The following is a 57,453-nucleotide window of genomic DNA, read 5'->3' as shown; positions in this document are numbered from 1 at the left end:
TCAGGCTGTCTTCCGCGTACAATTGCATACTGTCCCCGCTGACAATACCGACGCCTTTTGGTGCGCTTAAAAGCAAAACGGCTTGCTGAAGTTTGTCGAGTTTCTGCTGTAACAACGTCTGTTGCCGGTCGATATCGGCGGCTAATGCCTGCGCCTGTTGCGCACTGGCCGACAGGCTCTGCATTTCCACCATCGCACTGGAAAGAAGTGCTTTGGCCTGTTGCATGTCCAGTTGCTGACCTCCGGCGGAAGCCTGCTCGTCGGCGGAAATAAACACACCCTTGCCGCCGCGAATGGCTACCCAGTCGTCGGTGCGCAGCTCGGCGCCGTGACCGCGGTCTTTGCGCTTGTCATCGACCAGCGCCCCCAGGTTAAGCTGGCTTTTGCCGCTGGCCGGTGTGGAAAGCTTGATGTGTTCTTTGCCTCGTGAATCATCAAGTCTTAACTTATTTCCAGAAGGAGTGCGGATGACGTTCCGCTTGTAGTTCGGTAACGCCACATGATCCGGGTGCGTTGAATCATGCAGCGCATAGGCGATATAAGGCCGGTCAACGTCGCCATTTTCGAAGGCAATCGCCACGCCGGTGGAATCCAGCAGCGGCATGTGGAAGCCGCAGGTATCACCGGAATATGGTTTGGCCAGACGCAGCCAGCAGCTCTCGAAGCCTTTCTGCCATTCGGTGCGATCGAAGCCAAACTGCGCACGGTATAAACCGTCGGCGTTGATGTGGGCGTAAGGTTCGTCCGGATGTGCGCTGGAGATACGGGCAGGTAGCGTGCCGGTGACGGTCGGCCACGGCAGCAAGGCAGGGCGATACGGATGCTGGGTATTACGCGGAACCGCGGTGAAGGTGACGAAATACGCCGTGTCGCGGGCGACGTTTTTAGAATCGGTGGAGACTATCAGCAGGCCGTCCGGCGCTTCCGGCCAGTCTTTACCGGGCGTGGTGATGACCATCCCCGGACGCAGCGTCATGCAGTTGGACTTGCCCTCAAAGGTGATTTGCTCACTGAGGTAACGCTCCTGACGGCGTCTGGCGTACCACATGCCCTGTCCGGGCTCGCTGCTGTATTCCTTGCCCGGTTCAGGATAGTACTCACCCCAGCGGTAATCTTCGGCAACCAGCGCCGGATAATCCGGATTGGTCTCCGTCGTGCCGGTCATATCACTTTGCGCGGCAGGGTAGTAATCGTCGTTAACCGTGACAGATTTCGGGATTGATTTACGGCTAACCGACATTTCCCAGACCGATTCCAGGCCGCCGTCAAACAGTCCCGCCGGGTTGCGGAACGGGATGGCGACCGGCTCTGGCCAGGCGTAAGAATGGTCGGCCAGCACCATGACGTCGCAGTTGTTCTCTTCGTCATATTCGAAGAAATAAGAAATGCCGCTGTCGGCCAGGCGTCGCGCAATATGGGCGTACTCACTTTCGCCGAACTGCATCATGAATTTTTTCAGCGGATACTGATCATTGAGCGCAAACCGAAAATCCAGCCGGTCCATGTTGTAACGCAGGAAGGTGTTTTCGGTCATGCTGATGACGCTGTCGTTCTGGTAAATCGCGTTATTGCTGCCCTGATTTAACCGGGTGACGCGGTGTTCCAGCGTGGCGACGTAGCGGGTTTCATCGGCAGAAGTACTGCACTGGCGGAACTGCGTGATGACACCGGGGATGATGCGCGGTTTAACGGACTCCCACGGCTTGCCGTCGGGATACATCAGAAACAGGGCGGTATAGTTGATGATGTGCTGGGCGGGAATGTCTTTCACCGCGCTGGTAAACTCAATCTCATAGCGCAGAATATCGCTGATGGCCTCGCTGCCGCTGAACTTGAGCACCGAAATATCAACGCCCGGCTGCTGAGATTCAAGCCGTTTAAGTCTTAACTGGTAATGGTTGTGGATCGGTAATTTGCTGCCGGCAAGAATGTAATCTTGGATACTCATCGTTTAAGTCCCTTTCCCACAACACAGAAACAGGGTCGACTCACCTAAACCCTTTCACTGATTATGAAACTAATCCATTGTGTAAAATCATTGATATTATGAATAGAAATAACACGTAACTTAAGTCAAATTTCAGTCGTGAATTCTACTCAAAAAACGTTGAAGTAAAAGTGATATATGGGCAATCATTTGAAATAGTGGCTGTGAAAAGTGTGTTTGAATGTAATTGAAGCGATGGTTTTGTGTTTTCTAAGAATTTTCCTCTTATTAGTTCTGATTATTCTTTTTAAATCATTTTAGATCCAAATACATTCCGTCCTTGCCACCGGCGATTTAGCCAGACCGGGAGATGAGTGGGTAGGGCTAGCAAAGATTGACAGAATCCCGGAAGCACTTTAATTTTGTTGATACTATCAACTGTCAGGATTCATCATGTCGGCCATTCACACGATCCGTACCGAGCTCCGCTATCTTGTCAGGGAGCTCGGGCTGCTGGATAAAAACTGTTTTCGTTCGGGTTTATCCCTGACACAGGCGCATCTGCTGACCTATCTGTCAAAGAATGGCGTGACGTCTTTTGCTGAATTATGTCTGCAGCTGAGTATGGATAAGGCGTCGCTGAGCCGGACGCTGAACGTGCTGGCGGGGAAAAATTATGTTGAACCGGTGGCGGGTGTCAAAGACAAACGGCAGAAAAGTTTTCAGCTGACGGCGGCGGGTGCACGGAGTTTAGCGACGGCGGATGACGCGGCGGATAATGAATTTTCATTTGTTGATAATGAAATTGAGTTACAGGAGGTACAGGAAATTATAAAGGGATTACGGACACTGAGAGTTAATACTTTCCGGCGTAACGCTGCACGTCATCCGCAAAGAATACAAATTGAAATAATGCGCAGTAATTACCAAACGGAAGTGACGAAACTATTATCTGAGACGTTTGCAAAGGAACAGAATATTCCGGCGGAACTGATTTCATTACCGCCGCAACTAAAAAGTCAGTGCTGGATAGTCCGCTCGGGGGAATATGTTCTGGGCACCGTTTCCTGCTGGTATGAAAATAATCACTGGCACTGGGGACGGTTTGCGGTGAATTCGTGCTATCGCGGAATGGGGATCGGTAAACAACTGGCGCGTGTTTCATTGCAGGAGATGCTGGAGCAAACGGATAAAGTGCTGCTGGATGCGCGGGATTCCACGGTGAAAATCATCAGTGATCTGGGCGGTGTAATCACCGGCCCGACCACCGATTTTTACGGCATGCCGATTACACCCATGCGCCTGAAAAAAGAAGATTTTGAAAACGCGACCGGCTGACCGGTCGCGCTTAGGCGAACCTCAGCCCGCGCTGCCCCATCTGCGTTTCAGATAGCTGACCGCTTCCTGCGTCTGCGGCTGGTTGAGGTAGTTTTCCCTGAACAGAATCGTGCCCTGAATTTGCGGGTTGGATTCATTCATATCGAGCTGTTTTTTCAGCTCAGGCACGCCGCCGCTAATCATCCAGTCGGGTTCACTCTTCGAAGGTTCACCCACTTTATACAGCGCGACGCCAATATACAGGCGCGTATGGGTTGGTTTTACGACATCAGCCCACCACTGCGCCAGCACATCATAACGCGCGGCTTTGCGGGCAAAAGGCCAGTAAAGTTGCGGGGCGATGTAATCAAGCAAACCCTGCTGCACCCAGAGACGCGTATCGGCATACGCCTCATCATAGGCCGCCGCGCCAGAGGTGCGGGAACCTGCCGGATCGTGCGACACATTCCGCCACACGCCAGCCGGACTGACGCCAAATTCCACGCCGGGTTTCAGCTGTTTAATGGTGCGTGAAACCTGCTCAATAAGTAGCTGGGTATTATGGCGTCGCCAGTCGGCTTTCGAGGCAAATCCCTGTCCGTAGCGCCGGAACGTCAGATTATCGTCGAGCGTCGAACCCGGCGCTTCAGTATAGAAATAGTCATCAAACTGCACGCCATCCACCGGATAACGCGACACTACTTCGGCCACGATGCTGGTTATCCAGTCGCGCGCTTCGGGAATGCCGGGGTCGAGCACAAAGCGGTCGCTGGCGGTGCGGATCCAGTCGCGGTGCAGGACAAATACGCTGGCAGGATGCAACGGCAGCGTGTTGTTCAGCTCAGCCACGGTAGAAGGTTTGGTGTTGGCCGACACGCGGTAAGGGTTAAACCAGGCGTGGACCTTCATTCCGCGCTTATGCGCTTCATCGAGCATAAACTGCAACGGGTCATAGCCCGGATCCTGACCAATTGTGCCGGTCAGCGTATCCGACCACGGCAGGATTTTAGAGGCCCACAGCGCCGTGCCATCCGGTTTCACCTGGAAGAATACGGTGTTTATTCCGAGACTTTGCAGCTTGTCGAGTTTGTCAGTCAGAGCCTTTTTCTGCTGGCTGATGCGTGCCGCAGGACTGCTTTCTGTCACCGAGGATACCGGCGGCCAGTCGAGACGGGAAACCGTCGCCAGCCATACACCGCGCATCGGTTCATGCGACTGCGCAGATTTACCCGGCAGTGGCTGTTTGGACACCGGTGGCAGCGGCGTGACCAGCGATTTCGGCGGCTTCGAAGAGCAACTGGCCAGTAACAGCGCCAGCCCCATCAGGGTCGCTGATGTTTTGACGATCTTGAGCGCTGAAATGTGTTGTGATCGGGCGATGATAAACTCCATTTTTCTTGTAATCGCGGGGACAGGCAGCAGATTAGCTGCTTCGTGTCACGTGCTTAATGATCAGGATTAATTTTCACTGTAATCAGGCATTAACGCAATTTCCCCAGACGCCTTTTTGCTATCCACTGGCGCAACATTCCTTCGGCGCTCACGGTCAGGATCCCCAGCATGATAAGCAGCGCACCGGCGATAAAGTTGATTTTCAGCGGTTCATGCAGAAAAACCACGCCCGCAATAATGCCGAAAACCGGCGTCATAAACGAGAGGATCCCCAGACGTGAAGCCTGATAACGGCGCATCAGGCTGAACCACGCCAGATAACTGCCGAACGTCACGATCACGGTCTGAAATACCATGCTGCTGACAGATACCGGCGTCAGGCGAAACTGTGTCTGACCGGTCAGTAACGCCATGGCACTGAGCAAAACGAACGCGCCAGCCAGCTGATAAAACAGCGTCATGGTGGCGCTGCCGGAAGATAACGCGCTGCGACGCACCACGATAGTGGTCATGCCCCAAAAGGCACCGGCCAGCAGGCCGAAGAAATCGCCGAGCAGCATATTGCTGGCCTGCGGTGCCGTAGAATTATTGCCGCCAAACAGGAAAGCGACAACTACGCCGAGAAAGGTGATGCCGACGCCGGACCATTGCAGGCGGCTCAGGCGTTCTTCCGGCACCAGAAAATGCAGACCGAGCGCAGCGAAAATCGGTGCGGTATACAGGAAAACCGCCATGTGAGCGGCAGTCGTGAACCGCAGCCCTTCAGCGACAAACATAAATTCAACGGAGAACAGCAAACCGACCAGCAATCCGGGGCGCAGCGTCTGTGCGCTGAACGGAATTTTTCGCTGGCGGATGAGCATCAGGACCATCACCGCCAGCCCCGCCATGCCCGAGCGCAGCGCCACCTGCAACAACGGCGTGATATCCGCTGCGGCGCTTTTGATCGCCACCTGCTGCACACCCCAGATAATACAAAGCCCAACCATCACGCTGCTGGCAAATCCGTCCAGCGGTTTACGCGAGTCCATTTTCTGTCTTCCTGTTCTGTCTTCTTGTCATAAATCAGTCCAACAGATTAGCGCGAAACTATAAATTCAGATAATGGTTCAGCGAGCACGGGCGGGATTTTTCCAGCGTACATTGCTCAGGGTTACGGCCATCACCGACAGTAACGCCAGCGCGCCTGCCGGGGCGAAAACCGTCCAGCCCGCACGCTCGATATAAGGCATGCCTTCGGCCAGCACGCGTCCCCATTCAGGCACCGGCGGCGGTGCGCCAAGCCCGAGAAAACCCAGAGACGCCAGCGCCAGCGCGATGCCGGGTAAACGCAGTAATGCGTGGCGCAGAAGCGGACCAGCAAGGGCGGGAAACACATAAAACACATGACGACGAATAGCCCCGACGCCGGAAAGGGGCAGCATCTGCATATAAGGACGCGCGCGAATTTCCGCTACCCGCGCGGCGGTGTGAGCTGCCAGCGGCGCCCAGCTGACGGCGGTGACGGCAATGATGGCGCCTCCTGCCGTAGCGCCGTTAACGGCGGCGACCACTAATCCGGCGATCACCGGTGGCAGCGCATTCGCAACTTCAACCGGCCCGGTCATGACGCGGGGAAACGCTCCGGCAATGAGGCCGATAGCCAGACAAATCAGCGAAACAATCAGCGCCTGAAAACAGGTATTGAGCGTGCCGTGCGCCACACGGGCGAGAAGGTCGCGCCCCATAGCGTCCGCGCCAAAAGGCAGGGCGAAAGACGGCGGCTGTAACCGCAAATAGTCCGATGCCAGCGGATCGCGCGGCAAACCGGCGCAGACCATTACAACCAGAATCAAAAGACATAACAGCGGGATCCACGGCCGCGATTTTTCCGTGCGATCGGAAGATGCCGGAACCGGCACCGCGTTCAGCCTGACGGCGCGCCCCAGCAAGACGATCCGCACCCCTCCGGTTAACATGCCAAAAAGAGACGCCAGCACCAGCAGGATCAGAACGCCGGTCTGTAAGGCTGGTAAATCACCCGCAGCCGCTGCGCCCAGCGTGGCGCGCCCCAGACCCGGAATGGCGAACACCTTTTCAACCGCCACTGCGCCGCCGGTCAGGGAAACCAGCACCAGTCCGGTCAGTGGCATTACGCCGGGCAGCGTCCGGCAGATAACGGCCAGCGCGGTATGACGGCGTTGAATACCCAGCACGCTCCAGGTCGTCAGCCAGTTTTCTTTAAAGGTTTCGCAGAGCGCATCAGAGTAAATTCGTCCGAGATACCCGCCAGCCGGAATACCCAGTGCCAGCGAAGGCAGCACTGCGTAATGCCAGCCTTGCCAGCCATAAGGCGGAAAAAGGGAAAGCCAGACCGCACCGACAATCAGCAAAACTGATGCCAGTAAAAACTCCGGCAGAGCGGTGAACAGTGCTGCGGTAAAACCCGCCGGACGGGGCGTTCTGCCCTGTAATCCGCGCACCATTGTGCCTGCGCACAGCAGCAGTGCGAGAATAAAGGCCACGCCCGCGGAGGATGCCATCAGCGTTAATGAAACGCCGGTTGCCTGCAACATACCGGGCAGAACCGGCAATCCCGAAACCCAGGACACACCAGCGTCGCCGTGCAGCAAACCGTTCAACCAGTGCGTCAGCGCAAACCACGGACCGTTGTCCAGCCCGAGCGACTGGCGGATTGCCGACAGTGTTTCTGCGGTAGCTTCCTGCTCACCGGACCGTGCGCGCAGTAATGACAGCGCCGGATCACCGCCGGACAACCACGGCAGCAGACCGGTCAGCACCACTATCCCCGCCAGGGTCAGCAGGCGTGAAATCAGCGGCACCAGCGCGCCGCCGGTCTGACTCATGCGCAGACGGCTGACACCCGCGCAGGTGCGGCAATACAGAGATTCACTCATCAGCCAGCCTGACTCACACGCTGTGTAGCGGCGTTGATCAGCGTGCGTTCACGCGGGTCGCGCACGGCGTCACGAATATCAGCCGCTTCGCCCTGAATCACTCGTTCATGCAGCATCGGAATGGCGGCATCAGTTGAGAGGATCAGGTTTTCAGCCTGCATAATGGCCTCACGGCGCGCATTGCCTGCCGGAATGGCAGCGGCTTTTTGCAACGCCTGGTCGATTTCAGGGCGACACAGTTGCGCGATGTTAAACGAACCTTTGCAGGCGAAATCGCTGTACATGTAGGCCACCGGATCGCCGGAATCGAGCACCGTCGCACGCGATAAAATAAACGCATCGAACTTACCTGCCAGCGCATCCGATTCAATTTGCGAATACTCCCGCACAACCTGTTTCACGTTAAAACCGGCCGCCGTCAGCTGCTGCGCCAGATACACCGCCACCTCCGGCAGTTCGGCGCGATCGCTGAATGTCACTAACGTGATGGTTTCACCGGCAGGTTTTGCGGCAGTGACCGGATGGCTCACCGGCTGGCGCAATTCTGCCGCCCACGGCAGCGCCGGGCCGAGCAAACCCTGCGCCACGTCGGCACGTTTTTCGTAGACGTTATCCACCAATTGCTGACGATTAATCGCGTCGCGCACGGCGGCACGCAATGCCGCATCCTGCATCACGCCGGATTTCGTATTGAGATACAACGTATTGGTGCGCGGCATGGGCACTTCGTGGATTAAACGCTGGTCGAGCAACGGTGCCTGTGAAACCGGAATAGCTTCCACAATATCCGCTGAACCGGTGCGTAACGCGGCTCCCCGCGCGGTACCGTCCGGCACAAAACTGACGTCGATGCCGCTGGCTTTCGCCTGTTCACCCCAGTAACCGGCGAAGCGCTCGAGTCTGGCGCTGCTGGTGCCGTTGACCTGCACCAGTTCAAAGGGGCCGGAACCGGTATGGCGTGGGTTAACCGTGCCATCCTTGCTGTAGGCCTTTTGTGAAAGTATGGCCAGCTGCGGGCTGGAAAGTCGCTGTGGCAGCAACGGATCGGGTTGCGCGGTGGTGACGATAACGGCCAGCTGACCGTCCGCTTCAGCGGTCAGTTGCACGCCATCCAGAATGCGTGGTTTTGGCGCAGCTTGTGTGGCGACGGTCAGCGCATTTACCACCGTGGCGGCATCAAGCGCGCTGCCATCATGGAATTTTACGTCCGGGCGTAACTCAAACCGCCAGCGGTTATCGCCGGTTTGCTGCCAGTTTGTCGCCAGAGCCGGTTGCGCTTCGCCAAGTTTATCCAGCACCACCAGCGTTTCTGCCGTGCTCCAGCGCGAGAGTTTAAACGCATCGTCGCTGAGCGGCGTCAGGCCGGAACGTGGCGGTTGTAACATCGCCAGACGCAGGCGCTGATCGACACTTTGTTGGGGAGTTTTATCGGCTTCATTGAAGCAACCGGTCAGTAAAAGTGCAGCAGAAAGCAGCCCGGCCAGCGGGCTTACACGTAACAGAAACATCAAAAAATCCTTGTCAGATTGCGGGAGGAGGCAGGCGACGGCAGATTCGCCACATCGCCAGCGCACTTAAAAAGGGAACCGCCGCCAGTGCCAGCCACGGAATGACCGCAGCGGGTGATGGAATTAGCGCGTTATCAAGCAGGCCGCCGAGCAGGAAATTGCCCGCCAGCACTGCGATGCCGCCCATCGACGAGAGCGCACCGTAATGTGCGCCGAGATTATGTTGCCCGGCAAAGCGTGGAATGAGATCCATCCCGACCGGCACAATCAGCATCTGGCCGACAGTCAGCAGGGTGATCAGCAATACAGATGGCAGCAGCCGCAGCCAGCCTTGTGGCGGTATCGTCCAGGCGAACAGCGCGACAGCGACAAATGCGGCAGAGAGCAATCCGAAGCCCGCAGGTAAAATGCGTGAGGCTCCCATCCGGCGTGCAAAACGCGCCAGCGGCATTTGCAGTCCGATCACCAGAACCGAAGCCAGCACGAACAATGGCCCGAGATCTTGCTCACTGCCGCCAGAACGGCGCAGTTCGACCGGCAGCGCCAGATAGAGCTGGTTGTAGCTGAACAGGTACGCGCTGTAGGCGATGATAAAAGCCACAAAACGCGGCTGACGGAACGTCTCCCACCACGGCACAATTTTCAGTTCTGTGGCGCGTTTTGGCGTGGCGGGCAGGGTGAAAAACAGCACCAGCAGCGCAATCAGAAACAGTCCGGAACCGGCCAGCGCTACCGGCTGAAAACCGTATCCGGAAAGCAGGGAGCCGAGCAGCGGCCCAAGCACTGCACCCAGTTCGGCACATACTGCTGACAGAGCAAACCATTCGGCGCGGCTGCGTTTTCCGGCTTTTTCGCTGTGGGTTCCGGCCTGCGCCAGCAGGGCTTCAATGGAAGGGGAAAACAGTGCGCCACCGATACCGGTCAGGCAGGCACCGAGGATCACGGGTGCCAGCGTGTCGGAAAGTCCGAGCAGCAAGAAACCGGCGATGCGCACCACGCAACCGAGCAGAATAATGAGACGTGCGCCGTAGCGATCTGATAACGCGCCGCCGAGTAAAAACATCCCTTGTTGTGAGAACGTCCGCAGACCCAGCACCAGCCCGATCGCCCAGCCGGAAAGCAGTAAATCATCGCGAAGAAAAATCGCCAGAAATGGCACGACAGCATAAAAGCCAATATTAAAAACCAGACTGCTGGCGAGGAGCAGCGGCGGTTTGGGCGCAGAAGGGCGCGCAATAAAACGGGTCAGCATCCGGTTATCCGTTAACGATCAAAGGTAAATGAGGTATGGCGTTGAGCAAATGCCGCGTATGAGTATGGTCCGGAGAACGCAAAACGTCCTGCGTGGCGCGATCTTCTACAATCTCACCGCCGTGCATCACCAGCAGACGCTCGCACAAACCGGCGACCATCGAAATATCATGTGTCACCATCAGCAGGCCCATGCCATTTTGCTGCGTCACCTGTTGCAGCAGCTGTTTGACCTGCGCACGCAGCGGCAGATCCAGACCGCTGACCGGCTCATCGGCCACCAGAAATTGCGGGCGGATCGCCAGCGCACGGGCAATCGCCACACGCTGTGCCTGTCCGCCGGAAAGCTCGCCTGCCGTCCGGGAGGTGAGAGTGTCGCTGAGACTCACCTGCGCCATCACATCGCTGACCCGCAAACTAATATCGCCTTTAAAACCCAGACGTTTCAGCGGTTCGGCAATAATCTGACCGATCGTCTGCGCAGGTGGCAATGAGCCTGCAGGATCCTGCGGAATATACTGCACGCACCGCCGGTATTCCCGCAAAGACCGTGCTGAGCCCGGGCGGATTTCTGTACCCGCGCAATACACTTTTCCGCTGTCGGGTGCTTCGAGCGCCAGAAGAATTTTCAGCAGGGAAGACTTACCGCAGCCGGAGGCACCCACCAGTCCGAGAGTTTCGTGGCGGCTTACGCGTAGCGACAAATGCTCAAACAGCGTCGTGTGCTGTCTGCGCCAGAAGGCACGCGGTAGCGCATGATGACGGCTGACGTTATGCAGATGCATAAAGGGTTCGCTGACCAGATGCAGTGAAGTTTCCATCAGACTGCAACCCCGCACAGTGACGCAGCATTCTGATGCAGCATGGCGGCCTGTCTGGCGGCGTGAACCAGTTGTCTGGAATACGGATGTTGCGGGCGGCTGAGCAACTGCGACATCGCGGCAGATTCCACCAGAACACCGTTTTCCATCACCAGTGCGCGCTCGCATAATTGCGCGGCGACGGCGATATCGTGGGTGATAAACAGCAGCGCACGTGAAGGGCGGGCAAAACAGGCTGTACGCATGGCCTGCAAAACCTGATGCTGGGTTAACACATCCAGCGCGGTCGTCGGCTCGTCCGCCACCAGCAACGCTGCGCGGGATTGCATTGCCAGCGCAAGGCACAAACGCTGGCGCTGGCCACCGGAAAGTTCAGCCGGATAACGTGAAGAGAATCGCGCAATATCGCCCAGCCCGACGGCGTCCAGCATGGCGTGTATGTCATCAGTGGTTGCGGCGGGCAGGGCGAGGCGCAGCTGTTTTCCAAGTGTCATCAGCGGGTTCAGTGCGGTGGAGGAATCCTGAAAAACGGTGGCGACACGGCTGTATGCGGAACGTGATACCGGCGGTTTGCCGCAAACTTCTGCGCCATTCACCCGGATACTGCCGCTGAGTCCCGCGCCTGCGGGCGCAGTGCCAGTGATCGCCCTGGCGGTCAGAGATTTGCCTGAGCCGGAAGCGCCGAGCAGACAAACGCGCTCGCCTGCGTTGATGCTGAAGCTCAAACCGGAAATACGATTTTCACCGGCGAGCCGCATTGTCAGTCCTTCAACCACCAGAACCGGCTCAGTTTTTTGTTTATTGTCTTGCGCCATCCCTGAACCCGTCCATCCAAGCGTTTTCTTGATATGTGATAACATAACAAATTGTGTCAATTTGATGCAAAAGGTTTTGTGTTTTTTTCTCTGTCATCTTCTTGCGTCCTGCATTTTTTTGCCCGTTGCAAAAACAACAGGGCAAAAAAGTCCTCCACCTGCACAACCCTGAGCAACAGCCTTTCAGAAGCAGAATGTTAGGTTAAATGCATCTTTTTTCGGCCGCCTTCCGTAAGCCGGCATCCTGAGTAAAGGTGTTGAAATAATGGCGAGTTATTTTTTCTCCAGCCCGCGCGTGTACTTTGGCGACGGCGCCCTCACGGCATTAAACAGCCTGATTAATAAGAAAGTGGCGATTGTCACCGATGAATTTATGATGACGTCAGGCAAGGTCGCGTATCTGACGGAACAGATGCCGCAGGCCACGGTATCGGTGTATGGCAAGGTCAGGCCGGATCCGGACACGGATATTTTGCACGAAGGCGCGGCACAGTTTAAAGCCTTCCGGCCACAGGTGATTATTGCACTGGGCGGCGGGTCTTCGCTGGATGCTGCCAAAGGCATCAAAGTGACGCTGGAAGACCACTATCAGCGGACCGATTCTCGGCAATATGACATCGAACTGATCGCCATTCCGACGACCAGCGGTTCAGGTTCGGAAGTGACGTCCTATGCGATTATTTCTGACCCGCAGAATGGCCGCAAATACCCGCTGGTTTCGCAGGCACTCGTACCGGATACCGCCATTCTTGATCCGCAACTGGTGCTGAGTGTACCGCGACATATCGCGGTAGATACCGGAATGGACGTGCTGACTCATGCCATCGAAGCACTGGTTTCTACCGGCGCTAATGATTTCAGTGATGCACTGGCCGAAAAAGCCATCGCCCTGACGTGGCAGCATTTGCCGCAGATTTATGAGAATGATAAAGACGTCGCGGCGCGGACTCATATGCATAACGCTTCCTGCATGGCGGGCATGGCATTTAACTCGGCCGGCCTTGGGCTGGTGCATGGCATGGCACACGCCATCGGCGGAATGTTGCATATTCCGCACGGTAAAATTAATGCCATGTTGTTGCCGTTAGTCACCGAATTTAACGCCGCGCATGCCTCGCCTGAAACGACCCGCCGTTACTGTCTGTGCGCCCAAATTATGGGTATCGCAACTGCTGATCCACAAGACATGATTTCCCAACTGGTGGAGCGCCTCCGACAGTTAAACCAGCAATTTGGTATCCCCTGCAGCTTAAAAGAACTCGGCACGGATCTGGCCGCATATGAAACGATGCGCCCCTTGCTTACACAGGCCGTGCTGGCCGATGGTTGCACCGCTTCCAACCCCTGTACGCCTTGTGCGCAGAGTATTGACCTGCTGCTTTCCTGCATCGCTGAAACCGGCGAATACCGCGCACCGAAGTTTGCTGTGCCTGTCGGTATTTCTAACCGCCACGTGCATTTGTGCCGTGAAGATATGGATGTGTTGTTCGGATATGACTCGACGCTGACGCGTCTGAAAGCGGTTAAACAACCCGGTCAGTTTGCTGCGGAAGAGACCGTTACCTTGCGTACGCCCAAGGGTGATATTCCCAATGTGCGTGTCCTCGGGCCGCTGCGCAGCGTCACGCAGATTGAAATTTCAGTGGCCGACAGTTTTGCGCTGGGCGTGAAAGCGCCGGTGAGAATGTCAGGCGATCTGGAAAATTCGCCAGGTGTCGAGCTGGTCGGGCCGAAAGGACAAGTCAGCAAACCGCACGGGACCATTGTGGCCTGGAGACACATTCATATCTCCCCGCAGGAAGCAGAACACCACGGTTTGCGCGATGGCATGGAAATCGATTTGCAGGCACAGGGCCAGCGGGCGGGCATTCTGAGCCATGTGCTGGTGCGGGTCAGTGCGGATGCAGTGCCGGAATTGCATATCGATGTGGAAGAAGCCAACGGCCTGGGGCTGCGCAACGGCGACCTGCTGTTTCGGACCGGCAAGGTGACGCACCCATGAATACGCCGGAGCTTCAGCGTTTGTCACGGCTGATTGATAAGTCGATTGCGGAGCTGCTGGTGCGCGAACGTGCGGCACGCAATGCAGGATGCAAAACCGTGCGCGTGGTGATCACCGGCAGCGATCTGACGACCTTGCCACAGACTCTGAAAAGCCTGCGGGCGCTTGAATCTGCCGGTTATGTGCTCCGGGTGATGTTTTCATACAGCGCCGGAGAGTCCGGGCTGAAAACTGCATTACTATCTGAAATACAATTAGTTAGCGGCATCGATGAGTTTTCAACGCTGACTGACGACAGCCTGTATTTGCCGGCGCTTTCCACCAACAGCCTGAGCAAAATCGCGCTGGGATTACGCGATAACCTCGCGACTACGCAAGTTTTTCACGCGCTCAGCTTAAACACGCCGGTGATTGTCACACTCAATTCCGAACTGCTGCATCTCAGTGACAGTGCGTTTGCGCCGCCGCTGCAGGCCCGGCTGAATGATTATATTGATACGCTCAGGCAATACGGCATTGCGATAAAAGGCCTTGAAGACACTGCCTGCCAAAAGCGACTGATCACAATGAATGATATCCGTCTTCATCACACCAGCGGCTCGCTGCGCATTGGCCGTAACACGCTGATTACGCCCGCTGCGCAAGATGAAATTCGCCGACAGAACATCACCGTGATCCGGTGAACCGGAGGAATTATGTATCTGGCAAAAGTGACCGGCGCGCTGGTCTCGACCACCAAACACGTCTCGTTAAACGGGGCCAAATTACTGATGGTTGCGCGGCTGGATGAGCATTACCAGCCCACCGGCAGCGCCCAAGTGGCGGTGGATTTCGTCGGGGCAGGCAATGGCGAAATCGTCATTATCTCCACCGGCAGTTCGGCGCGCATGAGCAACAGCAAAGAGCATTCTGTGATTGATGCCGCCGTTGTTGGCATCGTCGATCCGCAAGATCTGTCTTAAGGAAACGCTATGTCTGAACAACTCGATGGCTGGATCAGCGCGGCGATTACCGTCCAGGGAACGGGTTCGCAGTGCACGTTTAGCCTGGATGACGGCGCCTTGCTGGCGCGGTTTGCCGCTGAAGAAGCGCTGAGTATTGGCGTGCCAATGGTGTTCAGCCTGGCGGATGCCAGCGGCCATCAGCGCTATTTCTTCAGCATGGAGAATGCATTGCTGATAAGCCACCAGCTTGCGCCGGAAAAAGCCCGCACCGCCGTGGCGCTCAAAATGCCCACTCACGAACTTGCTGCGTTGATTCAACCGGGCGCAGCGCTTTACAGCCTGCAACATCAAAACGGCATTTGCTGCATTGGTGGCGGACTACCGTGCTGGTCGAAGGGGATTTTACTTGGCGGGATTGGCATCAGCGGCGGCACGGTTGAACAAGATCTGACTGTCGCGCGCAACACGCTCACACGCTTCAGCGTCGCCCGCTTTGTACTCACAACAGGAAATGATTAACAGGGGTCAACATGTCCTTCGGTTCACTGGTTTTAGTTATTAACTGCGGGTCATCCTCGCTGAAATTTTCGCTGATCCCGTCTGATTCAGGCGCGCCGGTGTTGTCGGGTCTGGCTGAAAGACTGGGGCTGGATAACGCCAGCATGACGCTAAAAAACAGTCACGGACAGAAGACCACGGTGGCGCTGAGCGAAGCCAGCCACGTTTGCGCGCTGAAAGTGCTGTTCAGGGAACTGGCAGAACGCCAGTGGTTGCCTGCGGTACAGGCTATCGGACATCGTGTCGCCCATGGCGGCAATGAATTCAAACAATCGGTTCGCCTCACGCCGGAGGTCATCGAAAAAATTCGTGCGCTGTCGGCGCTGGCGCCTCTGCATAACCCGGCGAATCTGACCGGCATCGAAGCGGCCATCGCACTGCTGCCTCAGGTGCCACAGGTCGCGGTGTTTGATACCGCGTTTCATCAGACACTGCCTGCGGCGGCCTACACCTACGCCATTCCGCTGGAATATCAGCAAAGCTATCAGGTCCGCCGTTACGGATTTCATGGCACCTCGCATCGTTATATTGCGGGCGAAGCGCTGACAATGCTGGATCTCGACCCGGCCGATCATGGCATTCTGATTGCCCATCTTGGTAACGGTTCTTCGGTATGTGCTGTGCAAAACGGGCGCAGCGTGGATACCTCAATGGGCATGACGCCGCTGGAAGGGCTGGTGATGGGGACACGCTGTGGCGATCTGGATTTTGGTGCTGCGGCGCATATTGCGACCTGTACCGGTCAGAGTATCGATGCGTTGTACAAAATGGTGAATAACCAGTCAGGATTACTGGGATTATCCGGGTTATCCAGTGATTGCCGCACCTTACTGGAAGCGCGCGGGCAGGGTGATGCCCGGGCAACGCTGGCAATAGATGTGATGGTTCACCGGCTGGCGCGCCATCTGGGGGCGCATCTGACCTCACTGAAACGACTCGATGCGCTAATTTTTACGGGTGGGATTGGCGAGAATTCAGCGCTGATCCGCGAACTGACGCTTGCGCGGCTTGGTGTGCTGGGGCTGAAACTGGACGCGCAGAAAAATCATCACACCTGCGGCGGTCGCACGGGCGTTATCTCATTGCCTGGTTCCTCGCGTGTAGTCGTGATCCCGACCAATGAAGAAAAAATGATAGCGCTGGATGCGGTGGCGATTTGCGCCGCGCAGACGGTGAATTAATTAAAAAGAAAACAAAGAGATTTTATTGTCCGGTTGCCGGATGAAATAACAAGAAAGTCCGGCTGGCGGGCAAAACATTTTATCGTGAAGTCCTTATTATCATTGTGCGTGAATAGTTTACCTGCAGGATATAAGTGCGCGGTTTTCTGGCCGACGTTAATAACACTGCATTAATTAATTTCCCAACTCAATATCAGAGGTCGTTATGCAACAAGAAGCGTTAGGTATGGTTGAAACAAAAGGTCTGGTTTCTGCAATTGAAGCCGCAGATACCATGGTTAAATCCGCCAATGTCACTCTGGTTGGTTATGAAAAAATCGGCTCAGGGCTGGTTACTGTCATGGTGCGCGGCGATGTTGGTGCAGTGAAAGCGGCGACGGATGCCGGTTCTGCTGCGGCGCTCAAAGTTGGCGAACTGGTATCTGTACATGTTATTCCTCGCCCGCATATTGAAGTTGAAAAAATTCTTCCAAAAGCCGTCGGCTAATAAAGGTCGGTAAACAGTTGTCGGTTAATAACCCCAGAGGATACTGACCATGAGAGATAATCTTGTTGAGCAGATTATATCTGAAGTAGTGAATAAACAGACCAGCGACAATGCCAGGGATAAAAAAGCCGCCAGTATTGCTGGTTGCGGGTTAACGGAATTTGTCGGCACCGCGCTCGGACATACTATTGGTCTGGTTATTGCCAATGTCGATCATCAGTTACATGACGTCATGAATATCGACAAGAAATATCGCTCTATTGGTATTCTTGGGGCGAGAACCGGTGCGGGTCCGCATATATTTGCGGCAGATGAAGCAGTGAAAGCCACCAACAGCGAAATATTATCGGTGGAACTGGCGCGTGATACTGAAGGCGGCGGCGGGCACGGATGTTTAATTATTTTTGGTGCTACTGATGTGTCCGATGTCCGCCGTGCTATTGAAGTGGCGCTGTCAGAGATTGAACGCACGATGGGCGATGTTTACGGCTCTCCGGCCGGTCATCTTGAATTCCAGTACACAGCACGTGCCAGTTTTGCGCTGAATAAAGCTTTCGGTGCGCCGGTCGGTAAAGCCTTCGGCATGACTTGTGCGTCACCTGCGGCCATCGGCGTGGTCATTGCCGATGTGGCGGCCAAATCGGCAGTGATCGAGCCGGTGGGTTACGCCAGTCCGTCGAAAGGTACCAGTTTTAGCAACGAAGTCATTTTCACCTTTGCCGGTGATTCTGGTGCAGTGCGACAGGCCGTAATTGCAGCACGTGAAGTCGGGCTGCAACTGCTTGCCACGCTGGATCCGACGCCTATCAGCTCTACCACCAAGCCCTACATTTAAGGGTTAACCTGGCGAAGCGACGTGAAGTAAGGAATTAACAGCATGAATGATATTGAAATTGCTCAGGCGGTCTCCAACGTGCTGAGCAGGTTTACCAAAACAACGTCAGATACTGCGCCTGAGGCAGTGTCTGAAATCGCTCAGGCAACGGGCGGTGACACGCTCGACGCCATTGTTGCCAGAGCGCTGGCGCAGGCACCTTCTAAAGCTCCTGCAACGGCGGTGCATTCACCGGCATGTGAGGCAGGCAACGGTGCGTTTGCTTCCATGGATGAAGCGATTGCCGCGGCAGTGCTGGCGCAGGTACAGTATCGCCACTGTTCAATGCAGGATCGGGCGACGTTTGTTCAGGGCATCCGCGATGTATTCCTGCAGGACGCCGTTTTGCAGGATATTTCCCGCATGGCGGTAGAAGAAACCGGCATGGGCAATTACGCCGACAAGCTGACCAAAAACCGCGTGGCGGCACAGAAAACCCCCGGGCTGGAAGATCTCGTTACCGGCGCGCTGAGTGGTGACAGCGGCCTGACCCTGACGGAGTTTTCTGCTTACGGGGTTATCGGTTCGATCACGCCGACCACCAATCCGACAGAAACCATCATCAACAACAGTATCGGTATGCTGGCGGCAGGCAATTCCGTGGTATTCAGCCCGCATCCGCGCTCCCGCAACGTTTCTTTATACTGTGTTGAACTGATTAACCAGAAACTCGCCGCCCTGGGCGCGCCGGCCAATCTGGTGGTGACGGTAACACAGCCTTCCATCGACAACACCCGCTCGCTGATCAACGACCCTCGCATCAATATGCTGGTGGCGACCGGCGGTCCGGCGATTGTGAAAACGGTAATGTCATCCGGTAAAAAAGCGATTGGTGCCGGTGCAGGCAATCCGCCCGCAGTGGTCGATGAAACCGCCGATATTGAAAAGGCAGCCCGCGACATCATTCGCGGATGTAGCTTCGATAATAATTTACCGTGCGTGGCCGAAAAAGAAGTGATTGTCGTCAATCAGGTAGCGGATTATCTGATCCATTGCATGAAAAAAAGCGGTGGCTATTTACTGTGTGACAAACAACTTATCCGCCAGCTGGAATCTCTGGTGCTGAACGAAAAAGGCTCCGGTCCTGACACCGCTTTTGTTGGCAAAGATGCTCGCTATATTCTGCAACAACTGGGCGTCAGTGCGCCGGAAGACACTAAAGTGATACTGATTGAAACCGAGAAAAATCATCCGTTTGTAGTGCATGAACTGATGATGCCGGTGCTGCCGGTGGTGCGGGTCGATAATGTGGATGAAGCCATTGAATTGGCGGTGCAGGTCGAACATGGCAACCGCCATACCGCCATCATGCATTCAACCAACGTTGAAAAGCTGACCAAAATGGCCCGGCAGATCCAGACCACGATTTTCGTCAAAAACGGGCCTTCTTATGCCGGGTTGGGTGTCGGCGGCGAAGGGCATGCCACCTTTACCATTGCCGGACCCACCGGAGAAGGGCTGACGTCAGCGCGTTCATTTGCCAGAACCCGTCGCTGCGTGATGGTCGAGGCCCTTAACGTCAGATAAGGGGCGTCGATGAAAAAACGCATTATTAATGCCCCGACCCCGGACATCGTGGCGATGATAAAACGCAGAATGCCCGGGGAATTTCGTTCAAGGCTTGATCTTATCCGTATCGATGCGATCGGCATGATTATGTTGCCGGTGCCGGATCTGTATTTTTACGCCGATGCTGCCAGTAAAAGCGCCAATGTTGTGGTCTCGGAAATATTCGGTAGTTGTCCACAACATATTACGACGCTTGCTATTTTTGGCGAAGTCGCCGCGGTAAATGAAGCCATGCGAATAATAGAAGACGATAACAATAATAGCGCTTTCTGATTATCCGCTAATAAAAACTATTACTGCCGCAAGGTTAAATCACTCATTTCGGGAGTTACACTATGTTAGAGAAAGGTTTTTCTAATCCGACCGAACGTGTTGTCAGACTCAAAAATATGATCCTGCATGCGAAACCTTATGTTGAATCGGAACGCGCAGTATTAGCAACGCAGGCGTATCAAGAAAATGAACAACTGCCCGCTATTATGCGCAGGGCACGCGTGGTCGAAAAAATATTTAATGAGCTGCCGGTAACTATTCGTCCCGACGAGCTGATTGTTGGCGCGGTGACGATTAATCCACGCTCCACTGAAATCTGTCCTGAATTCTCTTACGACTGGGTAGAAAAAGAATTTAATACCATGGAACATCGGGTCGCCGACCCGTTTATTATCCCGAAAAAAACGGCTGATGATTTGCATGAGGCGTTTAAATACTGGCCGGGAAAAACTACCAGTTCACTGGCGGCATCTTATATGTCGGAAGGCACCAAAGAAAGTATGGCCAGCGGCGTATTTACCGTCGGCAACTATTTCTATGGTGGTGTCGGCCATGTCAGTGTGGATTACGGCAAAATACTGAAAATCGGCTTCCGAGGAATTATTAACCTGGTGACCCGTCAGCTGGAAGCTCTGGACCGTTCCGAACCGGGATATATTAAAAAAGAACAATTCTACAATGCCGTGATTATCAGCTATCAGGCGGCAATCAATTTTGCGCATCGCTACGCGCAGGAAGCGACACGTCTTGCGCAGCTGGAAAGTAATCCAACGCGTAAGCGCGAACTGGAACAAATTGCCCAAAACTGTACGCGGGTGCCGGAAAACGGTGCCAGCAATTTCTGGGAAGCCTGTCAAACCTTCTGGTTCCTGCAAAGCATGTTGCAGATAGAATCCAGCGGTCACTCCATTTCCCCGGGGCGTTTCGATCAGTACATGTACCCGTATCTGGCCGCTGATACTTCCATCTCGAAAGAATTCGCGCAGGAGCTGGTGGATTGCTGCTGGATAAAGCTTAACGACATCAACAAAACCCGCGATGAAATTTCCGCACAGGCATTTGCCGGTTACGCCGTGTTCCAGAACTTGTGCGTCGGTGGTCAGACTGAAGATGGCCGCGATGCCACCAACCCCCTGACTTATATGTGCATGGAAGCCACTGCGCATGTGCGCCTGCCACAGCCGTCTTTCTCCATTCGCGTCTGGCAGGGTACGCCGGACGAATTCCTCTACCGCGCCTGTGAACTGGTGCGCATGGGGCTGGGCGTTCCGGCAATGTATAACGATGAAGTGATCATCCCGGCGCTGCAAAACCGTGGTGTTTCTCTGCACGATGCCCGTGACTATTGCATTATCGGTTGCGTCGAACCGCAGGCACCTCATCGTACCGAAGGCTGGCATGATGCGGCATTCTTCAATGTGGCGAAGGTGCTGGAAATCACACTGAACAATGGCCGCGTGGGCAGTAAACAATTAGGACCGGTGACCGGCGAAATGACCGGATATGCCAGCATTGATGACTTCTTCACTGCCTTCAAAAAACAGATGGCACACTTCGTTCATCAGCTGGTCGAGGCCTGTAACAGTGTCGATATCGCCCACGGCGAGCGCTGCCCGTTACCGTTCCTTTCTGCACTGGTGGATGACTGCATTGGTCGTGGTAAATCATTACAGGATGGCGGAGCAATCTACAACTTTACCGGCCCGCAGGCCTTTGGTATCGCTGACACCGGGGATTCTGTTTACGCCATTCAGAAGCAAGTTTTTGAAGACCGCAAACTGTCAATGACTGAGCTGAAAAGCGCGCTGGACGCCAACTTCGGTCATGCCATCGGCAGCGTTCCTCATCAAGCAGGCGGTAAGTCATCGCTCGGCGAGCAGGAAATTCATGAGATGGTGAAACGCATCATCAGTCAGCATGGTTCTCTCGATCCGGCGGCGATTAAAAATGAAGTTTACCGCCAGCTTGCCAGCAGCACTTCTGCGGCTCCGGCTGGCAATAACCCGCGCTTTGAAGAGATTCGCCACATTCTGGAAAACTCACCGTGCTTTGGTAACGACATCGACGAAGTGGATTTGGTGGCGCGCAACTGTGCGCTGATTTACTGCCAGGAAGTCGAAAAATACACTAACCCGCGTGGCGGCCAGTTCCAGGCCGGGATCTATCCGGTTTCCGCTAACGTTTTGTTCGGCAAAGATGTGGCTGCACTGCCGGACGGACGCATGGCGAAAGAACCCCTGGCTGACGGTGTATCACCGCGTCAGGGCAAGGATACACAGGGGCCAACGGCAGCGGCTAACTCAGTGGCTAAACTCGATCATTTCATTGCCTCCAATGGCACGTTGTACAACCAGAAATTCCTGCCGTCTGCTCTGGCCGGTGAACAGGGGCTACGTCATTTCAGCGGATTGGTGCGTAACTACTTTGATAAGAAAGGTATGCATGTCCAGTTCAACGTCATTGACCGTAACACTCTGATTGAAGCGCAGAACAATCCACAACAACATCAGGATCTTGTGGTGCGGGTCGCCGGATACAGTGCGCAGTTTGTGGTGCTGGCGAAAGAGGTGCAGGACGACATTATCAGCCGTACAGAACAGCAATTCTGATCAGCTACCTTCACGGGCTATGTAGCAATACATAGCCCGTTTTTTAAATAACCTGTGGCGCTGATGGCGGGTCAAGTTATGAATAAAGTCGATTATGAGATGGAAGGCGTGCTGTTTAATATTCAGCGCTATTCTTTGCATGACGGGCCGGGGATCCGCACTATTCCTTTTTTTAAAGGTTGTCCGCTGTCATGCAAATGGTGCAGTAATCCGGAATCACAACGTCCTACGCCGGAATTAATTTTCAAGAAGAGCGATTGTATTCGCTGTGGTAAATGCATTGAGGCATGCAAGCAGCAGGCATTATCTGTAAGTAATGCTTTCTTTATTGATCGCGAACGTTGTATTCAGTGCGGCGAATGTACGCAGGTCTGTCCGACACAGGCTCTTGAAATGAAAGGTAAACGCATGACGGTCGCTGACGTTATGCGGGAATTACAAAAGGAAGAAAATCTCTACCGCCGTTCGGGCGGCGGCATCACGCTTTCCGGCGGTGAACCGCTGGCGCAGCCTGCTTTTGCCCGGGAACTGCTGAAAGCCTGTAAGGAAAAGGGCTGGCACACGGCCATCGAAACGACCGGTTTTACCACGCCGGAGGTGATTGCCGATGTATTCCCTTACGTTGATCTGGCACTTACCGACATTAAAGCAATCAATCCGGCCATTCATCTGGCGAATACCGGAATTGAAAATAGTCAGATCCTGGAGAATTTGCTGCGTATTTCATTCCTGACCAAAACCATTGTGCGTATTCCGGTGATCCCTGGCGTGAATGATAATCCCGAAGAAATACACAATATTGCGGAATTTGCGCGGCTGATGTCTAACGTCGATACCTTGCATTTATTGCCTTATCACTCTTTTGGTGAAAATAAGTATGGCCTGCTGGGGCGTATTTATCCGATGGGCGAAGCAGACAGTATTGCCGAATCGAAAATGGAATTATTAAAAAGAGAAGTTGAGTCGTCTGGTTTTCATTGCCATATCGGCGGCTGAGTTTCCGTTAAGGAAATCCAGCCTTATAAAACAATTATCGGGAAGGGTCGTTGTATGAATGATTCAGTGAAGACGCAATGTATTGCGGAATTTCTTGGTACCGGCTTATTTTTGTTTTTTGGCATCAGCTGTCTTGCGGCAGTAAAAGTTGCAGGAGCCAGTTTTGGGTTGTGGGAAATCTGCATTGTGTGGGGGCTGGGGATTTCGCTGGCTGTCTATCTCACCGCAGGCATTTCCGGCGCACACCTGAATCCCGCGATCACCATCGCTCTGTGGCTGTTTGCGCGTTTTCCCGCCCGTAAAGTGGTGCCATATATTATCGCCCAGGTGGCCGGGGCATTCGGCGGCGCGCTGCTGGCATACATGTTCTACCATAATCTGTTTATCAATTTTGAAACCGCCAACCATATGGTACGCGGCAGTGTGGAAAGCCTTCAACTGGCCAGCATTTTCAGTACTTATCCTTCGGCAGCCATCAGCGTGTGGCAGGCGGCGTTTATCGAAATCGTCATAACTTCGATTCTGATGGGGCTGATCATGGCGCTGACCGACGACGGCAACGGCGTGCCGCGTGGCCCGTTAGGTCCGTTGCTGATCGGCATTTTGGTCGCGGTTCTTGGCGCTTCCACCGGTCCGCTGACTGGTTTTGCCATGAATCCGGCGCGTGATTTTGGCCCAAAATTATTCACTTTCTTTGCCGGTTGGGGTGACATCGCCATGACCGGCGGTCGGGACATTCCTTATTTCCTGATCCCAATTATTGCGCCTGTTATCGGTGCTTGCCTGGGTGCTGCGGTGTATCGCCTGTGTATCGGTAAAAACCTGCCGGGTAACGCGCCGGTGGCGGAAGTTGCCAAACCTTAGATTTCATTCAGCCCGTAGAAACAGCCCATAAAAAACGGCGGTGCCAATGCATCGCCGTTTTTCTATCTGCAGATTACGTTTATTTGCTTTAGGTTTATTTTCTACGGCCAGCACCACGAGGCTTTTGGCTGGGGTTTACAGTGACCGTTGATTGTTCCTTCTTCGGTGCCTCTTCTGAAAAATCCATACATGTGGATTGATCCGGCGTTTCTTCCACATTCAGTTCTTCCACATTCAGCACCGGAATAGTTTGTGGGTTTTCAAAGAGCACGGGTTCAGCTTCAGGCTCGGCAGCGGTTATGCCAAGGGTATCTGCAGAATAAATCATGCATTCAATGTGTTGCGCCGTGCGGGCAATCACTTTGTGCGCATAAACGGTGCCTACTTTGCTGGCCGCCATCACACCCGCTGTGATCCCCGCGTTAATCGCGCCGATTTCGCCTTCGAATTTGACGGTGACCATACCGCCACCTTTGGTGAGTTCATAGCCGATAAGCGTAACGTGCGCGGATTTTATCGCGGCATCCGCAGCTTCTATTGCCGCGGCCAGACCGACGGTTTCAATTAATCCCAAACTTTGTCCGGGCATAAGTCGCTCCTGTTAACAGATTCAAGGTGAAGTGCGTCGCGCACTGTTTCAGGCGTTATCGCGTAGTGCCTGTGCTTTATCGGTCTTTTCCCAGGGGAAAATGTCGCGACCAAAATGGCCGTAGCAGGCAGTCTGACGGTAACGCGGGACGAGCAAATCCAGTGTCGCGATGATGCCGCTGACGCTGAGGTCAAAATGTCGGTTCACCCGCTGCACCAGCTGTTGCTCCGTCAGCGGGCTGCTGCCAAAAGTGTCGATACGGATGGCGACCGGGCGGGGCAGGCCGATGGCCCAGGCGAACTGGACTTCGCAACGTTCTGCCAGCCCCGCCGCGACAATATTTTTTGCCACATAGCGTGCGGCATAAGCGGCCGAGCGATCGACTTTCGACGGATCTTTACCCGAAAACGCACCGCCGCCATGACGGGCTACGCCGCCGTAGGTATCTACAATGATTTTCCTGCCAGTCAGACCACAATCGGCTGCCGGACCGCCGGTGATAAATTGTCCGGCGGGGTTGATCAAAATACGGGTTTGCGGCGTTAGCAAGCGGGCGGGAATAACCGGTTTGATGATATCTTCCAGCACCACTTCGCGAAGTTGTGTAAGAGAAATCTCCGGGCAATGCTGTGTTGAAATCACCAGCGTATCGGCGGATACCACCTGATGCTGCCGATAGCGCAACGTCACCTGGCTTTTGGCGTCGGGACGCAGGAAGGGCAGGTACCCCGACTGGCGTAACGCCGCCTGACGCGCCATCAGCCGGTGCGCATATACCAGCGTCGCAGGCATATATTCCGGCGTTTCATTGCAGGCATATCCGAAAGTGATGCCCTGATCGCCCGCGCCCAGTGAGTCAGAGGTTGTGCCGCCGATACCTTGTGCGATTTCGGCAGACTGTTTACCCAGCATATTCAGTACGGCGCAGGTTGCGCCATCGAAACCCAGGCTGGAATGGTTGTAGCCAATTTCTTTAATGGTGTGGCGGATAACTGATTCGATATCAACATGGGCGGTTGAGCTGATCTCCCCGGCCACAATGGCTACGCCGGTTTTGACCAGGCATTCACATGCCACTCTGGCCTGAGGATCCTGTAATAGAAAGGCGTCCAGAATGGCATCGGCTATCTGGTCGGCCATTTTATCCGGGTGCCCGGCGGCAACCGATTCAGAGGTAAAAAGAGAGTCTTCCAAAGTCGCGCCACGTTGTTCAAAGGTTCCCCCATGGTAGGGGGCGGCGGCTGAAAGCAACGTAAATTATCTTGCGGGCAGGGTGGACTTTTTTGCCCTTACGGCGAGCCTGCGCACAAAATTAGCCCGCTTGTGAATTGACGGGTTCCGGTGCGACGATTTTACGGAAATCAGAAGGTGACATGCCGGTCTCTTTTTTAAATATCCGGCAGAAGTAGTTGGCGTCCTGATATGACAGTTCCAGCGCGATGGTGTTGATTCTGAGTTCGCTGAACTGCAGAAGTGATTTGGCTACGCTTAACTTGCGGGCAGCGATGTAATTTGAAAAACCATAGCCGGTCATTTTCTTGAAGGCCCGGCTCAGATAGCAGGAACTGACGAAGGAGCGTGCGGCAATGTCGTCGAGCGTCAGATTATTAAGAATATTTTTCTCAATATGGAATCTGGCGCGATCGATAAAACTCATGGTGCCCGAAAAGTGCTTTAGTGCATGGTCGAAAACGTCTTCGCTAATGCTTAGCAAGCTGGTCATGATGCGGAAATAGGCTCCCGGCGTAATGCCAGACTGGCTGATTTCCTGGATCATTGCCGTCACTTTCTTCCCGGCGGGCAGTCCTTTATCTCCCAATGAAGAAAGATGCTGATGCAGTAATTCGAGTATATCCGTTAGTAATTTGCGTTGACTGATGCCGGAAGGCGTACCCGCGCAGGCGTCATCGAGCGCATTCAACAGAAACTGATGCCATCGATGATAATCGCAGTGTTCGATCATCTCGCCGACAGATTGTTTGAGTGCCCGTGACGCCGCAATGTCCATATCACTGACTTCCAGGGTTTTGCTGATGGCATCGGTCAGTGTGCTTTTCTTCACCGGTTTCAGCAGATAATCATCCACTTTCAGGTTCAGCATGCTGCGCACAATATCAAAATCGTCATTAGCGGTAGTGACAATGACTTTGGTGCTGGCACTTTTGGTGCGCAGATATTCAATCACCTGATTGCCGTTAGGCAGCGGAATATTGATATCGACCAACATCATATCGATTTGATCGAGCTGGTCGATCAGCTGGATGGCTTTTTTGCCGGTATTGGCTTCATGCACCACGGAATTATCGACGTACTGAGACACAATGCGTCGTAAAGATTCAGATTCAATCAGTTCATCTTCTACAATCACAATATTGTACATAGTCTTTTCTCCCTGTTTCAGGCTTGCAGCATGGGGAATTTAAGAGTGATGGTGGTCCCCATTCTTGGCTGATGCGCGCTGGAAATCACCAGACCATAGCTTTCGCCGAATAACAGCTGAAGCCGGTTTTTAATATTATTAATGCCGATACCGCCTTTCTGACGGTTTTCGTCACCGGATAAAATGTTGGCAATATCTGCACGTGACATACCGTCGCCGTTGTCGGTTACCTCAAGAATGACATCGTGCCCGTCGTCAGTCGCGCTGATGCGCAGCAGACTGGGAGTGTCTCTCGGCTCGACAACGTAATTGAAAAAGTTCTCGACCAGGGGCTGCAAAATCAGGAACGGGCAGACGACATCAAGGTATTTTTCCGGAATATCACACTCATAATCGAAGCGTTCATTCATGCGGACTTTCTGAATTGACATGTAGCAGGTGACATAATTAATTTCATGGCTTAGCGTAATCAGGCCATGATTATTTTTGCGCAGCAAATAGCGCATCATGTCGGAAAAATCATGCACCATGGTTTCTGTGCGCTGTGCATCTTCCAGATATGCCAGCCGGCCAATGGTATTTAATACGTTAAACAGAAAGTGCGGGTTAATCTGATAAGACAGGGCTTTAAATTCCGCTTCATGCAATGAACGTTCTATTTCCACTCTTTTACGCAACTCATCGGTGAGTTCGAGATCTTTGCGGTGCAGTTCCCGCTGAATATTGTTGGTATGCGCCTGTTCTACCAGATACGACGAGACATGTAATAATGTGGAGGCGGTCGATTCGAAACGATCGTAAGGCATGCGTTTAGCATCATGATGTAAGTCGATCAGCCATTCATTTTCTTTCCATATTTCGTTGTTATCGAGAATATACGGAATGGTGCGCTCTTTCTCTTCCTCGACTTTCACCTGGCCGGAAATAAACGCGCCAAGATAATGATCGTTAATCATGATCGGCACAGCGAACTCAACAAAGCCGCAGTAACAGCGGTATACCACTGGTTTTCCGGCCTCCATAGCGGCACGTCCACCGGCGTTATCACTTTCGTAGCAGTGGTTCGCCAGCGATTCATTAAGACGTGACCGGGCGCAGAAATCTGAAAACCCGCTGGCCTGTGTCACCGGAACGCCATCCTGATCGACTACCACTAAGGCAATCATCATCGATTTACTAAAATTATCCTGGAGAGTCTGAAGTCTTTTTACATCAAGAAATTCATGCAATTTATATTTGTTATTCATTATGATTACCTGCACTGGTAATTAAATACATTCACCGTATAAATATACAGGAAGGCACCTTTATGTATTTTGAAACCCGTCACAGCGGGGGCAATTTAATTAGCCAGGAATATTAATTTATATGTACTGATGTTAATTATAATTGTGAAAATCAGTCAGGTATTTACCGTTCAGACGCAACATGCTCAACGTGCTCTCCCCGCATGGATGACCACAAAGGACAATGCAGGCGGAATAAATCAGATGATGCGAAATGAATTATCACATCATCTTGTTGCGAGAGTATTTACTATTTATTTGATCTGCGAGAAGTGCCGGGAACGCCAGTGCAATTTAGGGGTCAGGAAGCATTGGGTTTGTGCGATGGGTTGTTCATTCATCAGGTCACTGATCATGCTGAAGCAGTGCATAGCCAGTTCCCCGCAGTCCTGCGCGACCGTGTCGATTTTCACGGAAAGGGAATCGTACAGATAGTGGTCGTCAAAACTGCACAGATGGATATCGCTCTCGAGCAGCTGATGCTGGCTCATATAGCGCAGAACGCCTTCCATCAGGCCGCAGGAAGCCACGAAAAGTGCTTTGGGCGGACGTCCGAGTCTTGCGCACAGTTGCGCAAACATTTCATAGCCGGAGCTTGGCTGGTAATTGCCGTAAACAATCCAGTCCGGGTTCAGGCTGACACCCGCCCGCTGCAGGCCAAGCTGATAACCCGCCAGGCGGTCACGGGTCGGGGAGATCCGCGGTTGTCCGCCAAGAAAATAAAATTCATCACGCTGGGTTTGCGCTATACGCGAGACCAGTTCTGCTGAGGATTCGATGGCTTCACAGACCACAATCGGCAGCTGCGTGTCTTGCATATGGCGGTCAAATAAGACGACAGGTAACTGCTGGCTGATTTTTACGTATTCTGCATCGCTGAGCATGCTGGATGCGACAATCAGTCCGTCGACCTGACGCTGGATCAGATTATTGACCACCATGGTTTCCTGACTGGTATTTTCATCCGTGCAGGCAATCAGCAGCTGCATGCCGTTCTCGCGACACAGCGTCTCAAGTTCGTTGGAGCAGGCAGCAAAACCATAGTTGGTCATTTCCGGGACGACCAACCCAAGTGTGAAACTGCGCGTGACATTGAGCGAACGGGCGTGAATGCTCGGCTGATAATGATGTTCAGCCGCCACGGCCAGCACCCGATCCCGGGTGGGATCGGAGATTCGAAACTTCTTGCTGTGTCCGTTGAGTACCTGGCTGGCAGTCGATTTTGAGACGCCAGCCAGTTCGGCTATGCCACTGATAGTGATGCGTTTGGTCTTTTTCACTGCGCCATATTCTGTTGTCCGGAAAGACATTTATTCTATCACGCATTCCGCCAACGACCAGTGGCGCAGCGTAATCTGATGAGAACCCCGCAAGTTCAATTGTGCCGGTAAAACAGGGAAATAGCGTGAGGACATCACCGCTTCTCCGCCATTAACGAAAATTTCAAGGCTCGACGCATCGCTTAACACCGTTAGTTTGTGCAGCGCGCCGCGCCAGATACGCTGTTCCGCCAAGCCAGTGCGTCGGTTTTTTCGCGTTAAACGCAGCCATTCTCCGTCGAAGCTGAGCGTCATGTCGCCACCTAAATCCGCGCTGAAAGCCTGCTCTGTGACGATTTCCGTCTCGGCTTTTGTGATGTCCAGTGGAGGGCAATCGTCGGCAATCCCCTGCCATGCCTGTTCATCACGACGGAGTTGTTGCAGCTCACGTGCCGGTTTTTGCATGATTTTACCCGCCACCAGCGTCAGTTCGCGCGGGCAGGTCATCGTATGCAGCCAGCCATTTTGTATTGTCGGCTGGAAAAATTCATCTCCGTCCGGTATTCCCATCCATCCAATCAGCAGGCGTCGCCCGTCATCCGTTAGCGTGGTCTGCGGCGCATAAAATTCGAACCCCAGATCCAGCTCAGTGAATTCGCCGTGCTCAAGGGTCGCATTGTCGTAATCCAGTTGCCCGACAAAATAACCCGACTGGAAAGTATTCAGATAACGGTCAGATTCCGCCGCTAAACCTTGCGGACAGCAAATCAGAATGTCGTTATCTGCCAGCCGGAATAAATCCGGGCATTCCCACATGTAGCCGAATTCGCCCAGCCCGTGTAAACCTGAACCGGCAATTTCGCCCAGAAGATCCCAGGCTGATAAATCCTCAGATCGCAGCAATAACACTTTGCCTTTGAGGCTGAGATCCTGAGCGCCCAGCACCATGTACCAGTGGTTTTCATGCCGCCAGACTTTCGGATCACGCACATGTCCGGTATAGCCTTCCGGCAGATTAAATACCGGCCCGGTTTTATCAAATTCGCCGTCTGTATTTTCGCGCGCCAGACACTGAAATGCGGTACGGCTGCCATCGGGATACTTCACGTTACCGGTATAAATCAGCGTCAGCTGACCGTTATCTGTCACGGCTGAGCCCGAATAACAGCCGTGGGATTCGTAGGCTTCTGAAGGTGCCAGCGCCAGCGGTTCATGCTGCCAGTGCAGTAAATCTGCCGAACTCCAGTGCCCCCAGAATTTAGCACCGTGCGCGCAGGCCAGCGGGTTCCATTGATAGAACAAATGGAAACGACCGTTATGCTGAATAAATCCGTTCGGGTCATTGAGCAGCCCGACCGGCGGCGCGAGATGCCAGCCGGGGCGGTAAGGGTCTGCCGCCGCTTTAACCTGACCGGCGACCACGCTGCACAGTGCTTTTTTGAGCAAACTGGTTTCCGTCATTTCTCACTCTCCGTGTTGTATTTCAGCAGCAATGACAGCAGGAATGCGCTGCCGAAGGCAATCACCAAACCGATCAGGTAGCTGAGAATCGAGCTGGCCTGCACGATAGCCAGCCCCGGAATGCCGGTCAGACCGACTGCCGTCATATTGACGTGCATCGCCACCACCCAGGCACCGCCGAGCGCACCGCCCGCCAGCGCCGCCAGGAAAGGCTTCATAAAGCGCAGGTTGATCCCGAAGATTGCTGCCTCCGTAATACCCAGCATGGCGGAAAACGCTGAAGGCACTGCGATGGCTTTAATTTTCGCATCACGCGTTTTGAAGTAAACCGCCAGACAGGCACCGCCCTGCGCGACGTTAGCCATCGACCAGATCGGCAGCAGGAAATTCACGCCGATATTTGGATTACCCAGTAAACCGGCTTCAATAGCATGGAAGCTGTGGTGAATACCGGTGATGACGATAACCGAATACAGCCCGCCAAATATCAGCCCCGCGAACCAGCCTGCATGAGTGATCAATGTACTGAGAATAAAGGAAATGCCGTCACCCAGCGCACGACCCGCCGGGCCGATAATCAGGAAAGCGATAAAGCCGGAAATGATCACGGTCAGGAAAGGCGTCAGGATCAGATCCAGCGCATCCGGAATGATTTTGCGCAGGCGTTTTTCGATGAAACTCATGAACCACACCGCCAGCAGCACCGGGAAAACCGTGCCCTGATAGCCGATCATCGCAATCTCAATACCAAAGAAATTCATGGTATGGAAACCGCTGGCGACGCCCCAGGCGTTAGTCAGCGCCGGATGGGTCAGAATGCCGCCCAGCGTAGCGCCGAGGAACGGGTTGCCGCCAAATTCCCGCGCAGCGGTGAACCCAATCAGAATTGGCAGAATGATAAACGCCGCTGAGCTGAACATATCGAGCATGATAAAAATCGCGCTCTCCGGGTTGGCCCAGCCGTAGGTTTTCACCATGCCGAGCAGCCCCATCAGCAGGCCGGATGCCACAATCGCCGGAATGATCGGCACGAAAATATTCGACAGCACGCGGGCGATGCGCTGGAACGGATTCAGCTTTTGCGCCGCAATATCCGCGGCTTCAGATTTACTGGATTCGCTGATACCGGCCACTTTAATAAATTCGGCGTAGACCTTGTTCACCAGCCCTGTACCAAAAATGATCTGAATCTGTCCGGCATTGCTGAAACAGCCTTTAACGCCTTCGACCTGTTCGATAGCACTTTTGTTGATCAGGCTGTCGTCCGCCAGCACCAGGCGCAGACGGGTGGCACAGTGTGCCGCGCTGGCAATATTCTCCTTGCCACCCAACAGCGGAAGCAATTCAGTCGCGATTGCATTGATATTCATAGAATCCCTTAGTTTTTCATTATCATTTACGCCCGGTCTGGCCGGGCGTTTTTTTTAAATCAGGCCCTGCGGTTTAGAACCAGGTTTCCATCTGGATGCCAAAGTTCCACTGTCCGCCCGCCGTGAATCCGTCAGTACCAAATGAATCTGCGGAAGAATAACTGTCGAGTTCTTTGCTCCAGTCCATATACGTGGCGAAGAAGCGGATTTCCGGACGACTCAGCATGTCGCTGATATCGCCGACCTTGAAGGTCGGTGCGAAGGTCAGTTTGTAGAAACCGCCTTTCACTTTGTTGTAATCGCTGTAACCCTGTGGATTGAGATCCATATACTGATAGCTGCCTTCAGATGCCAGTTCGAAGTTCTCGGTAATTTGCTGGATCAGGCGGGTGTTAAAGGTCAGCCATTTGTAATCATCGCCAGAGACATAACGGTCTTTGCTCTGCTGCGCCAGAACCGCCGGGGCGATACCCCAGTTTTTGCTGATCGGCGTGATGCCATAAGTTGCCAGACGCAGCGTACTCGCATCGTCAGTCAGACGTCCGTCAGAACCCAGCGCTTTCACTTCTGCGCCCAGCCCGTGCCCGTAAAGCAAGGCTGTTTTCGATGTCCCTTCGCGCAGGCCGTAGAAACTGTCGCCGTGATACGCCAGCATCGTGTGGAAGCCGGTGTCCGCGGCGGTGCTGATCCCCCGGTTGCCGGTATTTTCACGATCCTGATTATTTTTCGCACGCAGGCCGCTCAGCATCCACTGGAATGGCCCGGCATAGTTGTTGGCCGTGACAATGTAGTTTTCGATGCGGGTGTCGTCGTTATTGTCGTCTTTCAGGTCGTCAAAGTTTCTTCCGTAAAGCGAGAAGTTACTTTTAAGGTTATCGCCCCATTTGACGTCGTAGATCCCGCCGCCGGTACCCGCCAGAAAGATGATGTCGGAATCCAGCCAGTGAATGTCGAAATTATCCCGGTCAAAGCGTTTACCCGCCCACAGGGTGGAATCTTTCCAGACCCCGGTGAATGTCGGCAGCGACCCCAGTTCGACAAACGCCTGACGGATATTTAAGTCGCTGGTCGCGCCGGTCCAGTCGTTGTAGCTGCGCTGACCATCAGCCAGCATGACTTTGTAGCGGGAGGTCGCACCGCTGGCCATCGTCTGGTTGTGCTCCAGATTCAGTTCGACGTAGGTGTTATTTTCGTTACCCAGACGCCCGACTGCACCGCCTGTTTGTCCGGCCGGGGTGACGTACGGGCCACTTTCCGTTGAGGTGCCAGAATCGTTCATGATCACGCCGGAACGGGCATAACCACTGAATTTAAACCCGCTGTTATCACTGCTGTTGCTTTTGGCATTGCCGGCTAACGTTTCGGTGCGTTTAGCCACATCGGCAGTTTGCTGCTGGGTGATTTCAGCCGTCTTCGCCACCTGACGGGTTTGCTGTTCGTTGCTGGCGGTGCGTGTCTCGAGTTGTTTAACTTGCTGTTCTGCCTGCGTAGCACGGGCTTCGGCCTTAGCGGCGCGGCTTTCGGCGAGTTGTAGTCGTTTTTCCATCGCCGCAAAGCGGGCTTCAATAGCACTGGAAGAAAGATCGGCCCCCTGAGCCGCAGAAGAAAGAATAAGTCCAATAGCAACAGCAAGATAGCGAGGTTTCATCATCATTTTATCCCTTCAGAGGAAGTTTAATTATTATGGGAAAACCATTTTGCTAAATTGCTAAACTGGTTTTCCTGAGCACAATAAACACCCGTTATGTATTTACGCAACGAAGTTCGGCAGCCTTGTGCTGGATTTGTGATCTTGCTGGCAATTCCCAATGTCGTCCTGAAAATTCATTTGCTCTTGATTAGCTAAACCGGTTCTTCTATTTTATCGACAGATGATTTATCAGGATTATGAAAAGGGAATGAAGATGAATAACCGGGTTTGGGTACTTGGCGATGCCGTGGTGGATTTGATCCCTGAGCAGGATGGCCGCTTATTAAAATGTCCGGGCGGAGCACCGGCAAACGTTGCCGTCGGCATCTGTCGTCTCGGCGGCGACAGCGCTTTTATCGGACGCGTGGGTGATGACCCGTTCGGGACGTTTCTGATGAAAACCCTGGATGATGAGGGCGTCAATACAGAGTGCATGACGCCTGATCCGCATCACCGCACTTCCACGGTGGTGGTGGAAAACGACGCTGACGGCGAGCGTTCCTTCACATTTATGGTGCGTCCGGGCGCGGATTTATTCCTCCAGGCCACCGACATTCCGGTGTTTAGCGCAGGACAGTTTTTACACTTGTGTTCGATTGCCTTATCCGCAGAACCTTCCCGGGCTTCGGCTTTTCTGGCAATGGCGAAGATGAAAGCGGCGGGCGGATATGTCTGTTTTGATCCCAATATCCGGCATGACTTGTGGCCTGATGAGGAACAGCTGCGTGACAATCTTGACCGCGCCTTGTCGCTGGCGGATGTGATTAAAATATCGGAGGACGAGCTGGAATTTCTGACCGGAGAAGCGTTGTTGTCCGAGGGAATGCTGCGCCTGTGTGATCGTTATAACCCCGAAATGTTGCTGGTCACGCAGGGGAAACAGGGTGTGTCGGTCTACCGGAAGAAAAATGCCAGCCTGAAGCATTATCCGGCACCCGAAGTGCGGGCGGTGGATACTACCGGTGCAGGAGATGCCTTTGTCGCCGGGCTGCTGGCCGGACTGGCGCAACACTGGCCACTAACCTCGGACAGCGCATGGCAGCAAACCATTCATCAGGCGCTGGCGTGCGGGGCGCTTGCCACCACCGCGAGAGGCGCAATGACCGCATTGCCCGACAGCGCGACCTTAAAGGCGTTTTCCTCTCAGATCTGATCTGAATAGATTTACTCCCAGACCCTTTTTTTGTGTAGGATCAGGGGAGTCAATTTTGCCGGACCGGAGAGTTATGGCTTCGCTGAAAGAAGTAGCACAACTGGCCGCGGTGTCGCTGATGACAGTGTCCCGCGCCATTAACGAACCGCAACGGCTAAAGCCCGAGACACTGGCGCGTGTTCAGACGGCGATCAGCGCCCTGAATTATGTGCCTGATTTTTCCGCACGCAAAATGCGTGGCCGCAGTACCAAAGTCTCGACTCTGGGTGTGCTGGCGCTTGATACCGCCACCACGCCATTCTCGGTTGAACTCCTTCTCTCGATAGAACTGACGGCGCGTGAATTTGGCTGGAGCAGTTTTCTGGTCAATATCACCTCGCAGGAAGACAGTAAACGGGCGGTCAGTCAGCTGCTTTCTCAGCGCCCGGACGGCATTATCTTTACGACCATGGGGTTGCGTGAAGTAGAAATCCCGGAACGTCTGCTGGATAAAAACCTGGTGCTGGCAAACTGCCTGAGCCGCGGACACGCGCTGCCGGGTTACATTCCTGACGATTTTGAAGGGCAATATCAGGCGATGAAAGCCCTGATCAAGAAAGGTTACCAGCGTCCGCTATGCTTTTATTTACCCGATTCCATACCTGCCGGGATTTGCAGAAGGGCGGGCGCGGAAGCGGCATGGCAGGAAGCCGGATTGCCTGCACAACAACTGCGCCAGTTTCATATGGCGTCGGGTGACGAGCATTATCGCGATGTGGTGGCTTTACTTAATGAATTTACCCCGCACGATAAGCCGGATTTTGATGTGCTGGTATGCGGCAACGATCGTATTGCGTTTCTGGCCTATCAGGTATTGCTGGCGAAAGGCATCGCCATCCCGCAGCAGGTGGCGGTTCTGGGTTATGACAACATGGTCGGTATCGGTGATCTGTTCCAGCCGCCGCTGACCACTGTGCAGTTGCCGCACCGCGAGATAGGACGTGAAGCGGTATTGCATCTGATCGAACAGCGCCCGAACAGCGGAGTGATCCAGATTTCCTCCCCGCTGCTTGAGCGTGCTTCTTTGTGACGTTATTCGGTGCGCAGTGTCCAGCTATCTCCCTGACTTAACATGGCCTGTCCTTTTTCTGCAAAGAGAGAAAGGGCGCGCTTGTCCGGCTGCGGATAAATTCTGCTGCTGAGCGTTTTCTCCCCCTGATTAACAAAAACTTCCACCGATGAGCGGTCGATAAAGACACGCAATTCCAGATGATTGCCTTCCGGCAGCGCGACACTGCGGCTGTCCTGAATTCTGTATGCGGCATAATCCCGGTTCAGAAAGAGTCTTTGTGTCTGTTTGTCCACGAACAGGCAAAGACCGTCGCCGAGCGTGATGCCAAAGCGTTCTGCGTCCGAATGACTGAGATCCCATTGCAGGATAATTTCAGTCGCCTGAGCATTTTCAGCAAGTTGCTGCACGCTGCTTTTCAGCACGCAGGGCGTCAGCGGGCGATGTTCGCAGCGAAGTGTGCAGACTTCCTCTGCCGGCATCATGCGGACTTTTCCGTCACGTAACGTCAGCTCGCGGGGCAGGGTAAGGCAGCCCGCCCATCCTTCTTCTTTGGACGGCATCACCGATTCCCACATATCCATCCACGCGATAATGATCCGGCGTCCGTCAGCCGCAGTGAATGACTGCGGCGCATAGAAATCGTGCCCGTGGTCGAGTTCCATAAAGCCTTGCGTAATCTCAAAGTCGTGACCCGGCTGCCAGTGCCCGCGCAGATAACCGCTCTGGAATAAATTCTGATAATCATGGCCCTGCGTGCGGATCCCTTGCGGCGAGCACATCAGAATATTTTCATCGCCCAGCGGGAAAAAATCCGGGCATTCCCACATATAACCGTCACCGGCGTCGGCTTTGGCGAGAACGCGATCAAACGTCCAGTCGCGCAAGCTGGTGCCTTTATAAAGCAGTACTTGTCCACAATCGCTGGCGTCACGGGCACCGACGACCATCCACCAGTGACCGTCTTCCTGCCACACTTTCGGATCGCGAAAGTGCATGATATTTTCCGGCGGCGTCAGCACCACACCCTGTTTGGTAAAATGAATACCGTCCTGACTGGTTGCCAGACATTGTACTTCGCGGATGGCGCTGTCATTGCCTTCACCATTGAGCCAGACGTGGCCGGTGTATATCAGGCTCAGCGTGCCATTGTCATCGACGGCACTGCCCGAGAAGCAACCGTCGCGGTCGAATTCTTCCCCCGGAGCCAGTGCCACCGGCTGATGCTGCCATCTCACCATATCCTTGCTGGTGGCGTGCCCCCAGTGCATTGGCCCCCAGTTTTCACTGAACGGGTGGTGCTGATAAAACGCGTGATATACCCCCTGATGATAAATCAGGCCATTCGGGTCATTCATCCAGCCGGCCGGAGGGGCGAGGTGAAAGTTGGGATAAAAGGCGTTACCGCGCTGGTTTGTTGCCTGATTAAGCGCCAGTTGCGCGCGTTCAAGTTTTGTATTCATACCATCTCACTTTTATTCAGAAGCATGTTTTTGGATGCCGGGGAAGGGGGAGCCTGGCTTTTTTCGCCGGTCAGCAGGAAAACGGAAACGAGAGTGAGCACCAGAACCAGCGTCCCCATGATCATGTAAGTGTCAGCAAAGCCCAGCAGGTCATAGCCGTGACCAGCCAGTGGCGACAACACACTGGCGCAGACTTGCGTAATGAACTGGAATCCCACCAGATATAGCGTTGCGGAAAGGCGCGGGTCAAAGCGGGTGGTAATGTATTTAAACATCGCAATCAGCAGGATGGGCAGCTCAACAGCGTGCAGCAATTTCATGCAGGAAATGGTGACCGCATCCGCTGCCAGGCCTGATCCAAACACACGCAGTGCCATGATCGTCCCGCTGAGTAACAGTCCGTTTTTCGCCCCGATTTTGTTGACAACAAAAGGCGCCAGGAACATGCCGCCCGCTTCCAGAAACACCTGGAAAGAGTTAAGGAAACCGTACATCTCGTTGCCGTGGCGGACATCAGAAAACAGTGACGCGAAATACACCGGGAATTGCTGGTCGTAGACGTTGTAGACGCTGACGCCGGTAACAAAAACAATCAGCGCCCAGAATCGCGGGAGGCGGAACAGGGTCATGGCATCGCTGAGCGTCAGGGTGCTGGATTTGCCGTATTCGAGCTGGCTCAGGGCATCCGTTTTCACTTCCCGAAGTTGCCATAGCAGCAGCAGAAAAATGGCAGCCGAACAGGAAGCCATCCAGAAGTTGAGGTCGGGATTGATATTAAACAGCATCCCGGCAAAGAAGGTTGCGACGGCCCAGCCCAGTGAACCCCACATTCTGGCTTTACCGAACTCAAATCCAAGAATACGACTGACGCGCTCGGTGTAAGACTCCAGCGCACCGATCCCGGCAAAAAAAGTCGCACCGACATACAAACCGCCCGCCACAGCGCCTGATAAAATACTGATCTTCAGCAGCGGCGCAAAAACGAAAATAAAGAAAGGCCCGCTGATGAGTAACAGAAAACCCAGAAACCAGAGCAGGTTTTTACGCAACCCCAGTTTGTCCTGAATGAAACCGTACAGTGGCTGTGCACAAAGCGCGGTCAGCGCGACGGCGGAAAAAAACAAGCCTGTTTCAGTGCCTTTCAGCCCGACCTTCTGGCTCAGCCACAATGAGATAAGCGAAAAGGCGGAAGACCAGGTGTAGAAAAAGGAAAAAAGTAAACCACTCAGCAATGCGTAATGACTTCGTTGACTGTTTTTCATGGCATGTCCGGGTTTGAATCGTCACAAGGAGTCATATTGTTAACGTTAACATCTCAGTTTTCAAAGATTCATAAAGCCAGAATTATGATGTTAATCACGAATGTTAACGTTAACATTTTTGGAGTGTGATCAAAGTATCATTTTTCTTGAAGGGAATCTCTTTGTTGGGTGAGGCGAGCGGGTCAGCTAAAACAAAACGAGAAGGAGCATGGGAGGAAAAAGGGCGGGTTAAGCAGCTTCCGGGACTGAATAAAAAAGGAGGAGATATTGCTATCTCCTCCCGTGTTTTACATCAGGACATTTATGAGGCTGTCATTACAACGGGCGCTGATGGGTATAAACAGCACGAGGTTGAGTACGGCGCCCCAGCATACCCATAAAGCCCGCCAGAATGGCTTCGATCACTAACATCACAAAGGTAAACCAGCTGGCTTTCGCCGTTGCAGCAGCTGCTTTTTCAGCGGCTTCGCGGGCTTTCTGCTCTGCCTGCTGTTTCAGTTCTTCATATTTAGCACGGGCCTGCTGATAGGTTTTTTCAGCCTGGCTGACAATCTGATCGACTTCCTGATCGCTTTTTCCGGTACGGGCTTTAATGATATTTTTCAGCGCGTCACGGTCAGCTGCCTGGAATGTATCTGCATTACGACTAATTAAACCTTTAATAAAATTAGTGAGATCCGTATCGGCGGTTTGCGGATGATTACTGGTGTCAGCCGCCTGGTTTTGGGCATTGTTTACTTCACCCTCGGCTTTATTTTGCAGGTTCTCTGGTTGCAACTCCGGTTTCCCGGTCTGGCGCAGAGTGGTTTCAAGTTCATTCTGCAGACTGTCGAGATTAATATTATTTTCTCCCAGCTTGTCTTTAACCATTTGACCTACCGGTGGCGCAGCGGCAGATATTCCACTGCCTAACGTTTGTAACCCGGATCCCACAACACTGGCTGCACCGCTGACCGCATTATTGACGACCACAATCAGGAACCAGGTGCAGATTAAGGTGTTTACCCCAAACATCAATACGCCATGCAAAGCTCCCTCACGCTGAGCCAGTCGTCCGCTGGCATAGGCCCCGGCCGCAATGGAAATCAACATGCTGATGCCTGTCCAGATGGCCGCTCCTTTCCCTAATCCATCGAGCGGGTTTTGCTCTTTCAGGGGATCAATGGTACTGGCTCCGATCGCCGTCCCTAATATTGCCAGTAACAAATAAACCACCATTGAAATAATGACGCCGGCAAAAATAGCACTCCACGAAATACGTTTAAGCGGCACTCCGTTCGCAGGCTCAATCAACGTTTCGTTATAAACTTCAGTGGCAGGCCTTTGATGATCAGTCATTTGGACATCTCCATATATCGCCATATTTTTGATAGTAAGAAGGGAGCTTACCCCCTCATAATCACTGCTTATCCTGGCTAATGTCAGTGAATAATCACACGATTACATTAGCTGCCTTAATGTTAGTAAGAGAATGACGATTACACCAAAAAATAATTATTTCGCTAAATAATCAGGACGTTATTTACGACATGTCGCGCGCGTAAGTAATATCCCTGAGCATTGAGGCGAGAGGATCTCAGGAATAGAAAATTTAACCCGCTGTGTAATTACGCAGATCCGTTACATGATCTTCATTTAGAACGGGGAGCATTTAAGGCTTTGTTCAGATCCTGGATCCGTTTCATCGTTTTCATGGTTCGCGATGCAGATGCGGAAGCGACGGATAAAATCAGCATCTCAAGACACACCAGGACAGTGCCATGAAGTGGCATTCTGCCATTCTCACCCCCACGCGGCACATTGATAACGACGGTGGCTTCCCTGGTGAAAAAGGATTCCGCGGCATTTGTCAGTAATATTATCGGAATACCCAGACGTTTCGCCTCATGTACCGTTGTTTTTCCCTCACGGTGCGCACTCTTCTGCGCCATCATGATCAGCACATCTCCACGCTGCAAGCCGATCAGTTGTTCCGCCAGCGCAATTCCCGAACGGTTAAGGCAGATCGCGGGAATGCCAATGCGGGTGAACAGTCTCGCACTGTACTCGGCCAGAATGCCGGACGCATTGATACCAAACAGCGCCACCTGACGGGCACCGGCCAGTAAGGCAATGGCTTCAGAAATAGCCTGTCGGTTTGCGGGCTCTGCCAGGGCATCACAAGCGCGCTTATGGCCATCAAGTACAAAGTCCATTCCTGACGTCATATCACACGAGAGTTCGCTGACGGTGGTGATCATCTTTTCTTCAGAATTGACCGATGTCCCAAACCAGGCCTCCAGCGTTTTTTTCATATCCCGCAAGCCAGCAAAACCTAATGCCTGGACAGCACGTATTACCGTCGCATCGGAAACTTCTGTGGCGGCAGCAATCTCCATGGCCGTCGCGTCCAGCGCTGCCTCGCGATTGTTCTGGATATAAGACGCAACGGTTTGCAATCCTGGCGGGAGCGTATGAGCCCGTGCGCGATATCGTTCTCCGAAAACATCGAGCCTTTTTTTACTTCGCACATCTGCCATGGAGTTTTACTTATCCTCTTAATTTTTAATCACTTAAAAATGACATCGGGTTAACGGACTCTTACACCATCTTAGCAATGTAGTGTTTTTAGGGGGAAGGATATTTTTAATCCGGAGCACTAAAGTCTTGGAATTTTCATTCTGGGGAAGGGGTTTTGTTGTTATTTTGAATTAAATCAATATCTTAGTGTTGCCTCTGCTTTGCCAGTAAAGGCATGGCCTGACGCATCTTCATGTAGCAGAAAACTGAAAAAGACAATTTACTACTACATCAGTGCGTGATTGAATGATAATCAATTGCATTGGTGGGGCGATTTGTTGTCCCATCAGAATAAAAATAAAAGTCAGTGAACAGCCAGAAGATATAACCCATTTCTTTATGTGGATGTTGTTTTAACGCTATCTGGCAATTTCTTTACGGAAAAAGGCGTCATTTTCATACCAGGTCGAATTAAATGAATAATAAAGCGTTATTTAATTTTAAAAGAAAACACCATCCTGCATTAATTGCCGCTCTTTATGGCGTCGCGATGATAACCCCAAATACCGGTTATTCAGCAGACGATGGCGATACCCTGACTATTAGCGGTCAGGAGCAAAATAATCAGGGGTACAGCGCAGGCTCAAGTTCTGTTGCCAGCAAAACGCCGACACCTCGTCTTGACGAAGCGCAGTCGGTCAGCGTGGTGACCCGGCAACAGCTGGATGACTATCAGGCTGAGAGCCTTTCTGACGCGATGCGTTTTGTTGCGGGTGTGAGCGAGGGCAATACGCTGGCGGGCACGGAGGATGGCTTTGTCCGCCGTGGCTTCGGTTCCAACTCTGATGGTTCTGTTTATCGTGACGGGGTACGCAGCAGCCAGGGCCTCAATTTTGATGCCACCACGGAACGCGTTGAAGTGCTGAAAGGCTCTGCTTCTTTACTGTATGGGATCCAAAACCCGGGTGGCGTGATTAATCTTGTGAGCAAAAAGCCGCAATACGACTGGCATACCAAAGTCAGCGGGCGTTATGCCAGTGAGGGCGGCGGCGCAGGGACAGTGGATATTACCGGCCCGCTGGGTAACGGGTTTGCATTTCGCATGATCGCTGAAAAACAAGATCAGGATTACTGGCGTAATTTTGGCAGCGACAAGCACACGTTACTCTCTCCGTCCCTTCAATGGTATGGCGAAAAGGCCAGTTTCCTGATCAGCTATTCTGATTATCGCTACGACATTCCTTACGATCGCGGTACCGCTTTTATTAACGGCAAACCGATCGATATCGGCTATAAAGACCGGCTGGACGACAAGTCAAACCGAGCCTGGGGGCATAATAAAACCCTGAACGCTCATTATGACTGGCAGTTCAGCGACGACTGGAGTACCCGTCTCACGCTTGGCTGGAACCAGCGCCGCTACGACAATGACGAAGTCAGGGTAACCGCAGTGAACACCACAACCGGTGCGGTGACGCGCAGGGCGGATGCTAACCGCGGCTTTAATCACAAGACCAAATATGTTTCCTGGGATTTGCTGGGCTCTCAGGACATTCTGGGCATGAATCACAATATTGTGTTGGGTACGGATTATGAGATGAACCAGACCTATCGTGCTCATCAATATCAGGGCAAGGCGAACAGCAGCTTTAACTATAATGATCCGCAATACGACATCCTCTCACCGGTCGTCGACAGCACAACAGAAAATACCGCGAACGGAAATAATCTGAACCGTATCCACAGCCGTTCAGTGTATGCAAAAGACAGTATTTCGCTGACTCCCAACTGGATTGCCGTCGTCGGCGGCCGTTATCAGCATTATGAACAGCGTGCTTCAAAGGGATTTGATCCGGTTGTTCAGACCCTGGATTCCGAAGGCAATAAATTCCTGCCACAGGCAGGGCTGATTTATAAAGTCACGCCTGATGTGTCCCTTTACAGCAGCGTCAGCAAGTCCTTTACCCCGTCCACGGATGTTGATGATGACGGCAACGTCGGCAAGCCGGAGCAGGGCACGACCTGGGAAGTGGGCAGCAAATGGCAGATGACACCGCGCCTGTTTGCCAGTGTGGCGCTGTATCGTATTGATGAGCGAGATATGTCGCTCAGCATCAACGGAAACACCCGCGCCATTGATAAAGCGCGCTCAAGCGGTGCTGAATTTGAGCTTAACGGTGAAATTCTGCCTGACTGGGATGTCAGCGCGAATTACAGCTATGACAAGGCGGAAATTGTCGATGATGGCGTGAATTCCGCCAATAATGGCAACCGCCTGCAAAACGCGCCACGCCATTCAGGGGCACTTTATCTGAGTCATAATCTGACTATTAACGGCCTGCCGGGGGATTTCCGCATCGGCGGGGGAGCACGTTATGTCGGCACGCGGGCGGGGGATCCGGAAAACAGTTTCACGCTGCCTGATTATGTCGTCGCTGACAGTTTCGTGGCCTGGAATAACCGCCTGTTCGGTGAGAAAACCCAGCTGAAACTGAACCTGAATAATCTGTTTAATAAACATTATTACACCTCCAGCGGCGGTAATCTTCGCGTGCGGGAAGGTGAAACCCGTAATTTAATGGTGCAGGCAAGTGTTGAATTCTAATCTGAATATGGCTTCTGTTCGCGGCAAGAAACGTATGCTGCATGTGCTGGTTAGCCTGCTGCTTATGTTGTTTCTGGCGCTGATAAGTCTGAAAGCGCAGGCGCGGACCATTATCGATATCGACGGCAATCATGTTGAAATTCCGGATAATCCGCAGCGTATTGTGCTGGGAGAAAGTCGCATGCTCTATACGCTGGCGATGCTGGAACCCGGTGATCCGGTCACACGCATCGTCGGCTGGCCCCTTGATTTGAAGAAATACGACAGTCAGATCTGGCAGATATTTGTGCAGAAATTCCCTGATATGCTGGCTATTCCGTCGCTGGGGCTGGGCGGGACGAATGACATGAATCCTGAAAAGGTGCTGGCGCTCAAACCGGATCTGGTCATTTTGCCGAGTCTGGCGCGCTATGACGATGCAGATTTACGGCTAAAAGCCATGCTCGACGCAGCCCATATTCCGGTTGTTAAAATAGATCTCCGTGTGCGTCTGCTTAAAAATACCACGCGCAGTGTGGCTATCTTGGGCGAAGTGCTTAATCAGAGCGCAAGAGCGCAGGCTTTCAATCGCTTCTACGATGCGCATATGCAGGTCATTCATGAGCGCCTGGCTTCCTACCACGGGAAAAAGCCGACCGTGCTGCTTCAGCTACATCTCGGACGCCGGAATGAATGTTGCGTGACGGCGGTAAAGGGAAGTCTTGGTGAACTGCTGTCCTTTGCCGGGGGAGATAACATCGCCAGCAAAACGGTACAGGGCGTCTTTGGACGATTAAATGAGGAAACGGTGATCATGGCGCAACCCGAAGTCTACATCGCTACCGGCGCGGGTGCTGCTGAAGATCAGAATGATTTGAAACTTGGTCCTGCGATCACCCCCGACATGGCGCAGCAAAGCCTGCGTGAATTAACGGCCAGACAGAATGGATTACGTGAACTGAAAGCCCTGCATAATGGCCGAACGGGGATAATTTGGCAGAATTTCTACTTAAGTCCATGGCACGTTGCTGCGACGGAGTTTATGGCGAAGACACTATATCCGGAACTGTTTGCGGATATCGAACCGGAACACACGTTGAAGCAGATTTTCCATGATTATCTGCCGATACCTTACAGCGGCACATTCCTTGCGACTGGCGGTCAGTAAACACGTCAACCATGGCATGAGGTTTACTGAGTCCCTCAGGATAAAACATCACGCTATGATGATATTGTTGGCGTTTTCTTTATAAGGGCTGCTCCTGAGCGGCCCTTTTTCACATTGATTCCTGCTTATTCCGCCTTGTGATAATTACCTTGCTGGTCTGCGCTTTCAAAAACCATTGAAACTGAGTTCACGCAGTGACGCAGATTCTTCTCGGTTAAATATTCTCCCTCAAAGACATGCCCCAGATGCGCCTTGCAGTTGGCACAGACAATTTCGGTTCTGCGGCCATCGGCATCAGGTACGCGCTCGACCGCGCCAGGGATTTCGTCATCAAAAGCGGGCCAGCCACAGTGAGACTCAAACTTATGTTCTGACGAATACAGCGGCGCAGAACATCTTTTGCAGACATAACGGCCCGGTGAAAAGTGCTCATTATATTCACCGGTATAAGGGCGCTCCGTCCCTTTATTTTCAATAACAAAACGTTCGAATTCGTTGAGTTCTTTATTCATTCTGATGACTCCTCAGATTACAGACATTGCAGGTGCTGGCTTTCAGTTTACACGATAAACCTGACCGCGTGGCGTACGCGACCGGACCTGAGCACCTGCTGCTAAGCGCAGATCAGCGGGAGTTCATCGACTCAGTCATCATCACGCTGACTTTTTCCATCACTGGCGCGGCCAGTGTGTTGCCTTGCGCTTCTTGCTGTTTTACCCACTGAGCCTGAGCGTCCTGATAGCGGGTAACCTGTTTCCAGTGGGTCACTTCGCTGTGTTGCAGCTCGCGGACATTTGCGCCGTCTTTTCGCAGGGCATCGAGCTGTGGTTCATAATTGCTGTCCATCACTGAACCGGCAGTTTTGTAGGCGATGCCGGCAGCGCGGGTGATGGCGTCTTTATCCTGCTGCGCCAGTTCGTTCCAGACTTTCTGATTCATCACCAGCAGATAAACATGGCCCAGCCACAGCTCTTTCGAGACTAAAACATCAGGTGCCATCTTCTGAATTTTAAGATCATAACCGCTGTCGACATTGACCATAATGCCGTCCAGCGTACCGGTTTTAAAGGCTTCCACAGTCTGCGGCCCCCACGGCATGGTCACCGGCGTGGCACCGGCATTACGCAGAAAACCCTGATGCCAGAAACTGGCTGAACGCCAGGTTGTCCCTTTAATATCCTCAAGGTTTTTGAGCGGATGTGTGCTGAAAAATGCCAGCGGATAACCCGTGGCAATCAGCACATTCACTACGCCTGCTTTTTTCAGTTCAGCAGGGAAAGCGGGGATTTCAGTAAAAACGCGACGGAAGAAAGCAATTTGCTTATCGCCGGAAGGCCCGACCGGAAAGCTTTTGAAGATCTGATGCAGCGGCAGTTCTTTCGCGGCATATTCCGGCACGACAATGCCGATATCTGCTGTCTTTCCCTCGCGCACGGTGCGTAATGCGTCGTAGCTGGTCGAAAGTTCGCCGCCCCAGTGCGCTTCAATCTTAAGGCGCCCCTGAGATTCTTTTTCGACAGCAGGAAAGAACACGTCGTGGATAAAACGTGTACGCATTCCGCCCAGCGGTTCGTGATCGGTATATCGCAAGGTGGTAGTGGCTGAAACAGCCGCCGGTAAAAGGAGCAGGGCGAGCGCAAACGCCAGAGGTTTTCTGATTAATTCCATGTAATCTCACATTTTGGTCAGGCAAAACCTGAGTTTATCTGCTGACCAAAAATGTGAATGTGCGTTAAAACAGGTTATGCAGAAAGATGTAGGTTCCGTTCGGGCCGAACAGGAATTCGGCCAGTGCGCCGATTTCATCTGGCGTACCCCCGCGACCTGCCGGTGACCTGGCGAGCATATTTTGATAAAACGCGCCGCGTTCATCACGGTTAGGCCGTATTTAACGGATGTTGAACCAGCCAGTCGTTTCCTCAATTACACGCCACAGTTTTTGGGGTATAGCAAGTTTCTCTACGTCTGATGCAGCAATATTGAGAGCAATTTTTCCTTCAGCTTTGCCATCCACGAATTGAACCCAGTCTGGGTTCATAACCATACCCTGACCTACTGCCGTCAATGATACGCCTGCTTTTACAGCATCCTCGGCTTGCTCTGGTGTTCGCAACTGCCCGGCAACAATCAGAGGTATACGTCCAGCAAGGTGATCACGCACGATTTCGATGACTTTGGGGCCATTCGGTGCATCAACTGGTCTGGCTTCAAGTGCATTACCGAGTGATACATGAAGATAATCAATACCCTCATCGACCAGGCGGTCAACCAGCTGAAGCGACTCATCAATGCGCAACCCATCTTCGTAATGCTCATCAGGGGAAATGCGGTATCCCATCAGGAAGGGATGGGTTGCATGCTCAGCAATCGTTTTACGCACACTCTCAATGACGCTGAGCGGGAAACGCATACGGTTTTTAAGAGAGCCGCCCCATTGATCTTCTCTACGGTTGGAATGAGGTGAGAAAAAGTTCTGAAGTAAAAAGCCATGGGCACCATGTAGCTCAACACCATCAAATCCTGCTTCTATTGCACGGCGAGTTGTTTCACCGAAAGCCTGAATAACAGTTTCGACTTCAGTGCATGTCAGTTCACGAGGGGTAACGGACGGTGCGAAAGGACCGGCGTCACCGGGAATAGCACTTGCAGCCACAATATCCGAAACCAGTTCAGGGCTGGTTTTTACACCTGCATGGAATATTTGTAAAATTGCCGGTGCTCCACCGCTTTTTGCAGCCATAGCAAGGCGCTTTAAACCGGGAATAAATTTGTCGTCATACGCAGCAAACTCTCCCGTAAACCCAATGCCGTTTTCCTGAACATGTGTACAGCCAGTAATGACCAGCCCGATATCCTGAACGCGTCGACGATAATATGCTTCTTCCTCATCAGATACCGTGCCGTCATCATTACCCGCCCAGGTCGTCATCGGAGCCATCACAATACGGTTGCGCAGCGTCACACTTTTACCAAGTGGAAATTTTTCTAGTAGTGGAGTTTGTTTCATGGATAGTCATACCTATGCGAGATTTTTCTTGAAGAAAGGAGCCAGCTTACTCGCAGCAACCGTTGCACCCTGACCATCATAGAGGTCCATATGGGTGGCACCCGGAATGATATGCAGCGTTTTTTGAACAGAGGCCGCAGTGTTGTGTAATTCCTGGCTGTGCCAGAGCGATCCTGCTTTACTGCCGGCTACAATCAGAAGTGGTTGTGTTAAATAGACATCCGCCCCTTCAAATCCGGTGAAAGACGCCAGCGTACTGATACTTGTCATCAGCATTTGATTGGTAGAAGTCGGATATTTTCCGCGTTCGGTCAGATAGTAGTCCGCAGCCTCCTGAAGATCTTTGGGGGCACTGGTGTCACCCAATTTGGGCACATAGTTGACATAAACCGGTGCGCCGCCTGCTGCTTCGACTGTGCGCTGTTTAGCAACCGCATCCAGAGTTGGAATGAGTTCAGATTCTGATGTTGTTCCTTCCCAGCCTTTACGGGTCGCCGCTCCAACATCTACGGCACTGACCGTTGCCAGCGCTTTGATTCGTCGTTCCGTCATCGACGCTTTAACCGTGATACCACTGCCTGCACAAACGCCTGATGCGCCGATTCGATTATTATCGACATAAGGCAGAGTCGTCAGGTAATCGACTGCGCTATAGAAATCGACGACTCGCTTCATGGGGTCATCAACAAAACGCGGTAATCCGCCACTAGCCCCCTGATGGGAGGCATCAAACGCCAGGGTGACAAATCCTTCTTTAGCCAGTTTGAGGGCATAAAGTCCAGCTGTCTGTTCCTTAACGCCACCTCCAGGGTGGACAACGACAATAGCAGCGTATTGACGGTTTTCGCTGAAATCCGGGGGGACGTAGATATTTCCGGACATCATTATCTCATTGTTCCGGAACAGAACGCTGGTGACTGTGATGCCATCTACGTGTGTAGTGGTGCCAGATGTATTAGGCGTAGGTGAGAGCATGGCTGAGGCATGACCCGCCATCAGTAATCCTGCTGAGGCCACTGAACTCGTCAGGATAAAATTACGGCGACTTAACCCACCTGTTTTTTTACTCATTGCAAGACTCCTTCATATACATGATGGCGGCCCTGGCCGCTGAAAGAACATGGATTGTTTCAGCGGCCATCTTAATCTCTTTAGTATTGAGAAATTAGATGCTTAATTTCGCATGGGCTTAGAAGGAGGTTTTATTAATAGGGTTATAATTCACTGAGTTCGACATGAAACAGGACAAACAGCGCTCAAAGGTTATGGGGCACGGAGTGCTTTGAGCACAAGTGCAAATGCCGGAGAATGTTGTAGACGGCTGGGGTAGTAAAGATGATAGGGGGGACGCGGTGGACACCAGTCTGTCAGCACCTGGACTAACATCCCGTTTTCAAGATAATTCTCCACGATATCTAGCGGCAGATAAGCAAGTCCCAGTCCATCAAGGGCGGCCTGCCTCATCATATTTATCGTGCTGAAAGTCGCTCGTCCATCAATACGGACCTTAATTTCCGTCTCATCCTTGCGAAACTCCCAGGTATAGAATCCGCCATGAGTGGGCAGGCGTAATCTGATACAGCTATGATCGTTTAAATCACGAGGCGTTCCCGGATAGGACTTCCCCATGAAGTAAGAGGGCGCTCCGACCACTGCAAAACGGAAGTCCCTGGCAAGTGGCAGGGAAACCATATCCTTATCGACCTGTTCGCCCAACCGAACGCCAGCATCATAACGCTCAGCGACAATATCTTTGAGTCCGTACTCGCTGATAATTTCAATGTTGATATCGGGATACTCAAGCATCACCGGGGCGAGTTTAGGCCAGAGAATTGTATCGGCTGCATGTTCAACGGCAGTAATACGCACAGTACCGGCTGGTTTTTCTCTCAACCCGCTGAGTGCGGCGATCTCACTTTCAATTTCGTCAAAATGTGGTCCTATACGGGAAAGTAGCCGCTCGCCAGCTTCTGTCACAGAAACGCTACGCGTGGTACGGGTAAGAAGACGAAGGCCAAGATCTGCTTCAAGAGTCCTTACCGTGTAGCTCAGTGCCGACTGCGAGACACCTAACTGAGCGGCCGCTTTTGTGAAACTTTTTTCACGGGCAACTGCGATAAAAGCTTGATAATCGTTCACATTTTTACGGCGCATTTATTGACCAGGTTTTTTGGATTAATATTTCTTACTTATAAAATAATTCCTGGCGTGGAGGTTTGTCTATTGGTAACGATCCAACGTTCCACATCCACGACAAGTATCCATTAGCACTCACTAATGCTCAATTGAACCAAGGCTTACCAACTTCCGCTTTTGGCACACAGCATACAAGTATGTGGCTGAAGGTCTGCTGTGAGCGATCAGCAGACGTTCGTAATCGAGTCGCCATGGATCTTGCTAACAATGCCGTGTGTCAATCAACAGGGATCATGTCAATCCCTGTTGCGCATCATGGTCTGGTGATGCCATTTTCTGGCACACATACCGTCTGACCACATCAGATATCGTCTAGGCCAAGCGCTTAAGCATGTGGATAGCGACTCCGCCGTTTCGTTCTTCACTGCGTTCAAATTCATAGCCCAATGATGCGTAAAGGCGAAGATTCACTTCAAACAGCGAGTTCGTATAGAGCCGGACGACATCTAAACCGGCTTGAATTGCCAATTGCTCTGCATGAGCCACCATTTTTCTTCCATAACCGCGTTTCTGAAAGCGCGGGTCAACAGCTACGTTTTCAATGAGTATATCTTCCTTGCGCTGAATTGTTTCAACGAGCGCGGCCAGCTCTTCACCACAGAACAAAAGGTCAACTCTGTGTTCTTTGATGAATGCAGCATGATCTGCCTTCATCGGAAGAGGTTCTCGACCAATCACAGGTACCCACTTGGTGTAAGCCATTCTGGTTAGTGCCGTAACGGCCTCTGCATCACTAATCGCTGCGATTCGCATCGTCTCGATCATGGTTTTATATCTCTCATTGTGACGGTGTATAGCACTCAAATTTAACATAAGAGTTCATTAGGAGTGTCCCCTTATGGCAATAATCTGCTTAATGTCAGGCCCAAGAGGCTGCTTCGAGCGAAAAGCGGAAGTTCCGAATAGTCATCGCCATTGATAATGCTCTACTCACCTTCCCGTGGGTTAACCGACAGAGAGCGAGGCCGGCGCTCAAGCCTTCCCCTTAGAAGATATCGGCATGCCCATTTCAAGCGCACGCACCTCAAAACCAAACTCCTCATACAAGCGGATTGCTGCCTTGTTGAAATGCCAAACAGCCAGTCGGAGTTCCTGCGCGTTACGTGCCAGAGCCCATTCACGCACTCTGTTCATCAATACTTTACCCACTCCTTGCCCTCTGTATATTTCAAGAACACATATTGAGCAAATCCTACAACCAGGGACTGGCTTCAGAAGTGGACTTGTTGGTATTGATATGTTCGCTGCAATAAACCCGATGGGAAGAGAGTTATGCCGGGCTATAAACGCAACATGATCATCAGTTTCAATAAATTCCATCCAATGGGGTTCATCTGCTCCCTCATTCAAAGTCACATCAGCATAAATATCTGGGCGCGCTTTATGATGGATGATATTGAGCTCGCGAGCCAAATCACTAATGATCGCAAGATCAGAACGGATTGCTTCTCGGATACTGAGTTCCATATCCAAATTTTTTATCTCCAATGAGGATCCTCGACCGAGGCTGTCAGCCAGTCGGATTAATTATAAAATCAGTTACGACTAGGATGCATTACAGAAAATTTGCACTTTTCGTTGAGTCCTGTGGACCTGGATTGCATTGTTCTTTTGTTCCTGGGAGATAAAAAGTGCCATTCTCAGCAGGATCCGTTCCTCCTGGGCATCCTGCCCTACCTGGTGAATTATCTGAACTGCCGCCGTCAGACCCCCTCCCTCCGTCTGCACCTGGTTTACCAGGTTGTGACATAGACCCACCGTTTCCACCATCAGCCCCCTTACCTCCCGCACCACCATCTGCAGCACCCACAGAAAAAGCGACAAGCGCGAAAATACACACAAAAAAGTGTTTATCCATATATGCATCTCCATTATTGAATAGACTCATGCTGGCCACATGGATTTTCTAAAATATCCGTTGAACCTGCTCTCATCAATTAAAATATCGTGATGTATATAACGTCCGCTCCTGGCACACAGCAGACAAACACGTAAAGCTGAAGGTCTGCTGAGAGCGAACAGCGGAAGTTAGCAATTGTTCTCACAACTGATTAAGGCATTACTAACATCACGATGTATTAATTAACGGGTTTAAGGTCATTCATACCTCATGAGTGAGGGGCAGACGGATCATCAAAGAATGAGAAGGGGTTAGAGATGAGATAAATCTTCCAGAGACAAATCGCGTCTTAATGGATTATTGTACTGTTTTTACTACGTTGAAGGAGACAGATTACCTTCATGTGTGTAAATATTCCTTGTAAATTTTTATGATGGTACTGTGGTTATGTTTTCTGTCCCCTTTCCTGTTATTACTTTGCTTGCGCTATTAGTTTTAATAGTAATGGTGCTATTCCCTGAAAAAAATCGCCACAGCGGTACACTGCGTTTTCTTATTGCCTGCACAGTCCTTCTTTCTGTAAGCACTCTGCGCTGGGAATACGAGTCCGCCATGCTTAGGAACATTCAATCCGTCTTGGCAATACTTCTGCCCCCTCTCGCATGGCACAGTTTCATCTCAATGACTGAAATCAGTAAGCAGCGTCGCTGGATATTGCTGCTATTACCCCCAACCATTGCCTTATTGCTCAGGATGGTTTGGCCGGCGGCGACTGATTTCATTCTATTTATCATTTTTACAGGATACGGATGTGGCCTCTTTCGTATTGCATGGCAGGGGGAGCGTAACTTCACACTGAATCGGCTGGCGGAGTCAACACATACGATAAAGATGGCTTTTTTCGCAGGCTGCTTTCTGTGTATATCTGCAATGACAGATCTTGCGGTTACATTTGACTTCAGCATCGCCGGTGGAAAACAGGCTCCGGGTATGATTGTCATTTTCCAAATGACACTGCTCCCTCTCATCGCCGCGGCTGTTGTCAGTGCGGGAAGGACAGCTGTATCAGGAAATGATAAGCGGGAAGAAACGTCCCCCGAGAGTATTGTGGTACCCGCGGGAGAGTTTGAGGTGATTTATAGTAGACTCGAGAAACACGTTCGTGAAACAAAAATCTATCTTAATCCCGACCTGACACTGAGTATTCTGGCCAGAAAAGCAGGTATACCAGCACGACAACTTTCAAGTGCAGTCAATTCGGTAAGTCAATGCAATGTATCACAGTGGATCAATGGCTTCAGGATTGAATGGGCAAAGGAACGGCTGTTAAACACCCCATTGCCTGTGACGGATATAATGTTGGAGTCTGGATTCACTACTAAATCAAATTTTAATCGTGAATTTCTGCGAGTTTCTGGCGTATCACCTACCTTGTTCCGACAGAAGATGCAGCGTAATCAAGCGTAGAATTCAGGAATGCACTGATCTTACGAACCAGATTTTGATGAATATTCGATCTCTTTGCATGGAGGCCATCTTGGCAAACAACATCGTCACCGGGTGATTCTTCGTTTAGGATATTTTCAGCGCCGGGTTTACAAAGCTGCATGAAACTGAAATGTGTCGCGCCTTCAACGATCTCATATTGCCTCCTGTTTGGATCCATTTCGGCAGCAAGGTATCCGGACTCCTGCTCTGCGGGTAATTCTGCCAATCTGTCCGCCTGTGCAGCTAAAATCAGGACGGGAATATTAATAGCATTCAGACTTTTAGGGGTAAAACCAGGTGCTAATCCTAGATCAAGAGAGACGACAGCCCGGATCCTTGCATCCCTGTTATTTGCGGATATTTTTTCCAGAGAAAGCGTTTCATTTATGCCAAGTTTTTCTGTTAACCGGCAGTCGCCCCGTTTGGGATGGTTTTGACAATCGTGGATAAACAGGGAGGGTTTAAATCGCGCACCCGCTAGCGACATTACCGTCCATCCCCCAAGAGAATGCCCTAAAGCAGCAATACGTCCCTTGTCCGTTGCCCCGAAAAGTGCGGGAGAATCTATGACGAAATCAATAACCCGAGAAATATCGTGCGGACGTCGCCACAACTTTTTAGCATCTATCGGATTCTGATCAAAAGTGGTAGTGCCTGGATGATCCGGGGCGGCAACAATATATCCCTCTGCAGCCATCGCCGCAGCAATCCAGGACAAATTCCGCCAGTTTCCGTTATATCCGTGTGAAATAACCAGGAGAGGATGTACTCCAGGTAATGGGGGTGCATCGGGGTTCACCGTAACGCCAACGAAAGCGGGATTACTTCCTATATTAACTGTTCTTCCCTCAGAAGAAACTGGATACCACACAGTCAAATTTAGAGTTTCGGAATTTGGGTCTGATAGCGTTATCTGACGAAAGCCTGGAGATGCCTGCACTTGTATGCAGTAAAGGAACACAGACAATAAACAAAAAGCTCGTATGCACATCATAAATAACCCTGTAGAGATGAATTGTGCAACTTGTATATATCAGGTTCCGTATCCGGGCGTCCTGGAACACGATTGAGGTCGTGAATTAGGTTTTTTTTCGGAATTTTTCATGTACATCTCTGACATCAGAGTGCCTGAGTATCACTCCTATTTCGAATGACATGTTTACATATGGTGGCGGTGATAATGTCCGCTCATGGCACACAGCAGACAAACACGTAAAGCTGAAGGTCTGCTGAGAGCGAAGAGCAGACCTAGCATCTCAATCCGATTTATTTTTATACTACCGAACAGATTTCTGAGTCAACGAAGAGCAAACTACAGTGCCATGTTGAAAATTCGCAAAATCGTAATCGTTGGATTATCCTGCAGACAGTTTCTAAAGGGATCAGTATATGAGCAATAGAGTAAGTTTACATTCTGCAGTACATCATCGACAGATCGTAGAAAATCTATTTCTATATTACGTTTACGACCTTTCTGAGTTCAGTCGAGCCATATGTAATAACGATGGAAGTTATAGTTTTAAGTCGTCATCACTTGATCCCCACTGGAGCCGTAATGACCATTGGCCGTATTTAGTTTATTGCGGTGAGGAACTTGCTGGCTTCTGTCTGGTGAGACGCTATCCCTATGATTTACAACGTTATGACATTGACCAGTTTTTTATTATTCGTCGGTTCAGAGGAATGGGCGTTGCTAAAGAGGCATTTCGTCTCGCAGTGTCTGATAGGCCTGGATTGTGGCAAACAAGGGTAATGCTTGAAAACACATCGGCATTGCAGTTCTGGCGTTCGGCTGTTAACTCAGTCAGCGAAGGTAATTTTCAGGAGAGGATTCTGGCTGATTATGATTTAGACATGCATTTCTTTTTATATGAAATAATATAAGTATTTTTGCAATTCAATGAGTATTAGAAAAGGAATATTCATCAATTTTTCTAAAAGAGAATTTCGCCGTTGATGAATATCATTTGTTCAAAAGCAGTCTTAGTCAATATTTCTCTCAATCTGACCTGCTTCTATTGATTAACGCACCGCGTGGTTACTATGGTCCGCTTTTGGCACACAGCGGACAAATGCTCGGCGATTATGGTCTGCTATGAGCTGTAAGTTCAACGGGTCGATGCAACGCTATCCTTAATCAGGGGGGACGTTGCCATGAAACGAAGAACTCGGATTAACTACACGCCAGAGCAAAAGGCAATTATCTGGGACAGATATAAGCAAGGTGACTCCCTGCATGATATCGCCAGAATGTTCGACAGATATCATTCTTCTATTATGCCCACTATCCACCAGACTGGTGGCTACCGTCCTCCCGTGCGAAAGCGGCACCGATTAGCGCTTTCGCTTGATGAAAGAGAGGAGATATCCAGAGGACTGGTAGCAAAGCTCAGTATCAGGGACATCGCTGCCAAATTATCAAGAGCAACCTCAACGATTAGCCGGGAGATCAAGAGGCACGGTGGTGCAAAAAAATACCGTGCAGCAAAAGCCGATGCAACTCTATGAATCACCCGCAGAGCGGTTCAATCAATGTGTTGCATCCATCGGTTGAACTCACAGCGAAGAGCGGACATTAAGGATTCGTGGGCCATCATGTTGACTAAATCTGGTTAGCACTACTTCAATAATTTTGACATCAGCTCAAAAAACATTGGCAGGTCATGGCTGATCGAGAAGGACGCATTTATGGCTTTACGTGCGATTAAACCGTCAATAAAGGCAAAAAGTATAATCGTGATTTCCTCCAGGTTAATGTTCCGGCGAAACTCTCCCGCCGCATTACCCTTCCACCTTTGTTTGAAAATCAGGAAATTTTTGCGGCGTTTACTCAAGCATTTGCGAGATTATCCGCACCTGAATATCGAATGGCTGCCGACCGGGACGGATCTCAATATTATCGATGAACAGATTGATATCGGGATCAGAATTGGTACCGTGCCGGATAACCGCTTTATTGTGAAATGCATTTGTCCGGTGGGCGTCACCTGATCTAATTTTCCGCCCCCATCAGCCTCTGCTACCCGCCCGCATACGGCTGGTCTTTGACTGGCTGACGCAGATCCTCAAAGAGCTGTTCAGCGAATAGCGGCGTTATTAAGGAAATAAAAAAGCGCCATGTTTGCACATGACGCTTGTGTGATTAAACGGCTGTGTTTACCGGCTGATGTTAGAAATCAACATTGACGCCCAGCTGGAAGCTGCGACCTGGCATCACGGCCAGCGCTTTGTTGTATTCATCCTGATTGGTGGTATCAGTCAGAGTACGGCTGCTCAGGTAATCCCAGTATTTGCGGTCGGTGATGTTGTAAACACCACCGCTGAGTTTCACGTTCTTCGCGACTTTCCAGTACGCCGTTGCATCAACCATACCGTAGCCCGGTACGTTCATGTATTCGGTGGTGGAACCCGTGATTGGCGTACCG

49 protein-coding genes and 3 pseudogenes (1 of these 52 cut by a window edge) are annotated in these 57,453 nt (G+C 52.1%); 21 read left to right on the top strand and 31 right to left on the bottom strand.

The features are described from left to right. A partial coding sequence (locus ACM615_RS15045; RefSeq protein ID WP_431012116.1) for a type VI secretion system Vgr family protein occupies positions 1-1,948 on the bottom strand: 1,948 nt, incomplete at its 3' end. Positions 1,949-2,380: 432 nt separating this feature from the next. Here ACM615_RS15045 and ACM615_RS15040 point away from each other — a divergent pair. Beyond that, complete coding sequence (locus ACM615_RS15040; RefSeq protein WP_431012115.1) at positions 2,381-3,265, top strand: GNAT family N-acetyltransferase; 885 nt, start codon at positions 2,381-2,383, stop codon at positions 3,263-3,265. 21 nt (positions 3,266-3,286) lie between these two features. Here the strand turns inward: ACM615_RS15040 and ACM615_RS15035 are convergent, their stop codons facing one another. The 7 genes from ACM615_RS15035 to ACM615_RS15005 all read right to left on the bottom strand — a co-directional run bounded on the left by ACM615_RS15035 (position 3,287) and on the right by ACM615_RS15005 (position 11,928). After that, positions 3,287-4,636, bottom strand: a complete 1,350-nt coding sequence (locus tag ACM615_RS15035; protein WP_431012114.1) for a glycoside hydrolase family 10 protein — start codon at positions 4,634-4,636, stop codon at positions 3,287-3,289. Positions 4,637-4,725: 89 nt separating this feature from the next. After that, the gene (locus ACM615_RS15030) at positions 4,726-5,667 is read right to left on the bottom strand and encodes a DMT family transporter (protein WP_431012113.1); all 942 of its coding nucleotides are present in this window, start codon (positions 5,665-5,667) and stop codon (positions 4,726-4,728) included. Positions 5,668-5,745: 78 nt separating this feature from the next. Next, a complete protein-coding gene (locus tag ACM615_RS15025; protein WP_431012112.1) occupies positions 5,746-7,533 on the bottom strand; it encodes an ABC transporter permease subunit in 1,788 nt (595 codons plus the stop codon). Next, positions 7,533-9,041: an ABC transporter substrate-binding protein gene (locus tag ACM615_RS15020; protein ID WP_431012111.1), complete on the bottom strand. Its 1,509-nt coding sequence runs from the start codon at positions 9,039-9,041 to the stop codon at positions 7,533-7,535. The genes ACM615_RS15025 and ACM615_RS15020 overlap by 1 nt, the downstream gene beginning before the upstream one ends. A 13-nt stretch (positions 9,042-9,054) precedes the next feature. After that, complete coding sequence (locus ACM615_RS15015) at positions 9,055-10,293, bottom strand: MFS transporter (RefSeq protein WP_431012110.1); 1,239 nt, start codon at positions 10,291-10,293, stop codon at positions 9,055-9,057. A gap of 4 nt (positions 10,294-10,297) precedes the next feature. Further along, positions 10,298-11,113 (bottom strand): ABC transporter ATP-binding protein, encoded by an 816-nt coding sequence (locus tag ACM615_RS15010; protein WP_431012109.1) that lies wholly within the window; start codon positions 11,111-11,113, stop codon positions 10,298-10,300. Beyond that, positions 11,113-11,928: an ATP-binding cassette domain-containing protein gene (locus tag ACM615_RS15005; RefSeq protein WP_159281655.1), complete on the bottom strand. Its 816-nt coding sequence runs from the start codon at positions 11,926-11,928 to the stop codon at positions 11,113-11,115. The genes ACM615_RS15010 and ACM615_RS15005 overlap by 1 nt, the downstream gene beginning before the upstream one ends. Before the next feature lie 265 nt (positions 11,929-12,193). Here ACM615_RS15005 and pduL point away from each other — a divergent pair, with 265 nt between their 5' ends. From pduL to pduF, 12 genes are all read left to right on the top strand, one after another. Further along, positions 12,194-13,930: a phosphate propanoyltransferase gene (gene pduL, locus ACM615_RS15000; RefSeq protein WP_310503046.1), complete on the top strand. Its 1,737-nt coding sequence runs from the start codon at positions 12,194-12,196 to the stop codon at positions 13,928-13,930. After that, positions 13,927-14,613 (top strand): flavoprotein, encoded by a 687-nt coding sequence (locus tag ACM615_RS14995; protein ID WP_129638136.1) that lies wholly within the window; start codon positions 13,927-13,929, stop codon positions 14,611-14,613. Before pduL ends, ACM615_RS14995 begins: the two co-directional genes overlap by 4 nt. A 12-nt stretch (positions 14,614-14,625) precedes the next feature. Then, positions 14,626-14,892 (top strand): microcompartment shell vertex protein GrpN, encoded by a 267-nt coding sequence (gene grpN, locus ACM615_RS14990; RefSeq protein WP_112289088.1) that lies wholly within the window; start codon positions 14,626-14,628, stop codon positions 14,890-14,892. A gap of 9 nt (positions 14,893-14,901) precedes the next feature. Further along, entirely contained in the window at positions 14,902-15,393 is a 492-nt protein-coding gene (locus ACM615_RS14985) for a GlcG/HbpS family heme-binding protein (RefSeq protein ID WP_129638137.1), read from the top strand. An 11-nt stretch (positions 15,394-15,404) separates the two neighbouring features. Continuing rightward, positions 15,405-16,613, top strand: a complete 1,209-nt coding sequence (gene tdcD / locus ACM615_RS14980) for a propionate kinase (RefSeq protein WP_431012108.1) — start codon at positions 15,405-15,407, stop codon at positions 16,611-16,613. 205 nt (positions 16,614-16,818) lie between these two features. After that, positions 16,819-17,100: a propanediol utilization system shell hexameric protein GrpH gene (gene grpH / locus ACM615_RS14975; RefSeq protein ID WP_095925478.1), complete on the top strand. Its 282-nt coding sequence runs from the start codon at positions 16,819-16,821 to the stop codon at positions 17,098-17,100. A gap of 49 nt (positions 17,101-17,149) precedes the next feature. Next, entirely contained in the window at positions 17,150-17,935 is a 786-nt protein-coding gene (pduB, locus tag ACM615_RS14970) for a propanediol utilization microcompartment protein PduB (protein WP_112289091.1), read from the top strand. A gap of 42 nt (positions 17,936-17,977) precedes the next feature. After that, positions 17,978-19,501 (top strand): aldehyde dehydrogenase family protein, encoded by a 1,524-nt coding sequence (locus tag ACM615_RS14965; protein ID WP_431012107.1) that lies wholly within the window; start codon positions 17,978-17,980, stop codon positions 19,499-19,501. 9 nt (positions 19,502-19,510) lie between these two features. Beyond that, complete coding sequence (locus ACM615_RS14960; protein ID WP_112289093.1) at positions 19,511-19,816, top strand: BMC domain-containing protein; 306 nt, start codon at positions 19,511-19,513, stop codon at positions 19,814-19,816. A 62-nt stretch (positions 19,817-19,878) separates the two neighbouring features. Continuing rightward, entirely contained in the window at positions 19,879-22,425 is a 2,547-nt protein-coding gene (gene grpM / locus ACM615_RS14955; protein ID WP_431012106.1) for a glycyl radical diol dehydratase GrpM, read from the top strand. Between the two features lie 78 nt (positions 22,426-22,503). Then, positions 22,504-23,421 (top strand): glycyl-radical enzyme activating protein, encoded by a 918-nt coding sequence (locus ACM615_RS14950; protein ID WP_129638141.1) that lies wholly within the window; start codon positions 22,504-22,506, stop codon positions 23,419-23,421. A gap of 54 nt (positions 23,422-23,475) precedes the next feature. Then, positions 23,476-24,285 (top strand): propanediol diffusion facilitator PduF, encoded by an 810-nt coding sequence (pduF, locus tag ACM615_RS14945; protein WP_129638142.1) that lies wholly within the window; start codon positions 23,476-23,478, stop codon positions 24,283-24,285. Between the two features lie 94 nt (positions 24,286-24,379). Here the strand turns inward: pduF and ACM615_RS14940 are convergent, their stop codons facing one another. The 8 genes from ACM615_RS14940 to ACM615_RS14905 all read right to left on the bottom strand — a co-directional run bounded on the left by ACM615_RS14940 (position 24,380) and on the right by ACM615_RS14905 (position 34,284). After that, a complete protein-coding gene (locus ACM615_RS14940) occupies positions 24,380-24,874 on the bottom strand; it encodes a BMC domain-containing protein (protein WP_129638143.1) in 495 nt (164 codons plus the stop codon). A 48-nt stretch (positions 24,875-24,922) separates the two neighbouring features. Further along, on the bottom strand, positions 24,923-26,068 hold the full coding sequence (gene metK, locus ACM615_RS14935) for a methionine adenosyltransferase (protein WP_240783286.1): 1,146 nt from the start codon (positions 26,066-26,068) through the stop codon (positions 24,923-24,925). 118 nt (positions 26,069-26,186) lie between these two features. Further along, a complete protein-coding gene (locus ACM615_RS14930) occupies positions 26,187-27,254 on the bottom strand; it encodes an AraC family transcriptional regulator (protein WP_431012105.1) in 1,068 nt (355 codons plus the stop codon). Between the two features lie 17 nt (positions 27,255-27,271). Further along, positions 27,272-28,501: a sensor histidine kinase gene (locus ACM615_RS14925; protein WP_129638146.1), complete on the bottom strand. Its 1,230-nt coding sequence runs from the start codon at positions 28,499-28,501 to the stop codon at positions 27,272-27,274. A gap of 293 nt (positions 28,502-28,794) precedes the next feature. Continuing rightward, positions 28,795-29,850, bottom strand: coding sequence for a LacI family DNA-binding transcriptional regulator (locus tag ACM615_RS14920; RefSeq protein ID WP_112289101.1), 1,056 nt, complete (start codon positions 29,848-29,850; stop codon positions 28,795-28,797). Further along, positions 29,851-31,260, bottom strand: coding sequence for a sucrose-6-phosphate hydrolase (locus ACM615_RS14915; protein WP_431012104.1), 1,410 nt, complete (start codon positions 31,258-31,260; stop codon positions 29,851-29,853). Beyond that, on the bottom strand, positions 31,257-32,630 hold the full coding sequence (locus ACM615_RS14910; RefSeq protein ID WP_113877716.1) for a sucrose-specific PTS transporter subunit IIBC: 1,374 nt from the start codon (positions 32,628-32,630) through the stop codon (positions 31,257-31,259). Before ACM615_RS14910 ends, ACM615_RS14915 begins: the two co-directional genes overlap by 4 nt. A 73-nt stretch (positions 32,631-32,703) precedes the next feature. Further along, the gene (locus ACM615_RS14905) at positions 32,704-34,284 is read right to left on the bottom strand and encodes a carbohydrate porin (RefSeq protein WP_431012103.1); all 1,581 of its coding nucleotides are present in this window, start codon (positions 34,282-34,284) and stop codon (positions 32,704-32,706) included. Between the two features lie 250 nt (positions 34,285-34,534). On the opposite strand from ACM615_RS14905, the gene ACM615_RS14900 reads away from it, so the two are divergent. Both ACM615_RS14900 and ACM615_RS14895 read left to right on the top strand, forming a co-directional pair. Further along, positions 34,535-35,473, top strand: a complete 939-nt coding sequence (locus ACM615_RS14900) for an aminoimidazole riboside kinase (RefSeq protein ID WP_159281648.1) — start codon at positions 34,535-34,537, stop codon at positions 35,471-35,473. Positions 35,474-35,546: 73 nt separating this feature from the next. Then, complete coding sequence (locus ACM615_RS14895) at positions 35,547-36,542, top strand: LacI family DNA-binding transcriptional regulator (RefSeq protein WP_431012102.1); 996 nt, start codon at positions 35,547-35,549, stop codon at positions 36,540-36,542. A gap of 2 nt (positions 36,543-36,544) precedes the next feature. Here ACM615_RS14895 and ACM615_RS14890 read toward each other — a convergent pair whose 3' ends face one another. The 4 genes from ACM615_RS14890 to ACM615_RS14875 form a co-directional block, all read right to left on the bottom strand. Next, the gene (locus ACM615_RS14890; protein ID WP_431012101.1) at positions 36,545-37,984 is read right to left on the bottom strand and encodes a glycoside hydrolase family 32 protein; all 1,440 of its coding nucleotides are present in this window, start codon (positions 37,982-37,984) and stop codon (positions 36,545-36,547) included. Beyond that, on the bottom strand, positions 37,981-39,246 hold the full coding sequence (locus ACM615_RS14885; RefSeq protein WP_431012100.1) for an MFS transporter: 1,266 nt from the start codon (positions 39,244-39,246) through the stop codon (positions 37,981-37,983). The genes ACM615_RS14890 and ACM615_RS14885 overlap by 4 nt, the downstream gene beginning before the upstream one ends. A 315-nt stretch (positions 39,247-39,561) precedes the next feature. Beyond that, complete coding sequence (locus ACM615_RS14880; RefSeq protein ID WP_232829894.1) at positions 39,562-40,584, bottom strand: hypothetical protein; 1,023 nt, start codon at positions 40,582-40,584, stop codon at positions 39,562-39,564. A gap of 293 nt (positions 40,585-40,877) precedes the next feature. Next, positions 40,878-41,765 carry a MurR/RpiR family transcriptional regulator gene (locus tag ACM615_RS14875; protein ID WP_129638153.1) on the bottom strand — a complete coding sequence of 296 codons (888 nt, stop codon included), beginning with the start codon at positions 41,763-41,765 and terminating at the stop codon, positions 40,878-40,880. Positions 41,766-42,220: 455 nt separating this feature from the next. On the opposite strand from ACM615_RS14875, the gene ACM615_RS14870 reads away from it, so the two are divergent. Together ACM615_RS14870 and ACM615_RS14865 are read left to right on the top strand one after the other, a co-directional pair. Further along, positions 42,221-44,350, top strand: a complete 2,130-nt coding sequence (locus ACM615_RS14870; RefSeq protein ID WP_159281645.1) for a TonB-dependent siderophore receptor — start codon at positions 42,221-42,223, stop codon at positions 44,348-44,350. A 34-nt stretch (positions 44,351-44,384) separates the two neighbouring features. Then, positions 44,385-45,497 (top strand): ABC transporter substrate-binding protein, encoded by a 1,113-nt coding sequence (locus ACM615_RS14865; RefSeq protein WP_159281787.1) that lies wholly within the window; start codon positions 44,385-44,387, stop codon positions 45,495-45,497. A gap of 125 nt (positions 45,498-45,622) precedes the next feature. Here the strand turns inward: ACM615_RS14865 and ACM615_RS14860 are convergent, their stop codons facing one another. The 8 genes and pseudogenes from ACM615_RS14860 to ACM615_RS14825 form a co-directional block, all read right to left on the bottom strand. Continuing rightward, the gene (locus ACM615_RS14860) at positions 45,623-46,009 is read right to left on the bottom strand and encodes a methionine-R-sulfoxide reductase (RefSeq protein WP_112289111.1); all 387 of its coding nucleotides are present in this window, start codon (positions 46,007-46,009) and stop codon (positions 45,623-45,625) included. A 112-nt stretch (positions 46,010-46,121) separates the two neighbouring features. Beyond that, on the bottom strand, positions 46,122-47,165 hold the full coding sequence (gene dctP / locus ACM615_RS14855; protein WP_159281644.1) for a TRAP transporter substrate-binding protein DctP: 1,044 nt from the start codon (positions 47,163-47,165) through the stop codon (positions 46,122-46,124). Positions 47,166-47,250: 85 nt separating this feature from the next. Then, positions 47,251-47,376, bottom strand: a pseudogene (locus ACM615_RS14850) (SDR family oxidoreductase); the annotation flags it as partial. Positions 47,377-47,385: 9 nt separating this feature from the next. Then, positions 47,386-48,504 (bottom strand): NADH-dependent flavin oxidoreductase, encoded by a 1,119-nt coding sequence (locus ACM615_RS14845; RefSeq protein WP_159281643.1) that lies wholly within the window; start codon positions 48,502-48,504, stop codon positions 47,386-47,388. Positions 48,505-48,516: 12 nt separating this feature from the next. Next, a complete protein-coding gene (locus ACM615_RS14840) occupies positions 48,517-49,575 on the bottom strand; it encodes an alpha/beta hydrolase (RefSeq protein ID WP_259274992.1) in 1,059 nt (352 codons plus the stop codon). A gap of 192 nt (positions 49,576-49,767) precedes the next feature. After that, positions 49,768-50,658, bottom strand: coding sequence for a LysR family transcriptional regulator (locus tag ACM615_RS14835; protein ID WP_113877707.1), 891 nt, complete (start codon positions 50,656-50,658; stop codon positions 49,768-49,770). Between the two features lie 354 nt (positions 50,659-51,012). Beyond that, positions 51,013-51,465, bottom strand: a complete 453-nt coding sequence (locus ACM615_RS14830; RefSeq protein ID WP_181955525.1) for a GNAT family N-acetyltransferase — start codon at positions 51,463-51,465, stop codon at positions 51,013-51,015. Between the two features lie 207 nt (positions 51,466-51,672). Further along, on the bottom strand, positions 51,673-52,188 hold the full coding sequence (locus ACM615_RS14825) for a GNAT family N-acetyltransferase (RefSeq protein ID WP_112152502.1): 516 nt from the start codon (positions 52,186-52,188) through the stop codon (positions 51,673-51,675). A 799-nt stretch (positions 52,189-52,987) separates the two neighbouring features. Here ACM615_RS14825 and ACM615_RS14820 point away from each other — a divergent pair. Next, positions 52,988-54,007: a helix-turn-helix domain-containing protein gene (locus tag ACM615_RS14820; protein ID WP_159281640.1), complete on the top strand. Its 1,020-nt coding sequence runs from the start codon at positions 52,988-52,990 to the stop codon at positions 54,005-54,007. Here the strand turns inward: ACM615_RS14820 and ACM615_RS14815 are convergent. Further along, positions 53,967-55,019: an alpha/beta hydrolase family protein gene (locus tag ACM615_RS14815; RefSeq protein WP_310503050.1), complete on the bottom strand. Its 1,053-nt coding sequence runs from the start codon at positions 55,017-55,019 to the stop codon at positions 53,967-53,969. The two genes, ACM615_RS14820 and ACM615_RS14815, sit on opposite strands and share 41 nt — an antisense overlap. Before the next feature lie 398 nt (positions 55,020-55,417). Here ACM615_RS14815 and ACM615_RS14810 point away from each other — a divergent pair, with 398 nt between their 5' ends. Further along, on the top strand, positions 55,418-55,912 hold the full coding sequence (locus tag ACM615_RS14810; RefSeq protein ID WP_431012099.1) for a GNAT family N-acetyltransferase: 495 nt from the start codon (positions 55,418-55,420) through the stop codon (positions 55,910-55,912). Between the two features lie 270 nt (positions 55,913-56,182). After that, positions 56,183-56,530, top strand: a pseudogene (locus ACM615_RS14805) (helix-turn-helix domain-containing protein); the annotation flags it as partial. 116 nt (positions 56,531-56,646) lie between these two features. Here the strand turns inward: ACM615_RS14805 and ACM615_RS14800 are convergent. Next, positions 56,647-56,817 (bottom strand): annotated as a pseudogene (locus ACM615_RS14800) (TetR/AcrR family transcriptional regulator); the annotation flags it as partial. A 28-nt stretch (positions 56,818-56,845) separates the two neighbouring features. Here ACM615_RS14800 and ACM615_RS14795 point away from each other — a divergent pair. After that, entirely contained in the window at positions 56,846-57,019 is a 174-nt protein-coding gene (locus ACM615_RS14795; protein ID WP_157960989.1) for a hypothetical protein, read from the top strand. A 178-nt stretch (positions 57,020-57,197) separates the two neighbouring features. Here ACM615_RS14795 and ACM615_RS14790 read toward each other — a convergent pair whose 3' ends face one another. Then, positions 57,198-57,453, bottom strand: the 3' portion of a protein-coding gene (locus ACM615_RS14790) for a TonB-dependent receptor domain-containing protein (RefSeq protein WP_132964474.1). 2,165 nt of this gene lie beyond the right edge of the window; only the last 256 of its 2,421 coding nucleotides appear in the window; its start codon lies beyond the right edge, outside the window; its stop codon occupies positions 57,198-57,200.

Source organism: Rahnella sp. PAMC25617 (assembly GCF_050606005.1).
Taxonomy (GTDB): domain Bacteria; phylum Pseudomonadota; class Gammaproteobacteria; order Enterobacterales; family Enterobacteriaceae; genus Rahnella; species Rahnella variigena.
Note: the sequence above shows the minus strand (reverse complement) of the source record. Positions and strands in the feature narration are given on the sequence as shown.

Bases quoted from the DNA above. Each gene is read 5' to 3' on its own strand.
- grpM (WP_431012106.1), top strand. From the start codon at position 19,879: ATGTTAGAGAAAGGTTTTTCTAATCCGACCGAACGTGTTGTCAGACTC.
- ACM615_RS14890 (WP_431012101.1), bottom strand. From the start codon at position 37,984: ATGAATACAAAACTTGAACGCGCGCAACTGGCGCTTAATCAGGCAACA.
- ACM615_RS14950 (WP_129638141.1), top strand. From the start codon at position 22,504: ATGAATAAAGTCGATTATGAGATGGAAGGCGTGCTGTTTAATATTCAG.
- ACM615_RS14840 (WP_259274992.1), bottom strand. From the start codon at position 49,575: ATGAGTAAAAAAACAGGTGGGTTAAGTCGCCGTAATTTTATCCTGACG.
- ACM615_RS15010 (WP_431012109.1), bottom strand. From the start codon at position 11,113: ATGGAAACTTCACTGCATCTGGTCAGCGAACCCTTTATGCATCTGCAT.
- ACM615_RS14865 (WP_159281787.1), top strand. From the start codon at position 44,385: ATGCTGCATGTGCTGGTTAGCCTGCTGCTTATGTTGTTTCTGGCGCTG.
- pduL (WP_310503046.1), top strand. From the start codon at position 12,194: ATGGCGAGTTATTTTTTCTCCAGCCCGCGCGTGTACTTTGGCGACGGC.
- dctP (WP_159281644.1), bottom strand. From the start codon at position 47,165: ATGGAATTAATCAGAAAACCTCTGGCGTTTGCGCTCGCCCTGCTCCTT.
- ACM615_RS15035 (WP_431012114.1), bottom strand. From the start codon at position 4,636: ATGGAGTTTATCATCGCCCGATCACAACACATTTCAGCGCTCAAGATC.
- ACM615_RS14830 (WP_181955525.1), bottom strand. From the start codon at position 51,465: ATGATCGAGACGATGCGAATCGCAGCGATTAGTGATGCAGAGGCCGTT.
- ACM615_RS14810 (WP_431012099.1), top strand. From the start codon at position 55,418: ATGAGCAATAGAGTAAGTTTACATTCTGCAGTACATCATCGACAGATC.
- pduB (WP_112289091.1), top strand. From the start codon at position 17,150: ATGAGAGATAATCTTGTTGAGCAGATTATATCTGAAGTAGTGAATAAA.
- ACM615_RS14880 (WP_232829894.1), bottom strand. From the start codon at position 40,584: ATGACTGATCATCAAAGGCCTGCCACTGAAGTTTATAACGAAACGTTG.
- ACM615_RS14925 (WP_129638146.1), bottom strand. From the start codon at position 28,501: ATGAATAACAAATATAAATTGCATGAATTTCTTGATGTAAAAAGACTT.
- ACM615_RS14960 (WP_112289093.1), top strand. From the start codon at position 19,511: ATGAAAAAACGCATTATTAATGCCCCGACCCCGGACATCGTGGCGATG.
- ACM615_RS15040 (WP_431012115.1), top strand. From the start codon at position 2,381: ATGTCGGCCATTCACACGATCCGTACCGAGCTCCGCTATCTTGTCAGG.
- ACM615_RS14915 (WP_431012104.1), bottom strand. From the start codon at position 31,260: ATGACGGAAACCAGTTTGCTCAAAAAAGCACTGTGCAGCGTGGTCGCC.
- ACM615_RS14995 (WP_129638136.1), top strand. From the start codon at position 13,927: ATGAATACGCCGGAGCTTCAGCGTTTGTCACGGCTGATTGATAAGTCG.
- ACM615_RS14875 (WP_129638153.1), bottom strand. From the start codon at position 41,765: ATGGCAGATGTGCGAAGTAAAAAAAGGCTCGATGTTTTCGGAGAACGA.
- ACM615_RS14885 (WP_431012100.1), bottom strand. From the start codon at position 39,246: ATGAAAAACAGTCAACGAAGTCATTACGCATTGCTGAGTGGTTTACTT.
- ACM615_RS14930 (WP_431012105.1), bottom strand. From the start codon at position 27,254: ATGTACAATATTGTGATTGTAGAAGATGAACTGATTGAATCTGAATCT.
- ACM615_RS14965 (WP_431012107.1), top strand. From the start codon at position 17,978: ATGAATGATATTGAAATTGCTCAGGCGGTCTCCAACGTGCTGAGCAGG.
- ACM615_RS14895 (WP_431012102.1), top strand. From the start codon at position 35,547: ATGGCTTCGCTGAAAGAAGTAGCACAACTGGCCGCGGTGTCGCTGATG.
- ACM615_RS14985 (WP_129638137.1), top strand. From the start codon at position 14,902: ATGTCTGAACAACTCGATGGCTGGATCAGCGCGGCGATTACCGTCCAG.
- ACM615_RS15020 (WP_431012111.1), bottom strand. From the start codon at position 9,041: ATGTTTCTGTTACGTGTAAGCCCGCTGGCCGGGCTGCTTTCTGCTGCA.
- ACM615_RS14820 (WP_159281640.1), top strand. From the start codon at position 52,988: ATGTTTTCTGTCCCCTTTCCTGTTATTACTTTGCTTGCGCTATTAGTT.
- ACM615_RS14900 (WP_159281648.1), top strand. From the start codon at position 34,535: ATGAATAACCGGGTTTGGGTACTTGGCGATGCCGTGGTGGATTTGATC.
- ACM615_RS14920 (WP_112289101.1), bottom strand. From the start codon at position 29,850: ATGTCTTTCCGGACAACAGAATATGGCGCAGTGAAAAAGACCAAACGC.
- ACM615_RS15015 (WP_431012110.1), bottom strand. From the start codon at position 10,293: ATGCTGACCCGTTTTATTGCGCGCCCTTCTGCGCCCAAACCGCCGCTG.
- grpN (WP_112289088.1), top strand. From the start codon at position 14,626: ATGTATCTGGCAAAAGTGACCGGCGCGCTGGTCTCGACCACCAAACAC.
- ACM615_RS14870 (WP_159281645.1), top strand. From the start codon at position 42,221: ATGAATAATAAAGCGTTATTTAATTTTAAAAGAAAACACCATCCTGCA.
- pduF (WP_129638142.1), top strand. From the start codon at position 23,476: ATGAATGATTCAGTGAAGACGCAATGTATTGCGGAATTTCTTGGTACC.
- ACM615_RS14860 (WP_112289111.1), bottom strand. From the start codon at position 46,009: ATGAATAAAGAACTCAACGAATTCGAACGTTTTGTTATTGAAAATAAA.
- ACM615_RS15030 (WP_431012113.1), bottom strand. From the start codon at position 5,667: ATGGACTCGCGTAAACCGCTGGACGGATTTGCCAGCAGCGTGATGGTT.
- ACM615_RS14940 (WP_129638143.1), bottom strand. From the start codon at position 24,874: ATGCCCGGACAAAGTTTGGGATTAATTGAAACCGTCGGTCTGGCCGCG.
- grpH (WP_095925478.1), top strand. From the start codon at position 16,819: ATGCAACAAGAAGCGTTAGGTATGGTTGAAACAAAAGGTCTGGTTTCT.
- ACM615_RS14845 (WP_159281643.1), bottom strand. From the start codon at position 48,504: ATGAAACAAACTCCACTACTAGAAAAATTTCCACTTGGTAAAAGTGTG.
- ACM615_RS14910 (WP_113877716.1), bottom strand. From the start codon at position 32,630: ATGAATATCAATGCAATCGCGACTGAATTGCTTCCGCTGTTGGGTGGC.
- ACM615_RS14905 (WP_431012103.1), bottom strand. From the start codon at position 34,284: ATGATGATGAAACCTCGCTATCTTGCTGTTGCTATTGGACTTATTCTT.
- ACM615_RS14835 (WP_113877707.1), bottom strand. From the start codon at position 50,658: ATGCGCCGTAAAAATGTGAACGATTATCAAGCTTTTATCGCAGTTGCC.
- ACM615_RS15025 (WP_431012112.1), bottom strand. From the start codon at position 7,533: ATGAGTGAATCTCTGTATTGCCGCACCTGCGCGGGTGTCAGCCGTCTG.
- ACM615_RS15005 (WP_159281655.1), bottom strand. From the start codon at position 11,928: ATGGCGCAAGACAATAAACAAAAAACTGAGCCGGTTCTGGTGGTTGAA.
- tdcD (WP_431012108.1), top strand. From the start codon at position 15,405: ATGTCCTTCGGTTCACTGGTTTTAGTTATTAACTGCGGGTCATCCTCG.
- ACM615_RS14815 (WP_310503050.1), bottom strand. From the start codon at position 55,019: ATGTGCATACGAGCTTTTTGTTTATTGTCTGTGTTCCTTTACTGCATA.